Below are 57,671 nucleotides of genomic sequence, written 5' to 3'. Positions count from 1 at the left end.
GCAATTAACTTGTTCAGTGCACCTAAATCACAAGACTTCTTTGTTGAAGGTAACTTAGGTGAAGTGAATGACTACGGCCCACGTTTATTCTTAGGTTTAAGCTACAAACTGTAATAATAGTTAAACATTAAATCACATCAAAAAGGCGGTTTTACCGCCTTTTTTGATCCTCAAATTCTTCAATTTTATATTTTCGATAACATCAACAAACAGTACTTAAAAAAAACTCACTCCTAAATTACGCTACTTGACTAAAAACAATTAAATTGGTTAACCAATAATACTGTTTATTCAGCACGCCCAACATCATCGGTTTCTCCTGCCTAAATTATTTCATTTTTAAAACGATAACTATTCTAACCTTTGTTATTGACAGCCCTATTTCTAATAGAATTTAAAAACCATAAATAACATCAACTTAAAATGTAAGTTTTGCTTTTAACTTGAAATTTAGTTAGTTTTTTCTATTTTGGTAATAACATATTGCATAATATTTGATCTAAATTCATTACCAAAAGGTTGACCTTTGTAGGTGTGGGTGTAAATATAAAGTTAAGAATTTGTAATAGTTAAGGGCTTTTAATAAAAACAATAAAGTAGCTGGTTAAACATAGCATTTCACACACACAGGAAAAAAACTATGAGTCACAAGTTATCTAAAATTACACTGGCAGTTATATCGGCAACCGCACTTGGTATGTCTTTGTCTACACAGGCGCAAGAAGCTCCAAAAAAAGCTGCAGACGATCTTGAGGTTATCGAGGTTTCAGGTATTCGACAATCGCTTACAAATGCACTTGCACAAAAGCGTTCAGCAGATAGCCTTGTTGAAATTATCGAGGCTGTAGATATTGGTAAGCTACCAGATCAAAACCTCGCAGAAGTACTTGAAAACGTAACAGGGATTCAAATTACTCGTGAAGCAGGGGTAGGTACGGGTGTTCAAATTCGTGGTACCAATGCTAATCGTACAGAAGTGAACGGCGTATCAACAGTTGGCTCAGGGTCTGGACGAAGTGGCATTAGTTTTGAGGATGTATCAGCTGCAATCATCTCTGGTGTAGAAGTAATTAAGTCACCAGAAGCAAAAACAATCGAAGGCTCTGTGGGCGCAACAATAAACCTTAAAACAATTCGCCCGTTACAGTTAAATGAAACTCTAGGCTCAATTAGAGTCCAAGGTGAAGATAGTAGCTTATCAACAGATGGCGTGACTCCTAGGGTATCGGGTGCTTGGGGTGATAACTGGGAGCTTGATTCGGGCGGTAAGTTTGGTGTTGTATTTAGTGGTAGTTACAGTGAGCAAGACGTAACCGCATTTCGTCCTCGCGCAGATAGAGATAATTCGGTAGCCGCTGATAGTGGTGCTGCAAGTGCACAATCGTTTGATTTTCTACCAGTACAATTTTTAATTCAAGATTACGATAATTACGAATACGAGACAAAAAACTTCGCAGGTACATTTGAATATGCACCAAACGATAATATGAAATTCTTTTTTGATGCAGTTGTTAATGATCAAGAGCGCCGCCAAGAAAGCTCAAGAGTACAAGCATCTGGCCTAAGTGATCTTAGAAATGTATCAATACCGAGTGAATTTGAAACAGTTAATTTTGGTTCACTGGACGGACAAAACCTAGGCAGCATACAAGCGGCCGTAAGAGGCGTAATTCCGGTTGAAGACGGTGGTGGCGATCCTAACTTGCGTTTTTCTAGCGATACTAATTCACGCATCACAAAGAGCAAAATATTTAGAATAGGGGGCGAATGGCAAGGCGATAGATTATTTGCAAGTGTTGAAGCCTCAACCTCTCGTTCTGATTCAACTACACCAAGCTTTAATACAACGCTTAATTTTATAAATCCAAATGTTGCTACTAATTCGTCAAATGAAAACGGTACTCCTTTTGAGTATGATCTTACAGGTGATGCACTTACGTTTGGGATTGCAACGGGAGAGGCAAACGCGCCAACAATGGCTCAATTACTCGACCCTGCAAATGTTGTTCTACGTGACGTAAACCAAGGGCAAGATGAGTCAGAAAATACAGAAGATGCGTTTCGTACAGATTTTACATATTACTTAGATGATGTAATAACGTCAGTCGATTTTGGTTACCGCTACAGTAAAACGAGTAGTGTGTCGGATCAAGTTCGCTCTAACGTTGGTTTAAGAAATATGGCTGATAGCCCAACGGGTGATTTATTTGCACAATTATTAACAGCGGGCCCAGATAACTTTAACGATGGTGATGGGCGAGCACTCTATATTCGTGATTTCTTACTTATAAACCCAGAGCTTGCATCCTCTGATCCACAAGCCGTATTAGCAGCGCTTAACCAAGCGATTGAAGCTAATAATGCAATAACGGGTTCTGATCGTGGACCAATAAGTTCACCAACGTCTCAAGTAAATGCATTTTTTGATATTGAAGAAGAAACACATGCCTTATATGCACAAGCAAATTTTGAGTACGGCATGTTTCGCGGTAACTTTGGCCTACGTTATTTAGAGACTGAAGTTACATCGCTAGGTAACTCTGTTACTCAAGATGGAAGTGGCAACGAACTGGTTACTCAGCTAACGTCAAAAGGTGATTACGATTTCTTTTTACCTCGATTCAATTTAGCCGCGAATGTAAGTGAAGATGTGATTGTTCGTTTAGGTTGGTCAAAAGATATTAGACGCCCAGATTTTGATGACCTATCTACATCTGTTACGTTTGGCACAAGCCCTAATAGTGCCGTTTCAATTGGTAATTCAGGCTTAGCGCCAGAAGAAGTAACCTCTTTCGATATATCCACAGATTGGTATTTTGCACCCGCTGCTTTGTTAAGTGTGGGGTACTTTCATAAAACACGTAGCGATTTGCACGTTACACAGCAAGTTGACCCATTTGAAGACCCAAGCACAGGCTTTCGCGATACAAATGGTCCAGAGTGTGAAGGCGGCGGCATATTTAATCCAATTGCAGACATAAACGTGTTTGGCCCAGATGCTGGCGTAGGGTTATGTGTACCAACACAAACTACTATTAATGACTCTGGTGAAACAACACAGCAAGGTATTGAGCTTGCAGCTCAATACGACTTATCAAGTTTTGAAAAAGAGCTAGGTTGGGCATCAGGTTTTGGTGTGGTTGCTAACTATACCTATCAAGAATTTTCTGGTGGTGAATCATTTGACACTGCAACGAGTCGTGCAAATGCTGTTTTTGCATTAACAACCGGTAACCCGGATGCAGACATAAGTGCTAAGCAATCACTCATTGATCTGTCAGAAAACGCATATAACATCACATTCTACTATGAAAAATACGGTCTATCTGCTCGAGCGCGTTACACGTGGCGCGAAGGGTACCGTTCAACTGACTTTGGTAGCACCTCGAGCTTCCCATGGGGTTTCCCTGTTGTACAAGAAGACAGAGGGCAGCTTAATGCCAGCATAAGTTATGATGTGAACGATCAGCTAAATATCGGTATTGAAGCCGTTAACTTAACTGAATCAGAAGTTAGCCAGTCTTGTGTTAACGAAGGTGCTTTACTTTGTTTCCAAGGTATTACAGACCGCCGTATTACATTTGGCGCTAGCTATAGATTTTAAAAGTTATAGTTAAATCGAGTCTATAAGTGTGTGTATTTAAAGACGCTAAAAGCAAGCCATCTGGCTTGCTTTTTTTTACTTAAAATTAGTTAACATTTATAAAAATGATTTATTCCACTTTGTATTTTACTTCTCAATACTGTTACTGCGGCAATGTCTTGCGGCACTGCCACCAGTAATTATACCAACCTGCATAAATCTTTGATCAATTTAACGAATTAAATTGCACTATAACGTCGTTAAAAATTTTTTATTTAGAACAACTAGATACAAAAATTTTTGCCTAGTTCTAGCGTAATTTTCTTAACGTTAAATAGACCCCGTATATAAGCAGATTGGTATTATTATCGAGATAGTATTAAACCAATACCTTTATTTTTTAACCTTACCCTTAAGAACATAAATTTCACCATCGAAACTGCCTTGTATCGTCAGTCCTTGGCTTGCCAACTCTTGTAAATATTCGATATGGTCATCAGTGATATGCTGGCCCGGTACTAAAAGTGGGATACCTGGTGGATATGGAGTAACTAAACCTGCACAAATGCGGTTGTTGCTTTTACTGATAGGCACAGATTCGCGGTCGCCATAAAAAGCATCGCTTGGAATACACGCCAAGTCTATGGCAGGTAAATTTTCAGGTAAGCGGGCTCTGCGCGTCGATTTCGATAGTTTTACCTTACCGCTGTCTAGCTTTTTCAACGCATTGTACAAACGAATTATTTTTGAGCGAGTGCCGCCAAGCGTAAGTAAAACCAAAATGGTGCTGTGTGTGTATTTTTCTATCTCTAGCCCAATTTCATCCAGTAGATATTTATGAATATCTTTTAATGAGTAAGGTAGCTCACTAATATCAATAAGGATTTTTAATGGGTCGTGGCCCATATTATCACCACTAAAATGCGGGAATATTTCCATAAAGTCTTGCTTAGCTAGTACTTTAATTTGCTTAAGCGAGGCCATCTGTTGTTTAAACTCTTCAACATGATTTAGCAGCGCATTGAGCAGCTTATAGCCTTCCATCTCTAATTGCTTTTGGCACACGTCAAGCGATGCAATAAGCTGATATTTAGGCGATGTGCTGGCGTAGATACTATAAATCTCTCGAAAGAAATCGGCATCAAAATCGGGGTCGTTAATATGAATATAAGACGCTTGAGAAAACGCCGATACTACTTTATGCGCCGAATGCGTAATGTAGTCAGCCCCAGCATGTATTGCAGAATAATGACGAAAGCTAGGATGAAACAAAGAGTATGCAAACCAGGCTTCATCTATAAACACCTTAATACCATATTGATGAGCATAATCTACGACTTGTTTCAGGTCGCTAAGTAGGCCATCGTAAGTACACCCGGTAAGCACTAGTAATTTAGCATCAGTATTGTTTTCAATTGCTAATTTGATGTCGGCCAACGACGGTGGCGCGAAAATGCCATATTTTGGATTTAAGATACTCGCCAAATAAATGGGGTAACTAGCTGATTGCAAGATGCCATAGTGTACGGACTTATGGCAATTACGGTCGACAATTACTTTATCTCCCTTGCGCAGGAGTGTCTGCAAGATGATTTTATTTGAGGTAGATGAACCATTTGTAACAAAGTAGGTGTGTTTAACCTCAAACGTCGCCGCGGCTGATTCTTGAGCGCGACCAATGGTATTGGTGCTGTCTGACAATGAGCCTAACGAGTCTACCGAAACCGACAGGTCGCCAACAAATACATTGCGGCCATAAAACTGATAAAAATCTTTGATATAAGGTGAGTTTCTAAAGCTAGAACCCCCGCTATGGCCCGGTGTATGCCAAGAGTCGTTTGCTTCACCGACGTAACGGCGATACGCCGTCCAAAATGGCGTTTCCGAACGGTCGTCAAAATCGTTGATCATATAACCTAAAATAGCTTCTGGGTCAGAAATTACTTCATCTTTAAAAAAGAAGGATTCGATTTCTTCTGATTCGTTTACGATCTCCAGCCCTTTAGTGTCGTCGCCAATAACATAAACCGGCAGCTCAAGACGAATTGCCTTTAACTCTTCAATAAAGCGGCTATACATCCGCTCACCCACCTTGTTGTGCATATCCCAGCTTAGAACTACGGCTTGAATATCACCATCTTCCTCTACATGTTCCAACGCGCGTTTAAGCTCGAGGCATTCAATAATATCGATATGAATATCGTCTCGCTCAAAGTTAGGAATGGTCTTTGACAGATTCGTTGAAAGCCCTTGTAAAGTGGCTGGGTCTTGCTCAATTATCAAGATACGAAGTAGAGGTAGCATAGAGGGTTTCACAATAAAATTTTATAATGCTCACTAGCATAACCAAAGGAGTGAGACTTGTGAAATTAATACTTTGATAATATTCTAATAATTGTACAATTTCACTAACATGCCCTCACGTATAAAAATGTTTTATCTAGATGGATTGATAGGTGCGGTTTTATGTCGCACTTTTGGGGTTTTGGGGTTTGTGCTTTATTGCGCGAGGTAAACTCGCGACTACAGGGTTGGCGTTGTATTTGTAGGCGTGGCTTTCTACCGCGCTTTTTGGATTTTGGGGCTTGTGCTTTATTGCGCGAGGTAAACTCGCGACTACAGGGTTGGCGTTGTATTTGTAGGCGTGGCTTTCTACCGCGCTTTTGGGATTTTGGGCTTGTGCTTTATTGCGCGAGGTAAACTCGCGACTACAGGGTTGGCGTTGTATTTGTAGGCGCGGCTTTATGCCGCGCTTTTGTGGTTTATGCTTTATTGCGCGAGGTAAACTCGCATCTACAGGGGGGTATTATATTTGTAGGCGTGGCTTTCTGCCGCGCTTTTGGGATTTTGAGGCTTGTGCTTCATTGCGCGAGGTAAACTCGCGACTACTTACCGCGCTTTTGGGGCTATTCCGTTTTTTCTTTAAACTCACACAGGTCTTCAATAATACAGCTGCCACATTTAGGTTTACGTGCTACGCAGGTGTAACGTCCGTGAAGAATCAACCAGTGATGCACGTCTACTTTAAATTCTTTTGGTACAACCTTTTCAAGCTTTTGTTCTACAGCGACAACATCTTTACCCATAGCGAGCTTGGTACGATTAGAAACACGAAATATGTGTGTATCTACGGCTATTACAGGCCAGCCAAAGGCTGTATTGAGTACAACATTAGCTGTTTTACGGCCAACGCCTGGTAGGGCTTCTAATGCTTCACGATTTTCTGGCACGATGCTGTTATGCTCATCCACCAAAATTTGGCACATTTTGTACACGTTGGCAGCTTTAGAATTAAATAAGCCGATGGTTTTTATATAATCACGCAGTGTATCGTGACCTAAGTCTAAAATGGCTTGTGGCGTATTAGCAACAGGGAACAACTTTCGAGTGGCTTTATTAACGCCTACATCGGTTGCTTGCGCTGAGAGTGTTACTGCTACTAGTAACTCAAACGGGCTTGAATATTCAAGCTCAGTAACTGGGTGCGGATTATCGTCGCGCAGGCGCGACAGTATTTGGTGACGTTTTTCTTTATTCATGCAACTTAAAACGTATTAGTGCTAATTGTTGCTCTAATACGTTTTCCCCTTAAGTTAAGCTAGTAACACGTGCTCGAGGGCCTTTTTCAGCCTCTGGCGGTGCAACTTGTTTTGATTTTATTTGTGCGTCGATTACGTTTTTAGCGGCAATAAGTAGCCCAAGTCCTAAAAAGGCACCCGGTGGTAAAATTGCGAGTAAAAATTGGTTATCAAAGTTAAATACTTCTATGCGCAAGCTCTGTGCCCATGGGCCAAGTAATAAGTCGGCACCGTCAAACAGCGTACCTTGGCCGATTAGTTCGCGCATAGTACCTAATACTAACAGTACAGCCATAAAGCCTAAGCCCATCATTAAGCCGTCAAATGCTGATAAATGAACAGGGTTTTTAGAGGCGTATGCTTCAGCGCGGCCAATAATGGCGCAGTTAGTTACAATCAACGGAATAAAAATTCCTAATGATTGATATAAACCAAAGGTGTAAGCGTTCATAAGTAATTGAACTATTGTTACAAAGCCCGCGATGATCATTACAAATACAGGTATACGAATATCTTTTGGCACCCAGTTACGCACAATTGATACGGTAACATTGGAGCCTATTAGTACGAGTAAAGTTGCTAAGCCTAAACCTAAGGCATTTGTTACAGTTGAGGTAACGGCAAGCAGTGGACATAAACCTAAAAGCTGTACAAGGGCAGGGTTATTTACCCATACACCTTCTTTGTATAATGTTTTTAACTCACTCATTTAGCTACCTCCATACATTCGGCATTAGGTGCTGCAAAAATATCATCAAAATTAGTTTGTGCGAACAATACGGCATTTTTAACAGAGCCCACAACAGCACGTGGCGTTATGGTCGCGCCTGTAAATTGATCAAACTGGCCGCCATCTTTTTTTACAGCCCAGCGAGCGTCTTCTTCGCCTTCAACCGTTAAGCTTTTAAATGTTGTGATCCAAAGTGATTTTTTAACTTCTACTTTGTCGCCTAAACCAGGGGTTTCTTCGTGTTTAGTGGTACGAACGCCAGCAATAGTGCCATCGCTCAACACAGCTGTTAACAGGTTTATATCGCCACTGTAGCCGTTTGGCGTAACATGCCTAATAACAACAGCGACTGGTTTATTGTTTTTACGAGCACGGTAAATTACCTGGTTTGCGTGTGGGCCTAGCTTTTCGTCAGTAATAATTACGCAATCTTGCGATAATTGATTGTCGTACGATTTTGGGTCGAGCACTTCTTGTAGCTGCGCAGTAAGTTGCAGTTGTTCTTGCTCTGCAATTTTATCGGCAGTAAGCGCGTTGATAGAGGCAACTAAGCCCGTTGTTGCTAACGCAAACGCAGTTAAAATAGCACCATTTTTAGCCATTGACGAAATGATCATTTTACTGCTCCATGGCCATAAGTACGTGGCTGTGTGTAGTAGTCTATTAGCGGCACTGCAATATTAATCAATAATACGCTAAATGCGATGGCATCAGGAAAACCACCAAAGGTACGAATTAAATAAATTAGTAAGCCAATTAGCGCGCCATAAATTAAGCGCCCTTTGTTAGTTGTTGCTGCAGATACCGGATCGGTTGCTATAAAAAAGGCACCCATCATAGTGGCACCACTTAATAAGTGAAATAGGGTGCCCGGCTCTGTACCAGGTGATGCGATATAACCAATAGCACTACATACAGCTAAAGTTACGATAAAACTGACAGGGATATGCCAGTTAATTATTTTTGCTTTTAATAAGTATAAACCACCCACTAAAAAGCCTAAGTTAACCCACACCCAACCAAGGCCAGCCCATTCGTTAAATAATGGCTTTTGCATGCTTTCGGTAACGGTTAAACCGTGTGCTATGTCTGTTTTAACAGTATCCAGCGGTGTTGCCATTGTTAGGCCATCAACCCCTGCACGTACTTGATCTAGGCTAAACCCAGAGGCCGTAAAATCGGTGAATATTAGCCTTAGCTGATCAGCAAAGCCTATTGGCGTATTTATTAAATCGGTGACAGGCAACCATGCGGTCATTTGCACTGGGAACGAAACTAAAAGCAGTACATAAGCCGCCATTGCTGGATTGAATAAATTAAACCCAAGGCCGCCATAAAGCTGTTTAACTATAACAATAGAAAATAAACAGCCAATAACGATTATCCACCAAGGGGCAAGTGGAGGGATACTCAATGCCAATAACACGGCAGTAAGCCACGCACTGCCATCACTTAATGCAGGCCAAACAGGGCGCTTTCGTATTAGCATTATTGCAGCTTCAAATACGCTTACAGCAACAAGCGCTAGTACCAGTTGAATAAGCACACCTGTACCAAAAAAGAAAACTTGAGCAATTAGCCCAGGAATACACGCAGCAATAACGCTAAGCATTAATCGCGTTAACGATTTATGGCTGTGATTATGCGGCGAACTGGCCATGGTTAATTTCATGACTGATTATTTCCTTCTTTTTGTAACTTTTTAGCTTTTGCTCTCGCAATTGCAGCAGCCACGGCGGCTTTTTTCTTATCGTCGGCTGATTTAGATTTATCTGCGTTAATAAGAACTGATGAGTCATCGGTGTTACTTTCTGCACTCTTAGGTGCTGCGCTATCAACTTGTAGCTCTTGGGGCTGAGTTTGTTCGGTAACATCTAGTGCTTTAGCCGCTTTTTTAGCTTTAGCACGAGCTATGGCCGCAGCTACCGCTGCTTTTTTATCATCAACGGGTGCCGCGCTTTGTGGCTCTTCACTCACGGTTTGCTCAGCTTCTTCTAATGCTTTAGCTGCTTTTTTAGCTTTTGCACGAGCAATGGCCGCCGCTACGGCTGCTTTTTTGTCATCAACAGGGGCATCAGTTTGTGGCTCTTCACTTACTGTTTGTTCAGCGTTATCTAATGCTTGTGCTGCCTTTTTGGCTTTAGCACGAGCAATGGCCGCAGCTACGGCTGCTTTTTTGTCATCAACAGGTGCATCAGTTTGTGGCTCTTCACTTGCTGCTTGTTCAGCGTTATCTAATGCTTGTGCTGCTTTTTTAGCTTTAGCTCGAGCAATGGCTGCAGCGACTGCTGATTTTTTATCATCAACGGGCGCAGTATCGGCCGATTCATCTGTTTGAGATTTTTGCTCTTTATATTTACGCGCTTGTTCTTTACGTAGTGCGCGCTCTTTTGCTACTTCGCTGTTGTCAGGTTCTAATTCAGCAGATTGATCGCCTAGCTTTTTAGCTTTAGCGCGTGCAATAGCGGCTGCAACAGCTGATTTTTCATCGCCGTTATCTGATTTATTTTTAACGCGGGCTAGTGCCTCTGCTACTTTTTGCTTTTCGTCAGCAGATTTAGCGGCAGGTTTACGTTTATGGCGGTTTTGACGTTCTTCTTGCTCGCGATCTAAACGCTCTTTTCGTGCATCAAAACGCTCTTTTGCTCTGTCGGCTTTAATTTTGTCAGCTTGTTGTTCTTTAATTTCAACTTTGGCTATACGGTAGTACTGTACAAGAGGGATTTCGCTTGGGCACACATATGCACAAGCACCACACTCAATACAGTCAAATAAATTATGCTCTTGTAGTTTGTCGTACTCTTTTGATTTAGCAAACCACTGCAATTGCTGTGGTAATAAAGAAGCAGGGCAGGCATCGGCACAAGCGCTACAACGTATACAGGCTTTTTCAGGGCCGGGCTCCGCAAGCTCTTTATGATCAGGCGCTAAAATACAGTTAGTTGTTTTAACTATGCCAATACGCACTGTGGGTAGCGTAAAGCCCATCATTGGGCCGCCCATTACAACACTTTGCTGCGGTACAGGTGAGAAACCTTGGCAATCAAGTAAATGCTTTATTTCAGTGCCAAGTAGTGCCCATACATTCCCAGGCTTATGAATAGTGTTACCTGTTACCGTAACTATACGTTCAATGAGTGGTTTACCTTCATAAACGGCTTGTTGTACGGCAAACAAAGTCCCGGTGTTATGCACTAAAATACCAATATCGGCAGGAATACCAATGCTAGGAACTTCACGGTTAGTAAGTAATTTAATTAATTGCTTTTCACCGCCAGATGGATAAATAGTGGGCACCGTTTGAATAATAATTTTTGAGTTATGCTCAGCTGCTTGCTTCATTGCTGCAATAGCTTCTGGCTTATTATCTTCTATACCCACAATGCACAGCGTTGGATTTAAAAGTTGCTGCATTATTTCAATGCCTTGGATAACTTCTTTAGCGTGTTCGCGCATTAAAACGTCATCGGCAGTAATATAAGGTTCGCACTCAACAGCATTTACAATTAAAAATTCGATAGGTTGCTTGGTATCTGCTTTTACATAAGTAGGAAAACCAGCACCACCCATACCGCTAATACCGGCTTGGTGAATAATATTTATCAGCTCGTCATGACTAAGCTCAGCAGGATTTTTATTTTTATTTAGAGCTACCCATTCGTCTTTGCCGTCTGGTTCAATAATAACACTTAGTTCAGGTAGGGCCGATGGGTGTGCTGATGGCATAGGTGCAATATCAGTAACCACGCCAGAGCTTGGCGCATGCACAGGTACCGACCAGTTAGCAGCAGGCGCTGTAAGTGGTTGACCTTTTAAGACGTGTTGGCCTTTTTCTACAAGTAACTTACCGTTTGCACCTATGTGCTGCTTAAGCGGAACAATGAGTTTGTCGGGCAAAGGTAGGCGAGTGATACTCGCACTATTAGAGAGTGATTTTTGTTGTGGTGGGTGTATGCCGCCAGGAAATGCCCACACGGTGCCTTTTTTTATTTGTTCAAGTAACTTGTCCACTCAAACCTCTAATCTATTTGTGTAACAGGAATAGCATCTAGCTGCCATTTCCAGTTTTGTTTAGTTTCGGCTACAGGTAGCATATCAATGCAATCTACAGGGCAAGGCTCAACACATAAATCACAGCCAGTACATTCATCAATTAATACAGTGTGCATTTGACGAGTTGCGCCCAAAATAGCGTCAACCGGGCAGGCTTGAATACATTTGGTACAGCCAATACATTCATCTTCGCGAATATAAGCCACTGTTTTTATAGGTTCTGCTTGCTCGCCACCGGCAAGTGGTTTTTCATCAACACCCATTAAGCCGGCAAGCTTTTTCATGGTTGATTCGCCGCCCGGTGGGCATTTATTTATTTCATCGCCATTGGCTATGGCTTCGGCGTAAGGGCGACAACCCGGGTAGCCACATTGTCCGCATTGAGTTTGCGGCAAAATAGTATCAATTTGCTCAACAATAGGGTTACCTTCAACGCGAAAGCGAATTGCTGCAAACCCTAAAATAAGTCCAAAAATGAGTGCTAGCGAACCAATCGCTATCAAGGCATAAAACAAGGTCATATTAAAACTTCACTAATCCAGTAAAACCCATAAACGCCATCGACATTAAGCCTGCAGTGATCATTGCAATAGAGGCGCCTTTAAAAGGCGTAGGAACGTCAGCAGCGGCTAAACGCTCTCGTAGTGCTGCAAACAATACAAGCACTAAAGAAAAACCAACCGCAGCACCAAAACCATACACTGCAGATTGTAAAAACGAATGATCTTCTTTGATATTTAATAAAGCCACACCTAATACCGCACAGTTAGTGGTGATCAGCGGTAAAAATATGCCTAATAAACGATATAGAGTAGGGCTTGTTTTACGCACAACCATTTCGGTAAATTGCACTACAACGGCAATCACTAAAATAAAGCTCATGGTGCGTAAAAAGGCGATATCCAGAGGGATTAAAATATATTGATTAACTAAATAGCTAGTTACAGAGGCAAGAGTAAGCACAAACGTGGTTGCCAAAGACATACCAATCGCCGTATCAAGCTTACCTGATACGCCCATAAACGGACATAAGCCTAAAAATTGTACTAATACAAAGTTATTAACCAGAACGGTTCCAATCAATAACAAGACATATTCTGTCATGTGTGCCTCACGCTATAATAAACGTGGGTATTATCCTTTTTTCTTTATCGATTAACAACACATGAGAAGCAAATAAACGACTCAATCAGTAATGATATTAAAGTGACTTAAGATTTCAGGTGTAATTAGAATAGGATCGATATTATACGGCTTTAAAATATCTTTAAATTGATCGTGTTCTTGGTATAAATCTAATAGTGCTTTATTAAATAGGGCAATTTGTTCAGGAGATAATTGAATTTTATTAAAACCAATAAAATAGGGGGATTCGCTTTGTAAAAAGGCCAAATTAACATGATGTAAGTTAAATTGTTTTAGCCTAGCGCGTGCTTGTAAAGTATTGGCAAAGTATCCATCTATACGGTTGTTTTCTATCATTTTCACACCCGTACCATTGGCATCGGTGAGTAAAACAATATCAAATTCCCTCAATCCGTCTTTAATCATTTGTTGCTGTATTTTGATTAGTTGAAAAGATGCATTTGAAGGGCCAAAAACAGCAATTTGCATTTTTTGTAGATCATTGAGGCTTTTGATGGTTTTTTTTGCACCCTCAGGTTGAAAAAATCCATATTGCATTTTCATAAGCGGGATCGAAAAATAAAGCCATTCGTTGCGGTCAAGATTCCAGCCCATAGGAAAGTTTCCTTGAGCTTGCAGGTTTTTTAGCATGAGCTTAGAGCGACGATTTGGTACGCTGACAAACTCACATTTATAATTGAGGCGTTTACACGCTAAGGTAAGTATATCAACAAAGGGGCCAGCGGCATTATCGTGTTCATCAACAAATGAAAATGGAGGATAGTTGTGAGTGCTAAAAACTAATTCTTTTTGCGGGGCGTTTGCGTACAAACTCAAAGGCATAATAAAAAGTATAATAAAGGTAATTACTCTTTTCATGATGCCTCCAATAGACTATATGTCTTTAGGTTTTTCTATGTAATAACCTTGAACGCCATCTAAACACAACGTTTCTATAATGTGCTTTTCTTCTTGGCTCTCAACGCCCTCAGCAAATACACTAACACCAATGCGGTGAGCTAAATCGACCATTAAGCGCATAAAGTACTGATTGTTTTTATCGTCTTCGAGGCCGCGAGTATAACTTGCGTCCATTTTAATAAAGTCAGGTTTTAAATCGCGGAAAAACTTAAATGAAGTTAAGCCAACACCAAAACGTTCAACTGTAACGCGTGCGCCAACACGGTGAACCATGTCGATAAAGCGCTTACTAGCCTTGATGTTTTGCTGTAAACCAAACTCACTTACTTCAAATACTAGTTTAGATGCAATATGCGTATCTTTCAATAATCGGCGCTCTAGCCAAATTACAAACTGATCGTTGTGTGCACTAGAGGCTGTTACGTTTAAACCAAAAAACTTTTCAGATAAATTACGGCTTTTAACCTTTTCAAGAGAAGAGTCTATTATCAGGCGATCAATTTCTATTGCCATATCAAGCTTTTCGGCCATCGCTAAAAAAGAAGCGGTAGGCAGTACTTGATTGTCTTCTGTTTTAAATCGAACTTGTACTTCAGCGTAGGCTTTTATGCTTTTACCAAGCGGCATAATGTTTTGCATTACCAAATGCACGCGCTTAGATTCAATAACTTCTTTAATAACCTTACGCCAGTTTTGATTACCAAAACCCGCACTTACGTTATTAACTAAATCGGTTTCGCGTTGTACGTGCCATGCGTTTACTTGTTTTGATTGCGCCATACTCATCGCGTTATCAACAACAGAAAGCAATTCGCCTAACGGCTTACCTTTTTCGTAACCTACAATACCTGTATTTGCTACCGAGCTTAACTCTTGGTTTTGTTGGTACTGCGTGAAGCGCGATTGCAGGTTTTCACCAAAGCGCTCAGCTTCTTTTAAAGGAATGTGGGGTAGTACGACAGCAAAGTCAGAGCTGTTTAATCTAAATACTTGGCTGCCAGTGTAAGTGCCGCTTATGTGCTTAATAATATCGGCAACGCCTTTAACGTACTCATCACCTTTTTGATAACCACGGCTTTGGTTTATAGCTTGTAGTTCGCTACAACGAACCATAGCTAAAGAACCAAATGTACTTTGCTCAGTGTTTTCAATGTTTTTTTCGTAATACTCAACAAACATATTACGATTACCAAGCGAGGTAATTACATCTTTGTACGCTTCATGCTTAATAGTCATAGCAGCGCTTTGTATGTCTTCGTTTTTGTTTTTTAAGAAATGTGATAATCGATTAAAGCTAGGTACTAAATCTTTTCCCATTTTTTTCAATCGAGTGCCATCTAGTGCTGTTTCTAAATCATTATCAACTTGGTTTTGATTGATATAAATATCGATAATGTCAGCAACTGTTGTACTTATGTTTTTATTTAAATGGTAAAAAATAGATTTCATTAGAATTATTGGAATAATAACTAAAATGGCAGAAATCAAAATAACAATAAAAAGGGACGTTTGTAGCTGCGACGCTAAATGCTCAATGTTAAGTACAAATTCAACTTTTATATCTGAGGCGTCATTTACAGCAAATTGAGGGCGCACTGAGTTAAAGTTAGAGAGTACAAAATCAGCAAACATTGGTAATTGAGTAGGGGGGTTAATACTAAATATTTCAGCCCCTTGGTAATCTCTTAGAGTGAAGCTTGAAAACGTTTTACCATCTGCAATTGATTGTTTTAGATTTTTAGCAGAAATATCGTCTAAAGAAAGGTCATTAATATACTTAGTAACAGTAGTTTGCGCACTTTTTTGTGCATCACTTACCGCAGTATCAAAGCTTATAGATATGAAGTAGCTTCCTGCTGCAACACACAATAACCAAGAGATAATTTGTATAAAAATAAGTTTTTTAAATCCAGCCATGTTTTCAGTCTTTTAATAATTCAAAAGGGAAGGAATCAAGTCCTTGATTAATAAACTAAGTACAGCGCATCAAGGAATAAACTAATGCTTTAGTTATATAAGGAAGAGTAGTGGAATTAGCTTGAGATGTCTATGAAATTCTTAGAATTGGCTCCCCCTCCCCGACTCGAACGGGGGACCTGCGGATTAACAGTCCGTCGCTCTAACCAACTGAGCTAAGGGGGAACTAAAGTAGTGATATTATTATGATGATTTGGCTCCCCCTCCCCGACTCGAACGGGGGACCTGCGGATTAACAGTCCGTCGCTCTAACCAACTGAGCTAAGGGGGAACTAAAGTAGTGATATTATTATGATGATTTGGCTCCCCCTCCCCGACTCGAACGGGGGACCTGCGGATTAACAGTCCGTCGCTCTAACCAACTGAGCTAAGGGGGAACTACATCATAAACATAAACTTGGCTCCCCCTCCCCGACTCGAACGGGGGACCTGCGGATTAACAGTCCGTCGCTCTAACCAACTGAGCTAAGGGGGAACTAAAGTAGTGATATTATTATGATGATTTGGCTCCCCCTCCCCGACTCGAACGGGGGACCTGCGGATTAACAGTCCGTCGCTCTAACCAACTGAGCTAAGGGGGAACTACATCATAAACATAAACTTGGCTCCCCCTCCCCGACTCGAACGGGGGACCTGCGGATTAACAGTCCGTCGCTCTAACCAACTGAGCTAAGGGGGAATCGTTTATGGTTGAAAAACTTGGCTCCCCCTCCCCGACTCGAACGGGGGACCTGCGGATTAACAGTCCGTCGCTCTAACCAACTGAGCTAAGGGGGAAGCGTCTTGCCTTTCAACGGGGCGAAATATTAATGACCGCGCCGCAAAGTGTCAACATATAAAAGTCATAAATTGAAAAAAGAGGTTTATTCGTTGTTTTTGTGTTCGATCTGCGTGTTTTATAGCTCTATTAAAGTTACTTTTTTAAAAATTTAAGAATAACAATGTGACTTTTATTATTGCTGAGTCTTCAAATTGGTTAAATTAAACACGGTATTAAAGTGGCTTGTTATTAAAAAACAACTCAAAAACATAAAAACTCATTTTTTACTTAGCGATATTTTTCGTATTTAATTCGTTTTTTGTTTTAATTTTCTAAAAATATACCTATGAGTATATTCACAGAAATATTTTTTGATCTAAATTGTGATCTAATCACTATGTATAAAATGAGTATTTGTTTTATCCGTTCAAAAATAGAGCAATCAATAACTTAACTTTGTATTAAACGTTTTTTTAAACCTAACGTACAACTATGTTAAGAAGAAAAATTGGTGAGCTACAGTTTTTAGCGTGAGTTTATAAAAATGCCACAATTAACAAATGGTCAATTGGTTGGATATCACCGAAAATGGAGGCTCTCTCAAAGCCTTTATAAATGCGGGTTTGAATGAGTTATCCACGGTTTCTGTGGATAACTCTGTTTATGAAACTTTAAGAACATCATCGGCACCAATGGTTTAGGGTGCTACAACGATTTCAAGCTTTTAAATCATTATTTTTAATTTAATATAAAACAATGAGTTATGATTTGATGCTGAATGTATGCAACTCGATGAGGGAATTTTTTCGTAACGATAAACCAAGCAGTACCTTTGTGTAAAAAAGCATCATATATCACTGGGTGTTTGTAATAAAAGTTATAAAAATGTGTTTTAATTGGTTTTTGGTGTGTTTAGGCTCTATTTTAACAAAAAGAAGCAAAAACTAAGTTTTACTATTTTTTCGAATCTTTACTTCTTTAATTACTTCAATTGTAGTGATAAATCCGTGGCTTGAACTGCCTTGATGCTTTAAAATGATTCGTTCAGTAAAAGAGGCCTATTTATTTCATGCGCGCAATTTCAAAATCCCAGACTCGCCCAGATTTACTAAACGATCCCATCTTGCCCACATTAAAGACGATGACCATCCCGATGATATTCGGCATGATCACGCTAATGATGTTCAATATTGTCGATACATTCTTTATAAGTTTACTAGGCACTGAGCCGCTTGCAGCGGTGAGCTTTACATTTCCGGTTACCTTTACCGTTATTAGCTTAGCAATCGGGCTGGGGATCGGTACATCGGCGGTAATAGCAAAAGCGCTCGGTAGTGATAAAATAGATGAAGCGCGTTTTGACGCCAGTATTTCTTTAATGGTTGGTGTGGTTCTGGTTATTGTGTTGTCATCTGTTGGGTATTTACTGATTGACCCCATATTTACTTTGCTAGGAGCGGGCGCACAAGTATTGCCGTTAATACACGAATACATGAATATATGGTTTATTGGTAGTGTATTTTTAATAACCCCAATGATTGGTAACTCGGTACTGCGCGCCAGTGGCGATACAAAAACGCCGAGTTTAGTAATGGGTGGAGCTGGGCTTATAAATGCCGTACTCGACCCTATATTGATATTTGGTTTTGGGCCAGTACCAGCGTTAGGTATTCAAGGCGCGGCCATAGCAAGCGTTATTGCATGGTCGGTTGCTGTGGTTATTATTTTATATATATTAGCTGTTAAAAAGCGCTTGTTGAGCCTAAAAGCAGGCAAGCAAACAGTGACGGGCGCTATTCGTAAAATATTAAAAATTGGTTTGCCTGCTGCCGGCGCAAACATGCTTACACCCGTTGCAATGGCCGTAATGACCGCTATGGTTGCGCATCACGGGCCAGAGGCCGTAGCTGCATTTGGAGTGGGAAGTAGAATAGAATCTATTGCAAGTATATTAGTGCTTGCACTATCGATGACATTACCGCCATTTGTTAGCCAAAACTTTGGCGCTGGCAAATTATGCCGCGTTAAAGAAGCGTATACCGGCACACTAAAATTTGTAATGGTATGGCAATTTGCCATTTACGTATTACTCATTGCATTTTCAGGTGTTATAAGCCAATTATTTGGTAAAGAACAAGCTGTAATAGATGTAATTAAACTCTTTATTTATACCATCCCGCTAAGTTATGGCTTACAAGGGGTGATCATATTATCAAATTCATCGTTTAATGCTTTACACAAACCAATGTACGCATTGGTATTAAGTGTCATTCGGTTATTCATATTTTATGTACCATTTGCTTATGTAGGCAACGAAATAGCCGGATTATTAGGGCTATTTATTGGCGCTGCTTTAGGTAACTTATTTACAGCAATAGTGGCATACAAATGGTTTATGAAAAAACTAGAAGCGCTGAGCGGCGAATCGTTACAGGAGTGCAATAATTGAGCGACCATTTTCAGTTAAAATCACATTTTAAACCAGCAGGCGATCAGCCCACAGCGATTAAGCAGCTATGTGAAGGATTAGAAGCAGGCCTTGCACACCAAACTTTATTAGGTGCCACCGGTACAGGTAAAACCTTTACCATGGCTAATATTATTAACGATTTAAACCGTCCAACAATAATAATGGCGCACAATAAAACGCTTGCCGCGCAGCTATACGGGGAAATGAAAGAGTTTTTCCCTAAAAATGCGGTTGAGTATTTTGTATCGTATTACGATTACTACCAGCCAGAAGCCTATGTTGTATCTAGCGACACATTTATTGAAAAAGATGCCTCAATAAACGAGCATATAGAACAAATGCGTTTAAGTGCGACCAAAGCACTGCTTGAGCGTCGCGACACCATTATTGTGGCGTCGGTATCGGCTATTTATGGTTTGGGCGACCCTAAATCATACATGAAAATGATGCTACTTTTAAAAGTGGGCGAAAAAGTAGACCAACGCGACATGCTACGTCGCCTAGCTGAAATACAATACACCCGCAACGATATAGATTTTAGCCGTGGTACATATCGTGTACGTGGTGAAGTGGTTGATATATTTCCTGCAGAATCTAGCACCTTCGCAATTCGCGTAGAAATGTTTGATGACGAAATAGAGCGCTTGAGTATTTTTGACCCGCTTACTGGCGCCGTCGAAAAACATATAATACGCACCACTATCTACCCAAAAACACACTATGTTACCCCGCGTGAAAAAATACTCGGTGCTATCGATAAAATACAAGAAGAACTAAAAGATCGAAGAGCCCAGTTACTCAGTGCTAATAAATTAGTAGAAGAGCAACGCGTAACACAGCGTACGCAATACGATATAGAAATGATGCGAGAGCTAGGTTATTGCTCTGGTATAGAAAACTACAGCCGCTATTTATCGGGCCGTACGCCGGGCGATCCGCCACCCACATTGCTTGATTATCTCCCAGACGACGCATTGATGATTATTGATGAATCGCACGTAACCGTATCGCAAATTGGCGCAATGTATAAAGGCGACAGAAGCCGAAAAGAAAACCTAGTTGAGTATGGCTTCAGAATGCCCTCAGCAATGGACAACAGGCCGCTGCGCTTTGAAGAATTTGAAGCTATTTCACCACAAACAATTTATGTATCGGCAACGCCAGGCGACTTTGAGTTAGACCGTTGTGTGGGCGCAATCGCAGAGCAAGTAATTCGCCCAACTGGGCTGCTTGACCCACTTATTGAAGTGCGCCCGGTGGGCGATCAGGTTGATGACTTACTTTCAGAAATTTATAAAAGTGTAGAGAAGGGCGAACGCGTACTTGTAACCACTTTGACCAAACGTATGTCTGAGGATTTAACCGATTACTTAAGTGAGCACGACGTAAAAGTGCGTTACTTACATTCAGACATAGACACGGTTGAACGCGTTGAAATTATTCGTGATTTACGTGCAGGCGTGTTTGATGTGTTAGTGGGTATTAACTTACTTCGAGAAGGTCTGGATATGCCAGAGGTGGCGCTAGTAGCCATACTTGATGCCGATAAAGAAGGCTTTTTACGCTCAGCGCGTTCAATCATTCAAACCATTGGTCGTGCTGCACGTCACTTAGATGGCCGCGCTATTTTATACGGCGATAAAATTACAAAATCGATGGCTAAGGCCATGGACGAAACAGCGCGCAGACGCGAAATTCAGCATGCTTATAATATAGAACACGGTATTGAACCGCATTCACTAGCCAAAAAGATTCTTGATGCGATGGATGTAGGCGAAGAAGCCGGCCCTAAAGATAACCTTAGACTTGTTCGTAAAGACTCTAAAAAGGTACTTAGTGCGAAAGAAATTACAGTGCAAATTAAGCAGCTTGAAACCAAAATGCATGCATACGCAAGCGATCTGGAATTTGAAAAAGCGGGCTCTGTTCGCGATGAAATACATGAACTACAACAACAGTTGATTAATTAAAAATGACAGCAAACTTTACTCCTCTTATTACTGCGCTTGAAGATGCGCCAATTTTAAAAAATGAACTGTGCCGTGTTTTTCATGGCCGTGGCCATAGTGTTGAGGCGTTAAGTCATATTAATTTAGACTTTTATCCGCCAAGTTTGTTTTTGGTTTCGTACGACGAAATTGACGAACAAACACTAAGCGAGCTTACCGATGTTGTGTGGCAGTGGGCACAAAAAAACCAGCCAGAGCTTATTAGCTCACTTGTGTATCAGCAACGCGCTGGCGTGCAAAGCCAAAACACCGTGGTTTATGGGCAATTACCTAACCCGCATGTTGTAACCGAAAACGGCATTCGTTTTTTGGTTGATTTACAGAGCCGTCAAAATACCGGAATATTTCCCGATATGCGCAGCGGCCGTGAGTTTGTAATGGCTAATAGTAAGCATGGCAAAGTGCTTAATTTATTTTCGTACACGTGTGGGTTTTCGCTTGCAGCAATGCAAGGCGGAGCAGATCATGTAATGAATATGGATATGAGCAAAGGTGTACTTAAAGTCGGCAAGCAAAACCATCAATTAAATGGTTTTGAGCGTGGCGTAAGTTTTTTACCTCACGATATTTTAAAGTCGTTTGGAAAACTAAAAAAAGCAGCCCCGTTTGACTTAATAATAGTTGATCCGCCAAGCTTTCAAAAAGGCAGCTTTATATTAACTAAAGACTATCAAAAAGTGCTGCGCAGGTTGCCAGAGCTACTTTGTGATACCACACAATTGTTATTGTGCGCTAATAGCCCAGAGCTTAGCGAAGAGGCGTTTAAGGCGTTAATAAACGAGCACACCCAAGGCGCAATTGAATTTGTTGAGCGCCTAGCCCCTACCGAGCGTTTTATTGAAGTAGACAGCGACAGAAGCTTAAAAGCACTTATCTACAAAACGTCACAATCTGCTGATTAAATGAAGCTCAGCAAACGCCTAACTGCCATTGATACATTAATTTCGCAGCATCACGATATTATTTGGGATTGCTGCTGCGACCATGGTTATTTAGGCATGGCGCTATTAAAACGCGCAGCTGCAAACCAGGTTATTTTTGTAGATATAGTCGCCACTTTAATGAACGACCTAGAAACGCAATTATCATCTATTAATAAATTACAAAAAACCTGTAATAAAAATCCGCAGTGGCAGGTCTTATGTCAGGATGTAGGCAAAATTGAAATTGCTCAAAATAAAAGCCAAGTAGTTGTAATAGCAGGTGTTGGCGGTGAGCTGTTGTTAAGTTTAATACAACAAATTATTGCTAATAATGCAGTGGAGCATTTAAATAATGTTCGGTTTATTTTATGCCCAGTGCATCACACTTATAAGTTGCGAGTCGGTTTAAAGCAATTAGGTTTAGGGCTTGTAAGTGAGCAAATAGTTTACGACAACAAACGTTTTTATGAAGTGATTGAAGTGAGCTTTAGTAGCAATAATGAGATTAGTCACACCGGTAATAAAATGTGGGATTTTAGTAGTGCAGAGCACGCTATGTACCAGCGGCAACTCATAAATCATTATAATAAAATGCTCAATAAAGATAAGCCATACTATCAAAAAGTTATAACAGACTATCAAGAACTCACCGATAGTTAAAAAAGCCCGAAAGTAGGGCGTACATGTGATCTAATTACGACATTGACGACGTAATGTGTTCATAGTTTATATCGCACAACGCGAGTTTATTTGGTTTATTTATGTCAGATAACAAGAGTCACATTAATCATTTGCTTAGCAATGAGCAAAAATGGCAACACAGCTACGAGCAACCTATTTCTTATGCACCCCTTGTGCAATTGGCTAATAGTAGCTGGGTAGTGCCACAACATTTTTTACGTTACAAGCACACGCTTGAAAGCGTAAACGAAGTGCTTGAGAGTATAGAATTTTCGGCTCACTTTAGGGTGCTTGCTGCACAAAAAGGTGAAGAAATTTACCTGCAAGTAGCAGTGCTGAGCCCAGATAACTATCAAAAAAGTGCATCTGCAAATGAAGGCAAAGCCAAAAAGCTATTATTTGGCAGACGCTGGATAGTAGAGGAAAACTTACCTACTTCAGAACTTATTCAAACTGCATTTTTAGCGTTAAAAGTAGCGCGTGAACATGAAGTAAGAGAGCTTTTTCAGTTAATGCAAAGCGGCGCAACAAGTACGCCATTTAATAACCATCACGACTTACCGGTAATGGCGCAAAACCCTGAGCTTGTTAAAAGTGAAAGTGCTGAAAGCCGTGTTGATGAAGTGCTTAAACGTATTGTATTTGCAGGAAAAAGTATTGAGCTTAAGAGCCAGCAGCAAATAGCCGAGCAACATTTATATACTGTTGAGCTGTTGTGTGAAGATTGCCAACTTAGCGAGTTTAATAAAAAAACAATCGCGTTTTTAACAGCAGATCCATCCGCTAATAGCTTTTTACACGCCTTAATTACAGCATTAGTAGCCACAAGCAATGATTACGTAAACGAGCAATTTAAGTACAAAGGTTTTGCCCGCTTTAGTAAACACGTTGTGGTTGAGCAAATAGGTAACTTAAGTATCGCTATGCGCTCGCCAAGTACTGTAGGGCTTTGCTCTATGGGTAAGCAACATGCTAACCAGTTAAATTTTGAGATAGACAGCGGGCGAGCACCACAGGGCTGCGGGCAAGCTATTGGTGGGTTTTTAGCTGCTCATGGCATTGAGCAGCCAGAAAATGCACATTTATATCCAAATTACTTATAACAATTTAAAGCTTATTAATTTCATCTTTAACGTTAAAGCTTGAATCAGTAACAATAGCCTCAAGTGTTTGTACACGCTCTTTTAATGCAAGCACTTGTGCGTTTGTTTCAGCTAATTGTTTATGGGCATCGCTGTTGTTGTTTTGCATTTTATGCTTAAACTCAAGATGCTTTTTATACATATCGTAAACCACTCCTGAGCCAACCGAAATTAGCACAATAAGTACAATCATCGTAGTTCCAGACATAATCTCATTCCTTATCATTTTATTATTCGTTTATGGTTAAAGTATAACCTTTAAGCGCTTTTGATAAAGCTGACAATTGTAACTTAATTTGTATACTTTACTTAAGCTCAGGTTTGAGCGTGTTCATCATTTATACACTTCAGATATTGTTTAATGGCTAGGGCGTGTTAATCTTTGTGGATTGAAATTTGTTCAATCTAGGGGCGATTAAATCGCGGCGCGAGGTTTGTAACCTAGTGGGCTAAGTAAAAACCGAGCAACAAAGAGTTAATCGTCCCTAGAAAGAACCCAAAGGGCAGCGCATGTTTGGTCTTTATGCTGCGTTATCGCCTATTTATGGGGGATAGCCACACTACATAGGCTCTGCCTTGCCTAAAAACCAAACATACTGCTGCAAATTCAATCACCAAAGAACAACACGCCCTAATCTCCATATAATAAACATACTTTAGCCAATACAGTGAGTTGCCATGTTAAATAATAAAATACCTCCCGTTATTGTTGTGCTGTTTTTTGCAGGCATAATGGCGCTTATTGCGCATTACAGTGTTATTGATTTCACCGCATTTATTACCTACTTAGCAGCAAGTTTAGTCATTATAGGGTGTGTTTTTTGTATTGCAGGGGTGGTGAGTTTTAAAATAGCAAACACCACTGTAAACCCTAATAAACCTGAGCAAGCGACAAAACTTATTACTAGCGGTATTTATCGGATTTCGCGTAACCCAATGTACGTAGGTTTTGCATTTATTTTAGCAGGGTGGGGTATTTGGTTAAGTTCCTTGTGGGCACTTTTATGTATTATAGGGTTTATTGCGTATTTAACGTTTTTTCAAATAATACCCGAGGAGCGTGCGCTCACTAAATTATTTGGCGAAGAGTTTACCGCCTATAAAGCGCGCGTAAAACGCTGGTTGTAATCTCTACGTTAAAATTAAACAAAAAAAGGCTATCGATGATAGCCTTTTTTATTTACAGCAATTGTATTACTAATTAATTGGTGCTTATTCGTATTCTAACGGGTCTGTAATGTTATTTAGTGCAAATGCTTCAAGGCGTTCTTGGCACGCGCCACATTTACCACAGGCCTTTTCACGGCCGTTATAACAAGTCCATGTTTGGCTGTAATCTAATCCCATTTCAATACCGTCGGTTAAAATACCAATTTTAGTATTGTTTAAGTATGGGCTAAAAATTTCTACAGCGTCGTAGTTAGCAATACGACACACATCATCCATTTTTTGCACAAATTCAGGACGGCAGTCAGGGTAAATAGCATGATCCCCAGAGTGAGCGCCGTAATAAACTTGGCCAGCTTTAAGAGATACCGCGTAACCAACAGCAAGCGAGAGCAAAATCATATTACGATTAGGTACAATCGTACTTTTCATGCTTTCTTCTTCGTAATGGCCTTCAGGCACATCAATGTCATCAGTAAGTGATGAGCCACCAATAAGTTGGTTAATCGCCGAAATATCAACAATTTTGTGTGGAACGTTTAATTTTTCACACACACTTGCCGCCACTTTAAGCTCTTTTACATGACGCTGACCATAGTCAAATGATAGGGCATATACATCATGGCCTTGTTGCAGGGCTTTATTTAATACGGTAAATGAGTCCATACCGCCGGAATAAATAACAACTACTTTTTGCGTCATATCTGTTTTGCTCTTAGTTTTAATAGAGGTTTATATCAGGGCGCGATATACTACACGCCCGCAGCTTAAATAACAATTTTTGCACAGCGCTTTTTGGTTTTTTAATAGTAGCAATTTGGCTGCTAGGTAGTAAGTGAGATCTCTTTTGTACAAAATTAATGAAGTGTTTGAAACCATTCAAGGTGAAGCTAGCTTTACTGGCACACCCTCAATATTTTTACGCCTGCAAGGCTGCCCAGTAGGCTGCTCTTGGTGCGACACCAAGCAAACGTGGGATGTTGATAATGTATATAAAGTATCACTGGACGAAACCGTAGAAAAAAAAGCCGACTCAGATCATTGGGCTAACGCCAGTGCAGAGCAAATTTTAGCGTTGTTTCAATCACGAGGTTATACCGCAAAACACGTAGTTATTACTGGCGGCGAGCCATGTATGTTCGACTTAAATCCAGTATGTAATTTATTGCACGAGCACGGCTTTAGTACACAAATAGAAACCAGCGGCACGTTTGAAATACTCGCCCCAGAGCAAACATGGGTAACGGTATCGCCTAAAATAAACATGCGCGGCGGTTATGAAGTACTTACCAGCGCAATGAAGCGTGCCAACGAAATTAAACACCCCGTTGCTATGCAAAAGCACGTAGAAGAGCTAGAAGCGTTATTTGCTAAAACAGGCGTTAATCCAAAGCTTGTTTACTTACAGCCAATTAGCCAAAAAGTATCAGCAACCAAATTAGCAATCGACACCTGCATTGCCAAAAACTGGCGCCTATCAATACAAGTACATAAGTATTTAGGAATTAGTTAAAGAGCAGCTTAAAGTTATAGTACGTAGGTTGGGTAGAGCGTAGCGAAACCCAACAAATCTTCAATTTCACACCGTTTTACAACAACGCTCTATGATATTTAAATACGTAGGTCGGATAAGCGAAGCGCCATCCGACAACCCTGTACTTTATAGCCTGAACTTTATAACCTAAGATTACATCTACCCTAAAGCTCATATCTTCTTCGTTAATTGTGCTAATTAGTTTACTATGCGCGACTTAAAAATATTCTACTACTTACCACTAGGCTTATATGTCCGCAAATGCACTCTACACCGACCTTTCTGATTACTACGACTTAATGTGCGCAGATATTAATTATCAAGCCCAAAGCAATTCTATTCACAGGCTGCACCAAATTTTTGGTAATGGCGCAAATACCCATCTCGATTTAGCATGTGGCACCGGCCCGCATGTACGCCACTTTATTGATTACGGCTATAAAAGTAGTGGGCTTGATTTAAACCAGCCAATGCTAGATAAAGCAAAAGTTCGTTGTCCAGAAGCGCAATTTTCGTTGCAAAACATGAGTGAGTTTAAAGTAACCGAGCAATTGGATTTAATTACCTGCTTTTTGTATTCAATCCACTACTGCGACGGCATTAATAAGCTAAAAGAATGCCTTGCCAGCGTACACAGTGCGTTAAACGTAGGTGGAATATTTTGCTTTAACACGGTTGATAAAAACAAAATCGACAGCGATTCATTTGTAGAGCACACAGCAACAAGCGAAAATAGCGTATTCACATTTCGCTCTGGTTGGCATTACAGTGGCAGCGGCAGTAAACAGTTATTAAAACTCAGCATCGAAAAAACCACCGCAGACAAAACACTTGTATGGCACGACGAGCACCCAATGGTTGCTTTTAGTTATACCGAGCTTAAAGAAGCCTTAAAACCGTACTTTGAAATCCACATATTTGAACATGACTACGACAAAATAACCCCATGGGCAGAGCGTTCAGGCAACGCCATTTTTGTCTGCGTAAAAATTTAAGATAAACTCGTAGGTTGGGTAGAGCGCAGCGAAACCCAACGAGCTCCAACGAACCTCCAATACCCACACCCAATAACCCCGCATTATATATTTGAAAACGTAGGTCGGATAAGCGAAGCGACATCAGACACAGTAACTTATTTGAGTTTCGGCGAATATAAACAGCTAATTAATTATGATGTATGAAGTCAAGATTTGACCCCTTTGGTTTTTTGGTTTCATAACGGTACTTTGTATTATAAAATAGTTAAAAATAGTAATAGAAGGCCTAAATGATCATGATGTGTGAAGTCAGAATTTGACCTTCTTGGTTCAGCGTTAAGTTAAATTTCCTAGGTTGAGTTGAGTGCAACGAAACTCAATACAACGATAAAAGCTTTATTAACACGTCTTCGGAACTTAGAGTTCCAACCGCGTGCGAATAGAAAGCTGAAATCAATTAATCATGCTTATGTAGTCAAGGTTTTATCTCTTTTTTAGGAGGCCTAGTAAGTCGCTCTATTCGAATCTACTGCTTGAATATAAAGGACAAGTTAAATTATGGACAAAGAAAAATTAAAACCAAGACACAAGCAATTCTTTAAGGTTGACGAAACAGTTGGTTTGCATGAAAATTTCTCATTTCGCCTTGCTATTTTTTTACCTGTAGTGATAGCAGCCTTAATAATCTCGGTATTTTCATTTCAGTTGTGGCTTAAGGGGGAATTTAGATTTGTATTTTCTCAGCCTGAAGTATCAGCTTTCATAAAATATTTTACTTTCCCAATTTCATTACTTTCACTTAGCATAGTTTTTGGAGTTATGGTTGCGAGATTTCATTCTTCTAAGCAAAAGTCCGTGAGTAATGAGATTACGTTAAAAAATAACGCTGTTAATTATTTCTATAAAACACATGAAGAGTTTGAAAAATATTGCACCAAGCTAGTGAATTCGAATGAAAACCATTTTAAAAATATCAGATCGGATACTTGTTACGCGAGCCTATTTAGTTCAAGTATGCCTGAAGCACCATCTATGATTGCTAGTGAGAGCTTCTTTAGAGCTATCGAAAGTTTCTATAGTGTTTATGCTGATAACTTTATCAATTACTTGGATAGCAGTGAATATTATTTGGCAAAATCAAGAAGTACCAGAAAGATGGGTCCAAAGCACGACTTTAGTAAAGGGTTAGAAAGTAAGTTAAACAGACTAGGGGTAAGGTTTAGCTTTATTGGCTCCGTAGCTGAACTAACCAATGTAGAAGAAGATCTTTCAAATTTTTACTGTTCTATATTCGAGCTTTTCAACTTTCCGGGTTTAGATAATCGCCTTTATGCAAATGAAAGACTTAATAACATCCATCGTAAGTGGACAACATTTATAAAGAATCACCCTAAGTACATTGGGATTAAGAGCTTAGCCCCCCAAGACTGATATAATATTTCCAATATTGAATAAATTCGTTCAGTTTACAACTGAGCGGGTTTTTTATGTCTGTATTTTGAAAGGAAGCCCACCATGATATTATTTATCCTTCAGTTAATTAAGGGAATAGTATGAAAAAACCAGATTTTATAACAGTTATAGCCATTGTCTTATGCGTTAGTGCTGGGGCAATTATAGGGCAAAGCTTTTCTTTTGAAGTGAAACTAAGTGACCTAATAGCTCTTACCGCTACACTGATTACTTTCACTTTTGCTTATTTTGGCTTCAAGTCCAACAACGCTCAGTATATAAACTCAATTACGCCTATAGTCACTAAGTTTGAATTGGGGCATAACAATAATTATACATATACTATTTTCGTTAATAATCATGGTACGGGTCCAGCACTCAACGTCGATCTAAATGTTTTAGTTGATGGTGAAAAATATACACTAGCTGATTTTTTGAATTTATTGGTCAATCGATTTGGTGACATGGAAAATAGGTATAGTCATCCTGCAGTGTTAGCGGCTAGCAGAGAGTATGAGGTCTTAAGCCTTAAAGCAAAAGATAACTTACAGTACGATAAAATACACAACATACTAAAAAAATCAGAGCTAACAGTACAATTTGATTCGATTCAGCAACGAGAGTTTAAAGAAATGTTTTTACTAGGCTTTGAATAGTAATATTCCTATTTTAAAACCCGATTCTTGCGGGGTTGTCCCCTTTAGAACAATTAATTAAACGTTCGATCATGCTTTTACTTAACCAAAATACTTAATAACTAGCATAAAAAAAGCGTTGCCCTTGAGCAACGCTTTTCTGTATTTGTCTAATAGCTGGTAGCTAACTTACTTAGCCGCTAGCTTATTCTGCCACAAACTTATTCTGCAGCTAAATAATCTAACACTACTTGATGGTGATCTTTGGTTTTAAACTTATCAAATAGGTGTTTTATTTTACCGTCTTGGCCTACTAAAAACGTCAAGCGGTGAATACCATCGTACTCTTTACCCATAAACTTTTTGTAGCCCCATACACCGAATGCTTCAGCAATGGCGTGGTCTTCGTCGGCTAATAGGTCAAAGTTAAGCTCTTTTTTAGTTTCAAAGTTTTTAAGGCGCTTAATTGGATCTGGGCTAATACCTACAACGCGGGTGTTAAATTTAGCAAGCTGTGCTTGCTCATCGCGTAGGTTTTCGGCTTGTACAGTACAGCCCGGCGTTGACGCTTTAGGGTAAAAGTACACAAGCACTTGTTGTTCTTTTAACAGCTCGCTTAATGTTACTGTTTCGTCGTTTTGGTTTTGTAGGCTAAAAGCGGGTGCAGTATCCCCAGCTTGTAATGGACTAATTGTGTTCATGTTTAGCATCCTTAACGAATTCGTTTAAAAATATAATCTACGTTTAGTGTGTGAGAAAGGCTCTCAAAACTAATTTTAAATTGATCTATATCTACATCAACAGGTATGTTGAATTCAAGTTCACAACGCATTTTAATGTTGTCTTCTTGAGAATAAGTGTCTGACTTAAGTGAGCAAATACTAATATTATTGTCGGCAAAAAAGCGCGTTACTTTGCTCAATGTGCCAGGGGTGTCTATGCCTGTGTATTCTAGTGTGTAACCTGCACAAAACTCGCTAGGAGTATGACTCGCTGTGCGCTTCATCATGGTTAGCAGGCCAAGTTCCATGGCTTTAGTTGGTAGTACGTGCTCTATGCGGCTTATTGCCGACATGTCGCCGCTTAGTAGCATTATGAAGGTAAATTCGCAGCCTAAAATAGCAATACGGCTGTCAATAATGTTGCAGTGACAATCGCTAACCAGTTGGGTTAGTTCACTTACAATACCGGGTCTGTCTTCGCCAATCGCTGTTAAAACAATTTGATGATTTGAAAATGCAGTCATGAGTTCAAATACCTTGTTACTTGGATTATATCAACCGAGTTGGCAACACCAAAAATACACACGAGAAGTTGCACGGCGGCGAAGTTTAACACAAAAAGGGCTCTAAACTACAGCACACGCTAATTAAGCGCTTTTAAAGTGCGGTGTTTCTTGTTTTTACTGGCACGGGAAAGTACCATAGCTAAAATTTGCTTATTTGCGCTTAGTTTTATTGCTAAGTTGAAGTGCTGAACTTTATTGCATTTAGGCAGCCAAATAATAAATGTAAAGTTAATATTGATTTTACACTGAACCAAATCGGCATTACCCACTCATATATTTGTTAAAACAATTAAAGGGTATGCTAAGGAGAAATATCTGTGCAGTATTGGATCCCAAAAGCACTTGCAGTAAGTGTATTGGTAAGTTTATCAGGGTGTAGTGTATTTATTAATAAGGCACATGACGAACGTAACTATCGTACGCATGAGCCTGTAAAAGCACCAACGTCGTTATCTCAACCAGCTCAAGACCCAGTTTATAAAATGGATGTAGGTCAATACGACAACAATCCTGAAGCTACAAATTACCGCCCACCGGCACAAGTATTAACAATTGCTAAAGGCAGTTGGGTAGAAGAGACAGATAAACAAGCGCGTATTTATTTTGATAAAAACGATGGCATTGCTGATTTAGATGAATTTCTTTGGGACACGATTCAATCAGTCCTCGCTGATAACAATGCAGCAACCACTAAAGAAGACAAGCTACTAGGTACTATTGAAACTGATTGGTACTCAATCATTAAAACCGAAGAAGGTTTTTGGTGGTGGGGCGATGAAGTTAACGATGACTTAGAAAAATTTAGATTCACTATTGAAGAAAAGTCACATCAGCGTACTGCGTCTTTACGTGTAGAGCTGATAGATTTTAAAGGCGACCATACGCTAACTGATTTGTTAAAGCAGCAGTTAGAAGTACGTGCGCTTAACCAAGTAGTGAGCGAGTTTGATTACCGTTACCGTCAACTTGAAGTTGATATGCGTAAACGCCAAGGTATTATTTCTCTTGAAATGGGCTTTGATAACAAAGGTAATGCAGCACTTGTAACTGAGCAATCTTACGAAGCTGTGTTTGACCGTTTCTCTGGGTTTTTAGAGCGCTTGTCGTTCACTATTGTTGAAATTAACCCAGATACGGGCTTAATTACTGCTGATTACACTAAACCAGAAACAAGTGTTTGGGATTCAATTTGGGGTGATGACGTAGCTCAACTACCTATTGATGAAGGCCAATACCAAATTTTAGTAAGTAAAACTAAAGAAGGCGGTACTAGCTTAACGTGGATGGATGATAAAGGCGAAACGCTTGAGCCAGGTACTATGAATGGTTTACAACAAGCATTAGAAGCAGCACTCATTCAGCGCGGCATTAAAATTTAAATAATAATAAGTTTTACCACAAAAAGAGCGATATGCTCTTTTTGTGGTTTTTATAGGTTAATAAATATGTCTCAGCTACCTCATCGCTCACACTACACGTGGCGCACTTGGTTTACTTTTTTGGTTCCTTCGTTAATTGGTGTGTTTTTATTTATGACACCCATTAGTACCTCGCAAGGGATGACCATTCCTATTGCCGTTATGGCAAAAGCGGTTCAAGCAATGATGCTTGGCTCTGCTCAAGCAATTATTACTCTCATTATTTGTATTACAGGGGTTATTTCTGTAATTACTAAAGTGTTTAAACCCGCCGCTATATGTAACTCACCTTTGTTAAAGCATTTATTTGATGTGAGCTGGACGTGGCTGGTGGTGCGCTTATTTGGTATGGCGTTTGGTTTAATGACGTACTTAAGTCTAGGCAGCGAGATGATTACCTCGGCCAATACTGGCGCGCTGGTATTAAATGATTTACTGCCAGTGTTGTTTTCGGTATTTATTTTAGCGGGCTTATTACTGCCGCTACTAATTAACTTTGGTCTACTAGAGCTTGCTGGTACGTTAATGACTAAAGTAATGCGCCCTGTATTTGGTGTACCGGGTAGAAGTGCGGTTGACTGTACTGCATCGTGGTTAGGTGATGGTAGTGTGGGTATTTTGATGACTGCAAGGCAGTACGATCAAAAGCACTATACACAACGCGAAGCGGCTATTATTGGTACTACGTTTTCAGCGGTTTCAATTACGTTTAGTTTAGTGGTGCTTGGGCAAGTTAAACTTGAATACCTATTTGCACCGTTTTACGCAACGGTATGTTTAGCCGGTATTGTTGCCGCTATTATTGTGCCGCGATTACCGCCACTGCGCTTTAAAAAAGACTTATTGATTGATGGTACTGAGCCAGATAGAGACGCTGAAACAATTCCGGGTCATAAAACCTTATTTGGTCACTCGTTAGATGTTGCATTAGCTAAAGCAGATAACTCAACGGGTGTTAAAGGTACTATAAAAGAGGGCTTACATAACGCGCTTGATATGGTGTTTGGTGTATTGCCTGTGGTTATGGCGGTAGGTACATTTGCACTGATCATTGCTGAGCATACGCCTATATTTCAGTATTTAGGTATGCCGTTTGTGCCATTTTTAGAGTTATTACAAGTACCCGAAGCGGCAGCAGCGTCGCAAACTATTATGGTTGGTTTTGCTGATATGTTTATTCCGTCAATATTAGCAGCAGGTACAATTGAAAGTGATGTAACGCGCTTTATTATTGCCGCAATGAGTGTAACTCAGCTTATTTATATGTCTGAGGTGGGCGCACTTTTACTTGGCAGTAAAATACCGGTAAATATTTTAGAGTTGTTTATTATATTTATTTTGCGAACGCTAATTACTTTACCTGTTATTGCGCTAATGGCGCATTGGTTAGTAGGCTAAATTAACGAAAATATAATTAAGCGAATTGGTATTATTAAAAAAGCCCTGATTAATCAGGGCTTTTTTGTGTCTGTTGTATTTTTAATATTGGCGTTGGGCTTTTTAAACTCCGTTTTTGCAGAGAGTCTAATCAGCGCAATATTACCAATAACAATAGCAAAAACAACGGCGACAATAATTACAATATGCCAAGTTTGCATCGCAGTATCACTTAATATTTAGTACGTTTAAGTGTGACCGTTTTACGCTATAACAGCAATTAAATTACTCAAAACACAATCAATAATTTTAAACGCAATCAATAACTTTAAACACAATCAATAACCTTAAAAACGTCTAGCTACCGAAAGCGTTAAAAAGTTAAGCCCTGGGTTTGGCTCTTTAAAGCCTGCGTTTGAATAGTGAATAACTCTAAGGGCAACGTTAGTATGACCAAAGTCGGCAACAAGGCCTATGCGGTCTTCAAACTGGTAGTGAGTACTTATGTTTTTACCGGCAAACTGCGTTTCATCAATCAGTGATACACCAATCCCTGCTTCTACATAAAATGGGGTGTTGTTAAAACTAAAGGCAGGAAATTGCAGCACAGGTGACATAGCAAGTACTAGGTTTGATTGTGTTTCATCGCCGTGGCGGTATTCCCACATATTTACGCTGGTTTCAAAGTAAAAGCGTGCATCACCAATTATATTTTGCATGCTAGGTGCATGATACTGATACGCAAGCTTAACGCCGTTTACGTTACCTTCGCCTTTGAGAAAATCAACGGCATAACCGTGGTTCGATTGAGCAAAAGCAAGTTTGCCAAAAAGTGAAGCTACTAATATAAATGAGATAATAAGTGTTTTAAGTGACGTTTTCATAGGTGCCAAATGTTTGTCTGATTCAAGTGATAACTAAATGATAAGGGCGACCTATTAACAATTACAATGAGGACAAAATGCCGGTTGTATATGAGCTGTTAACGGAGGTTTCTAACTGCTTGAATTTATTTTAGTTATTTTATTGGTGCGATTTGGGCATTAATAAGTTGCTTATTTGTGCCTTTTTTATTGCGTATAGTTCGCGTAAATTACAGCCATCTTAATCACACAGACATATACAATTATGAAACTCTTTAAACTATTCGTTTTAGCCACTGCTTTTTTTAGTAGTTCGTTATTTGCACAAACTCAGCAATCGCCAGATCAGTTACTTGAATCAGTAGCCGATAAGCTATTTGCAGACATTGGCCAAGTAAATTCAAAAGGCACAGCAAGCAAAGAAGCGATGGCTGCCATTGTTGAAAAACGTTTAATGCCACATATTGATGTTAAGTTTGTGTCGTTTAAATTATTAGGTAAACACATTAAAGGCATTGAGCGCGAACAGGCAGTTCAATTTATTGATGCAGTAGAGCATTACTTAACAGGCACATACGCCGCTGCACTAATGAAGTACACAGGTCAAAAAGTAGTATTTGAGCGTAATAACGCAAAAAGTGACTCTGAGTACGCAACAGTTAATACACAAATTATTGAGCCAAATGCGCCTACAATCGACTTAAGTTTTAAGCTTCGTTTAGGTAAAAATGATGAGTGGAAAGTATACGATATTGTTGCCGAAGGTATTTCACTATTAAGTGCTAAGCAAAAAGAGATTATTCAACGTATTTCTGAAGTGGGTTTAGATCAAGTTATTAGCGAGTTAAAAAGTAAATAGACTATTTGTCTGGCTCTGATTAAGCCCAACTCCAACCTCAAAAACGGCCAATTACTTATGTACTTGGCCGTTTTTATATTTGTAAGTAAAGGATTGTTGTTATTGCGTAATTTTGCGCTAGCAGCAAAACAAAGGTGTGCTAGAATATCGACACTTTGATTAAGCGTGGTGTCAGCTAAAAACTGATATAACTTACCACCCCCAAGCCACACTGGAGTTGTGTTGTTTTAATGGAAAATGTACTGATTTGGCCAAAGGAATACCCATTACTTATTAAAGGACTGGTAGAACAAAACGGTGCCTTTATTTTAGATGCTTTGGAAGCTTGGCCTGCTTGTCGTTCTACAAATGAAGACGATGGTGTATGCACCACCGTGTTACCGCCTATTTATTATTTGGCATGGCTAACCCCGCTAGAACCATTTGAAGAATGTTACTTTCAACATATCTCTGAATATGACGAAGACGCACAAGCGTATATTAGTGCGGTTAAAAGCCATTACTACGATAATGAATACACCCCTGAAAGCTTAGTGCTTATGCTATGCCAGCGCCTTGAAAAATACGCAAGTGTGGCTGCACAAAATACCATAGATACGCCACTGTCTTTAGTCGATTTGTTTTTTAGTAAACGCTATTTCACGTTAATTGAGCATGCGCTAAATAATAAAAGTAAACTTTCGGCAAAAGATACATTAGCCCTTTGGAAAGAAGTTGATTTTAGAGAGCGCTTAAGTGCGTTTATTCCAGAGTCTATTGCTGATTTAGATACTCTTTCTGAACTTGCCAGCGAAAAAGTAGCAGCGGGTAAAGACTATTTTACGTTGCTTACACAGGTTTCTCCTGATGTTGACTCTGTTGTACTGCTAGAAAAAGCATTATTAACGCACCTGCGTAAAAAAACAGCCAAGCAAACAATGGCAATGCGTTTTATTGAGCAAGGCGCTACAGGTGTTCTTGCTGATGAAAACAATAAAACAGCTTTTATGTGGGCCGCCGAAAAAGGCTTTGTAAATGTGGTTGAAACGCTACTTGCAAAGCAAGACAAAAAAGCGGTTGATAATTTAGGTAACACAGCACTTCATTACGCTGTATTTGCTAAAAATGAATCGTTAATGGTGCTGCTTATTAAAGCGGGCTATAACTTTAGAGCGCGCAATAAAGAAGGTTTAAGTTGTTACCGTTTGGCGGTTAGTATTAAAGCTAATAACTTGGTTAAATGTTTAGAGCGTGACTTTGGTATTAAAGAGCTTTCGCCGGAAGGGCAGTTTGATCGCATTAAAAAAGTACATGTGCTGCACGCTATTGTCACTATATTGCTGCCTTTGCAGTTGTTCTTCTTTTTTGATGAAACACTCTCTATTAAAAGTGAGCTGACGCTGAGTTTAACTATGGCGGCAGTGATTTGTTTTTTCTTTGCGACCACTTTAAAACGCTGTGCGTTATATCCACATATTAAACACCCTTGGGGTTTATTTGTGCTTAGAGGCTTTTCGTTTATTAGCTTAATTGCTCAAATAGGGTTGGCGAGTATTGTGGTGCTAGCTGCCTTAAGTGATTTAGTTTAGTCACTTTTAAACAGCTAATAAAAAACGCGCTTAAAGCAATTTAAGCGCGTTTTTTGTATTTATAACCGTTTATGGTTAAGCCTTATTTACCGTGCTCATTTGCTGCTTTTTCTTCAGCTAGTTCTTCTTTAAGCTTACGGATTTTTAAACCTTGTTCTTGTCCGCGGTGTCTTGCGTAGTAAGTGCAGCCAATAAACATTGAAGAGGCAAACACAAGCTCTAGCAATACCCAAATTAATTCATCAGGAGCGGCCCACAGCATGGTAAGCCCGTGAATAAAATACAGCATTACAACAAAGTTAGCCCACGCATAAGTGTATGTATTGTCTTTAATTATGCCTCTTAACGGCAGTAGTAACGGAATAATAGGCAAAAATAAAGACACTAAACTCGCATTACCATTTAGAGGTGGCACAAAATACATCCACAGTGGAATAAGAACAAGTAAACCTACATAGCCAAATAGTGCGGCACGCTGAAACTTTACTGTAATCGGCTTTTTAGCTGGGTTGTCAGCTGTATTCATTTAAGTTTTCTCGCAATGTGAGTAAGGCGTTTACCAACGCTTTGGCATATTTTAATTTCGTCTTTGCTTAGCTGTGCACTATTAGCGCTGCCAGCAACGTGTGTTGCACCGTATGGTGTTCCACCTGTTTGTGTTGCAAGTAGTTCGGGTACATCGTACGGCACGCCCAGTAGCATCATACCGTGGTGTAATAGTGGCAGAGATAAGTTAAGTAAGGTTGCTTCATTACCACCATGCATACTGCTTGATGACGAAAACACACACGCTGGCTTATCTATTAGCTGACCTTTTAACCATAAGTCGCTGGTGGTTTCCCAAAAGCTTTTAGCTTGAGAGGCCATCATGCCAAATCGGGTTGGTGTACCAAATGCTAAACCATCGCAATTTATTAAATCATCTTTGGTGATCACAATGTCGTGCGCATTTTTAGCCACAAAGGTGCGAAGCAGTGCTGTAGCACCTTGTTGCTCTATCGACTCTGCTATTTCGTGAGCCATTGCTTCAACTGAGCCATGGCTTGAGTGATAAAGCACCACTATGGTTGCACTCATTATAAAACGCTTAGTACGTTTTCTGGTGGACGACCAATCGCTGCTTTATTGTTATTAACTACAATAGGGCGTTCAATTAGTTTTGGATTTTGTACCATGGCATCTATTAATGCTGATTCACTGCTTTCATCTTTTAAATTAAGCGCTTTGTAGTCATCTTCTTTTGTGCGCATTAATTCACGTACGGATGAAAAACCAAGTTGGATTACAAGCGTTGAAATTTGCTCGTGTGTAAGAGGCGTTTTTAAATACTCTACAACACTTGGCTCTATTGCTTTACTTTGCAGTAGCGCTAGCGTTTCGCGTGATTTAGAACAACGAGGGTTGTGGTAAATAGTAACAGACATAAAATGATTCCAAAGTGTGAATTGCGTCTATTTTAGGGTAAGCGCTTGCAGACTTAAAGTCTTGCAAGCTCTTTTTGTAAAAGTCGATACTGGGTAAGTAGTGCTTTTAAACGTTGTTGCTTTACAAGTTGAGTAGGCTCTACAAAGTTTAGTGCTTTTTGTACTTCGTCTGCGGCTTTTAAATAAGCGCCATATTGTGCTAATACATCGGCGTTAGCTTCGTGATAAGAGGCTAATTTATCTTGTTTTTTATACGCGTCTGCAAGGAGTTGCTTGCCTAAGTTATGATCTGGCTTTTCGAGTAAAAAACTCTTTAAAATATTTTCAGCAAGCTCATATTGCTCAGCTTCAAGTGCTGAGTTGGCATAGTTAAGTGTAATTACCTGATTATTAGGGCGATACTGATTTAAATCCGCTAAAAACTTAACGGCTTCATCTGCCTTTTTTTGTGCAATAAGTAAATCGGTATGGGTATCTATATAAAATAAGTTTTTAGGATCGTTTTTTAAAAGCTCGTCTAATATTGGCGCTGCTTCATCAAGCTTTTTTTGATCAAGCAAGCTTATGGCTAAGCCATACTTTAATGCAGTGTTGTTGTAGGTATTTTCGCGCAGTAGCTTTCTAAATAGATCTTCTGCGTTTTCTGGTTTGTTGTCATAGCGGGCAAGCACTCGACTTTTTGCTAAATTAAACTCAAGGCTCGCATTCATAAGGCGCACAGGGAATTGCTCTGCACGCAAACGTACATCTGATACACGACTCTCTGGTAATGGGTGAGTTAGCAAAAATGCAGGTGGTTTGTATTTATAGCGAATTTGCGCTGCAAGTTTAGTTAAAAACTCACTCGATGCACGGGGATCAAATCCTGCATTATTAAGTGTTTGCATGCCTATGCGGTCAGCTTCTTGCTCAGCTGAGCGGCTATGCGTTAACTGACTAAAAGCTGATTGTGTTTGGCTGGCAGATATAATGGCAATACCCGCGTCGGGTGCAACAACGGTTGCTAATATACCTGCAATCATGCCGGCAATGGTCAGCGCGCTGTTATCTTGTTGTTGCTGTATTCTACGTGCTAAGTGGCGCTGTGTTACGTGAGCAATTTCGTGACCAAGTACCGAAGCAAACTGGCTCTCGTTATCGGCTTGAGCTATTAACCCGGTGTGTACACCTACATGCCCGCCATAAAATGCAAACGCATTTATTTCTGAGTTATTTATCCAAAAAAACGAAAACGGAAAACGTACATCGTTAGCATTAGCAACAAGTTTACGGCCAATAGTCGTGAGGTATTCATCTAGCACAGGGTCGTTTATAACTGGCGATGAACCTCGTATTTGCATCATCATTACTTCGCCAATAGCTTGTTCTTTTTCAAGTGGCAGTGCTTGTAATGCAGATGTTCCTAAATCAGGAAGTGTAAAGTTGGTTTGCGCTTTTAAAGGTTCGCTTACTAATAAGCTAAACGTAAGCGCGGCACTGCATAAAGTGATAAATGCTGATTTTAGCTGCATTTTATTCCTTGTTAATTTGTTCGCCAATTGCAATTTTGGCTATGTCTATTTCGTCACTGCTTGCACGGCTGTCTTTTTCGCACAATTGGTATAGTTCTTTTATTGTGACTCCATCAAGCTTTACAACGTTCAATTCTCGCTGCAAAAAAGTAATAATTTTATGTACTACTTTATGTGCATGTAAAATAATGGCTTTATCTGCTTTGTCGCCCCGTTCAAAATAAAAGCCAATAAACTTATGTAACTGACTTATTCTGATCAGGTTTTTCATTGAATGTGGATCCCACACTCTAAACTCCATAAAGCGATTATTTTTTATGTATTGGTCAACAATAACATCTTTAGCATAAGGCTGTGCCCATAGCTCAAAGCCTCTGTCGGTAAAAACTTGGTGCAGCGCAATACGTGGCTTATGTTTAGTGTGTATTACACCAAGGCTGTCTTCATGGCCTTCTAATAAATCTAAGTTCCAATTGCGTTTATCTATAAGTTGTTTAACTGCATTATCGAATCCATGATCTAAAATCCCTTCAGATTCGCTTATTGATGAGGCAACAAGGTGATAAAAAGGAGGTAGTTCGCCCCAATTAATTTGCTTTTTAAACCAATTAATCTCTTTGAGTGTTGGATTACTTGGTAGTTGCGCTTTATTATGCGTGCCAGGCATTAACTTATCCTTACTGCTAGTTATGTTATAAGGATAAACTATTGCAGGTATTGTTTTAACAAAAAGTTACAACGGTTTGGGCATATAAGTATATTGACCGTAAATATGCGACTTATTATTCATTTACTATACGGATAAAGTAGTTATGGTAGAGCGCGATTTAAAAGAGTTTAAATGCCCTCAGCAATTTGTGCAGTTTAAACTTGCGCTACGAAGTGCGCAATCTTCAAAACAACGTATCACTTTTAGTCTTAATAAAGGTGAAAGTGCGAACGATATTGAACGTTTTTTGCAAAAAAATGCTTATAGTTACAATTTTGATAAACAACGTGGGTTGTTATTAGTGGAGCCATTACATGTTTGAATACGTAAAAACATGGTACGAAAGGAAGTTCTCGGATCCTCATTCGTCTACCTTATTATTTTTATTATTGGCCTCAGTGGCCTTACTTTACTTTTTTGGCTCGTTAATTGTTCCTGTGCTTGTTGCACTGGTTATCGCTTATTTACTTGATTGGCCGGTTGTTCATTTAGAGCGCGTTGGCTTAAAACGTTTTACTGCAACGATTATTGTAATGTTGATATTTATTAGCATTATGCTCACCCTTATTTTGGTTATTGGCCCAGTGCTTTGGAAGCAAACCAGTAACTTAGTGCAAGAAACCCCGCATATGTTAGAACAAGGGAAGTCTTATTTAATGGCTTTACCTGAACAATATCCAAGTTTAATTAACATAGATCAAGTACAAGCTATTGTTGCAACGGTAGAAGCTAAAATCATTGAGTTTGGTCAAACTGTATTGTCGTTTTCACTTACGTCATTAAAAGATGTTGTTGCATGGCTTATATATTTAGTACTTGTGCCGTTACTGGTGTTTTTTATGCTTAAAGATAAGCTGGAGCTAACGGGGAGTATTGCTAAACTGATCCCGCAGCAACGACGCTTAATTTTGCAAGTGTGGCACGAAATGAATCAACAAATTATGAATTACATTCGCGGTAAAGTGTTTGAAATTTTAATTGTTGGTGGTGTGTCTTTTATTGCATTTACTGTTTTAGATTTACGCTACGCCGCATTACTTGGTGTGCTTGTTGGCTTGTCGGTATTAATTCCATTTATTGGCGCGGCACTCGTCACTATTCCGGTAGCGGCAGTTGCGCTGTTTCAGTTTGGATTAGAAACACAGTTTTGGACCATTTTAATTATTTACGGAATTATTCAGGCGCTTGATGGCAACGTGCTTGTGCCACTATTATTTTCTGAGGCGGTTGATTTAAATCCGGTATTTATAATTGTCGCGGTATTATTTTTTGGTGGCTTGTGGGGATTTTGGGGCGTATTTTTTGCTATCCCGTTGGCTTCATTAGTAAAAGCGCTAATAACAGCTTGGTCGTCAACGCATGAAGAGATAAGTAAAGAGGTCAGTGAATAATTAAGTAAACAGACTTTTAGTCTAAAAAAGAATAGTAAACGCACCTCTAGTGCTAATTGATTATTACTCATTACCTGTAAATTTATGTACTATTGGTAATAAGATATATTTTTTAGTAATAAGGTGCGTTTTTTAATGTCTGAGTTTTTATTGCACGATGAGCCAGTAAAACAAGTTTACCTTGATGCAAACGCAACGACCCCGGTGTTGCCTTGTATTGCTGATGTTGTTTCTCATACCATGCAAATATGTTTTGGTAATCCTTCAAGCCCGCACATCACAGGTATTCAAGCCAAGCATTTATTAGAACAAACACGTCAAAAAGCACACACAGTTATTGGCGCAAATAATGGTGATATTTTATTTACCTCTGGCGCAACAGAAGGTATTCAAACTGCGGTGGTTTCTACGTTAATTGATGCTAAAAAACACCCGATTAAAAACCCCGTATTGTTATATGGTGCTACTGAGCATAAAGCGGTACCAAATACACTTAAGCACTGGAATAGCGTACTTGACGTTAATGCTGAGGTGCTTGCTATTCCGGTTGATAGTAACGGTATTTTAGATTTAGATTTTATAGCTAAACATATCGATAACGCTTTGATGATTTGCACCATGGCCGTTAATAACGAAACCGGTGTATATCAAGATTTACCCGCTATTGAGCAGGTAATTCGTAGCCGTAATAAAAATGTATCGTGGATGGTGGATTGCGTACAGGCGCTGGGTAAACAAGCGCTCGCGCTGAGTGATACAACAATAGACTACGCACCTTTTTCGGGGCATAAGCTTTATGCACCTAAAGGTATTGGTTTTTTATATATTCGTAGTGGCAGTGCGTACACACCTTTTATAGCGGGTGGGGGTCAAGAAAGTGGAATGCGCTCAGGCACCGAAAATCTACCCGGTATTGCAGGGTTAAATAAGCTATTTAGTATGTTGCTTGATAAATCAGACGATACATTTAAACCAATTAGCGTACTTAATTCTTATCGAAGCCAGTTACAAAGCGCGATAAAAGACACCTTTGGCGATATTACATTCAATCATGATTTTGCTTATAGCGTGCCTACCACACTTAACTTTGCTGTTAACGATTTAACGAGCAAAGAAGTGATTGATTTATTTGACGCTGCGGGCATTCGCGTAAGTGGAGGCTCGGCTTGTAGTACAGGCGCATCAACAAGTTTTGTTTTAGATGCAATGGGTGCAAGTAAGTGGCAAAGCGAAAACGCGATTAGGCTATCGTTTGGACCTGCTGCAACACAACACGATATTGATGATGCTTGTGTGCGTATTCGCGCTCTTAAAGCAATACTCCAGGCAAACTGTTTAATCGTATCTGACAGCACCACACCACAACAAGAAGTATGCGCACTGGGCCTTACTCAGTTTAGGCACCAAGGAGCATGTAGTTGGCTTTATGTAAGCGATGATAAGCACGCTGTAATAATTGACCCTATTATTGAGCTTATTCCGCGCTTTGAAAAAATAGCTAATACACAAAACTTAACTATATCGGCGGTGCTTAATACTCATCTGCATCAAGAGCGAGAGTCAGCGACTAATTTACTAACCAGCGTTCTTGACTCAAGAGTTATAAAAGGTGAGGTTGATTCGCTAGGTTGGCCGCTAAATACAGCAAGTATTAACTTGGCAAACGACGTACTTGAAAAAGTAGTTACACCTGGGCACAGCAAAGACAGTGTAAGTTATTTATTAAAAAACAGTAATGGCGAAACGCGTTACTGTTTTTGTGGTGATTTAATACTGCCTGCAGGGCTTGGCAATACATCGCTTATAGGTGGGGATGCAAAAGCAATGGCACGCTCTATTTTAGCAATGAGCGAGCAACTTAATAGCACCAGCATTATTTGCTCAGGGCACGACTACCAACAATGTTTTGCCATGAACTGGGCTGTACAGCAAAACCAAACGCCATTACTTGATGCGTTAGTGAGCGGCAGCATTTCAGTTGATGAATTTGCAATACAAAAACAGCAGTACGACGCTTCAAAACAAGTAGATAACACGCAATTGTGTGGTTATGTAAATGCGTTACCTGAGGTTGATACACAGCAATTAAATTTTGATGACGCTAAAGTAATGTTAAACACCAGCGATACATATTTAATAGATACTCGGGAGCCGTATGAGCATGGAGCAAATAATGTTGCTCAGTTATTTAATACGCTAGATGAAAAAACATTAAATATACCACTTAGCAGAATGGCAAATGCGGTATTTGAAGGGCAATTAAACAAAAATAACAAGTACATTTTATTATGCCGTAGTGGTAACCGCTCAAAAATTGCTGCAACTAATTTAATGCAACTAGGATACAAAACGGTTTATAACCTAAGTGGCGGGTTAGCGCTTAGTAATTAAACAAAGATTGTAATTTATACAAAATCGGCTTTAGGGCCGATTTTTTTGTTTTTAAGGTTTATTTGCTCGCAAGGTAAACAAGCCCTAGGGCCTGTTGACCTTTCAGGATTAAAATTTGTTCAATCTAGGGGCTATTTAATCGCGGCGTGAGGTTTGTAACCTAGTGGGCTAAGTAAAAACCGAGTAACAAAGAGTAAATTGCCCCTAGGCAGAACCCTTCGGGCAGCGCATGTTTGGCATTTATTCCACGTTATCGCCTATTTATGGGGAATAACCACACTACATAGGCTCTGCCTTGCCTAAATGCCAAACACACTGCTGCAAATTTAACTTCGAAAGATAAACAGGCCCTAATAATTAGTGAATAACTATAAAAAGTAATTATTGTGCTGATAAAAATTCATTAATATTTCATTTTGATTGATTAAGCTATCCCGTTGCCTTTAAAATTGCGGGTAAATTAATTTATAAAATTTTTATGATACCGGTGTCAAAAGCTAAAAATTGCGTTATCATCGGCATCTAAAATTATAAAAACAGCACTTTTTTTGCATTTTTAGTTATACTATCGGCGCTTTATTTTAGTGTAAATAAGCAGTGTTAAGAGTTTTGCTTTTATAAAAAACATTTTTAAATCAATTGATTGAAAAAAATAGAGGATATTTCCATGTCTAACCGAACGCAACTAGCAAGTTGGCAAGCACTAGAACAAAGTGCAGCTAAGATGAAACAAACACATCTGAAAACGTTATTTGCACAAGATGACACGCGCTTTTCTCAGTTTTCGACTCAAGTTCCTGGCGTATTATTCGACTATTCTAAGCAACTTATTGATAACGATGTTTTTGCTAACTTAATGTCGCTTGCTAAAGAATGCGATATTGCATCGTGGCGCGATAAAATGTTTAGCGGTGAAAAAATAAATATCACCGAGGATCGCTCAGTACTACATACGGCACTTCGTAATCGTGCTCACACTCCATTAATCGTTGATGGCGAAAACGTGACACAAGCCGTAGACAACGAATTAGCTAAAATTAAAGTGTTTGTAGAAAAAGTCCGTAGCGGTAAATGGTTAGGCTATACCGGTAAAGCGGTAAAAGATGTTGTAAGTATTGGTGTAGGTGGTTCTAACCTTGGCCCACAAATGGCAACCGAGGCATTAAAAGCACTTGCTGATGATACGTTAAATGTTCATTACGTATCTAATGCTGACGGTGTACAAATTTCGTCTATATTAAAAGCCATTGACCCTGAAACAACATTATTTGTTATTTCGTCAAAAACATTTACTACGTCAGAAACTATGACAAACGCTAAAACAGCGGTTGACTGGTTTTTACAAACAACAAAAGATGAAAGTACAATTGCAAAACACTTTGTTGCAGTAAGTACAAATTTAGAAAAAACGGCAGCCTTTGGTATCAGCGACGAAAACGTATTCACTATGTGGGATTGGGTTGGCGGTCGCTTTTCACTTTGGAGTGCGATAGGCTTACCAATTGCTTTATATTTAGGCTACGACGCCTTTGAAGCAATTTTAGAAGGCGCGTTTGAAATAGACGAGCACTTTAAATCTGCGCCGTTTGAGCAAAATATACCATTAATTATGGCATTGCTTAGTGTATGGAATACGAGCTTTTTAGGCTACACAGCGCAAGCTATATTACCGTACGACCAAGCACTGCATATGTTGCCTGCGTATTTACAGCAAGGCGAAATGGAAAGTAACGGTAAACACGTTAACTTTGCAGGCGAAACGGTACCTTATACTACAGTTCCAATTATTTGGGGCATGACGGGTATTAATGGTCAACACGCGTTTTATCAGTGTTTACACCAAGGTAATGTAATTGTACCTGCAGATTTTATTGCATCAGTTAAACCACAAGTGAATGTTGATAAGCATCACGATATTTTATTATCAAACTTCTTTGCACAAACAGAAGCAATGATGAGTGGTATGGATGCAGAGCAGGTTACCGCTGATTTAACCGCTAAGGGTAAATCGCAAGCAGAGATTGATGAGTTATTAAATCATAAAATTCATCAAGGCAATCGTCCTACAACGTCTATGCTATTAGATACAGTAGATGCTAAAACAGTGGGCCGTTTAATTGCACTGTATGAGCATAAGATATTTTGCCAAGGCATTATTTTAGAAATATGTTCGTTTGACCAATGGGGTGTAGAACTGGGTAAAGGTTTAGCATCTAAAATTGAGAGTGAACTTACTGATGAAAGCGTTAAACACGCTCATGATAGTTCTACAAACGGCTTAATGGCGTACTACAAACAAAACCGTACGCAGTAAAAAATTCGCTTACGCAAGTAAGTAAACCGAGTACCTTTGAACGGGTAGCGCTGGAGTGCTTAGGGTCTGTATTTTTGTGAGAGGAGATACAGGGCCCCTAAGGCTCATTTAATAAGCGCAATGATAAAAATAATAATAAATCATCGATACAGAACAATTCAGCAGGCTTTTATTTAAATACAGCTATAAAAGCCATCTAATCTAGCAATAAATAGGCATACCCGCACATTTATAAAATGTACTGGGTATCACAACGTAGAGAGTAACTATGCTTAATCCTTTTGATATTATAATTTTTGGGGGCGGTGGTGATCTTGCGTTACGCAAATTGCTACCTGCAATGTACAGAGCATATCAAGAAGGTAACTTACCTGAAGGCTCACGTATCCTACCAACAGTACGCGAAGAATCGAAACGTGCTGAATACATAGAAACAGCGCATAAAGCATTACAAGAATTTTTAAGCAAAGGTGAGTTTAACGCTAAAGATTGGAAAGCATTTTCTACTTTTTTAGTGCCAGTGGTAAGTAATGTTACAGAAGCAGACGACAACTGGGATGTGCTAAAAGGCATTTTAGATGAGCACGAAAGCACTAAGTCTCGCGTGTTTTACTTATCGCTTCCGCCTGCTGTTTACGGCACATGTTGTGAAATATTATCGACTAAAGGTTTAATTACACCTACATCACGCGTTGTTGTTGAAAAGCCAATTGGTTATTGCGGTGATTCTGCTGAAGCAATTAATGGAAAAATTGCAGAATTTTTTAATGAAGAGCAAATTTTCCGTATTGACCATTACTTAGGTAAAGAAACAGTACAAAACTTAATGGCGCTACGTTTTTCAAACTCATTGTTTGAAAATATGTGGGATGCTAAATCTATTGATAACATCCAAATTAGCTTATCAGAAACTGTTGGTCTTGAAAGCCGTGCTGGTTTTTACGATAAAGCCGGTGCACTTCGTGACATGGTTCAAAACCATTTATTACAACTACTTTGTTTAGTTGCAATGGAGTCGCCTAATAAGCTTAACGCTAACAGTATTCGTAACGAAAAACTAAAAGTATTAGAAGCACTTCGCCCACTAGTAGGTGGTGATGTTGATGAAAATATTGTTCGTGGTCAATACGTACCAGGTGACTTAAACGGTAAAATTGTACCGGGTTACTTAGAAGAGCTAAATGAAGGTTCTAGTAAAACAGAAACGTTTGTAGCTATTCGCGCGCATATTGATAACTGGCGCTGGGCGGGTGTTCCATTTTACCTTCGTACGGGTAAACGTATGGCTAAGCGCTGTGCAGAAATTGTGGTTGAATACAAAAAAGTATCTCACAATATCTACGAAGATAACGTGGGTAATATCGAGCCAAATCGTCTTGTTATTCGTTTGCAACCAGAGGAAACAATTCAACTAACGCTTATGTCTAAGCGTCTTGATAACCTTCAAATGCAACTTGAACCAGTAACAATGAATATTGAGCTTTCACAAGCTTACAGCAATGGTTTTCACTCAGATGCGTACAAGCGTTTAATGCTTGATGCCGCTGCAAATAACCCATCATTATTTATTCACCGTGATGAAGTTCGTCAAGCGTGGAAATGGATTGATCCAATCATTGACCGTTGGCAAGACAAAGGCAAGCCTGCGCTTTACCGTGCTGGTAGCTGGGGTCCTGAGGATGCTGATGAACTATTGGCAGAAAAAAGCCACGTGTGGTTTAACACAGGCGATAAGGTATAAGCATGGCAACACTAGTTGAAAAATTTTTTGACGATAAAGACGCGTTAACAGCTGAGCTTTCTGCAACGCTTGAGCAATCACTACGTGATGGTATTAAAAACGATGGCCGTGCTGTATTAATGGTGTCGGGTGGCTCGTCTCCTGCGCCAGCTTATAAGCATTTATCAACGCTTGATTTAGATTGGCAACATGTTGATGTTGCTATGGTTGATGAACGCTGGGTAGACCCAAGCCATGAAAAAAGTAACGAAGCATTTATTAAAAGCACGTTATTACAAAATTTTGGCAGTGCTGCAAACTTTATAACCATGAAAAACGATGCTCCAACCGCGCAGCAAGGCAGTGAAGTGTGTGAAGCCGCTTACAGTGCTTTAAAAGCGCCATACGATGTAACTATTCTAGGCATGGGCCCAGATGGTCATACAGCGTCGTTATTCCCAAATGCAGAAGGTTTAGAGCACGGTTTAACAACTGAGCAAACAGTATGTGCAATTAATGCGATACAAAGTGATGTGACGGGTAGTATTACTGAGCGCATGACACTTACGTTAAATGCCATTGCGCAGTCTAAAGTGGTTAAGCTTTTAATTAGCGGTGAAGAAAAACTCGCTGTTTATAAGCAAGCAAAAGCGGGCGGCGATGTTAATGACATGCCACTTCGCGCTGTGCTTAATCACCCAAGTATAAATATTGAAGTATATTGGGCGCCTTAATTTAGATGCTAATTTAACTTTTAAGGGCCGCTTATATAAGCGGCCTTTTTTATTTGCTCAAATTTAAGCCTAAACACTGCAAAAAAACAGTCCTGAACTGTTAACCAATGTTAATGAATAACTTTGGTTTGTATTAAAATCAACCATGAAGTGTGTTGTTTTTGAACAAAATTTATGAGTTTGAGCTGTATGTTTTTTAGCAACGTTCAGATTTAGTTAAATTTTATTTTTTCATGGTCGTTGTCATAAAAGTTTCCCTTCCTTTTTTAGCTCAAAAGCATTAGCCTAAAGGTATTAACAATGAAACATATAAATTAAAATAAACGGAGCAGTAACATGGCGGAGCAACAAGTACAGCCTTTACACAACGAAAAACATGCCAACACTAAAATTCAAAACGGCATCAATGTAGAATTCATGAAAACTCAACATTTAGTGCCAGTAGTTGCACATGAGTTTGCACGCGTAGCAAACGAGTTTCCAATGTCATTCGTTAAAAACAACGAAAGCGGCACTTTTCAAGCTGTTGCTATGTTTGGCTTAGAGCCAGGCGAAAACCTTTTTGTAGAAGATGGTAAATGGACTGCAGCATTTGCACCTATGGCATCTACTCGTTACCCACTGGGCTTAGTTAAACACCCAGATCAAGATCAATACGGTATCGTAATTGACGAAGCAAGTGCGCTTGTTGGTGAAGACGAAGGTAATGCATTATTTGAAAACGGCGAAGAAACAGATTACCTAAAACGTCGTAAAGAAGCGCTTGTATCTTTCATTGAGTTTTCTCAAGTAACTGAAGCGTTCACTAAATTCCTTGCTGATAAAGAGCTACTAATTGCGCAAACGCTTACAGTAGACATTAAAGGCGAGAAAAAAGACATCAACGGTATTTACCTTATCGATGAGAAAAAGCTAAACGAGTTAAGCGATGCTGATTTCTTAGAGCTTCGTAAACGTGGTTACTTAGCACCAATTTATTCTTTCTTAACGTCTACTCATCAAGTAGCACGTTTAGCGCGTTTAAAAGCTAAACAAGCTTAATTATACCAATTGCATTAAATTAGTGATCTATTATAGCGATAAGAAAATGGCTCAATAACAAGGCTAAAATTATGATACATAGTTGTTCTATATAAATAATTTTCAACGTAGTTAGTGAGCTATTTAATACGCTAGAATGACCATGTTTTTAATAAAATTGGTATTACAAACACGTAAAATTTTAAAAAGCGCCTTAAGGCGCTTTTTTTATGCCATTAAACTCACTTTAGTTGAAATTAAGCCCGCAACCATTCACATTAGTTTATAACTTTCCCATAAAAGAACTCATTATGAAAACACCCTTATTAGCAATTTTTGCGAGCAGCCTTTTTGCTTTAAGTAATAGCGTATTCGCTGCAGAGACTCCTTTTGCCATTGCGATTCATGGTGGGGCAGGGACAATAGAAAAAGCACGATTTACACCCGCTCAAGAAAAGCAGTACCGCGCTAAATTAACAGAGGCCGTAGAGACAGGTTATAAAGTATTGCACCAAGGCGGTGAAAGTTTAGATGCGGTAACTGCGGCAATTACAGTATTAGAGCAATCGCCTTATTTTAATGCAGGGCGTGGAGCGGTATACACTTACGATGGCGGGCATGAGCTTGATGCATCCATAATGGATGGTCGAAACCGTGAAGCAGGTGCCGTTGCGGGTGTAAAGCATATTGAGAGCCCGATTAAATTAGCGCGTTTGGTCATGAACAACTCTGTACACGTAATGCTTAGTGGGCAAGGCGCTGAGGAGTTTGCTAAAGAGCAAGGTGTTGAACTTGTCGAAAATAACTTATTTGATACCGAGCCTCGTTACAAAGCGCTTTTAAAAGCAAAACAAAAATTAGATAAAGCCAAAGCAACCAGTAAAGAGTACCAAGCCGCGCACAAAGCATTGCCTAACTCTTACAAAATGGGCACGGTTGGCGCAGTGGCGCTTGATAAAAACGGTAATTTAGCGGCAGGTACATCCACAGGTGGTATGACGGCAAAACGTTATGGCCGTGTAGGTGACGCGCCGGTAATTGGTGCTGGGACATTTGCTGAAAACGAATCGTGCGCAGTATCGGCAACAGGGCACGGTGAATATTTTATTCGCTATAACGTAGCGAGCGATATATGTGCGCGTGTTAAGTATCAAGGTAAAACCATAGCTGAAGCTGGAGATGAAGTTATAAACGGTGTGCTTAAGCCAATTGGTGGCACTGGTGGCGTTATTATTATTGATACTAAGGGGAATATTAGCTTGCCGTTTAATACCTCTGGCATGTATCGGGCAAGTAAATCGAATACGCAAGCGACCTACGTGGGCATTTTTAACGACGAATAAGCCAAAGTAATTTAATTAACCTCAACTCTGGTTAAGAGATTTACTAACATATTGAACCACAATGATATTTTAATTCATTTATTGCTAGCCAGTTATTTTCAGTGCAGTTAGCGCTGAAAATAACTGCTTGAGATAGATTTATTATTCGCAGTTTAGGTGAATCGCAGCGTTTATATAACAAACAACCCCGTGTTATGCATTTTGTAGGATTAACCCCGGCCGTTTAATTTGATACAATTATGGCTCTTTAACTAATTTTATAAGGTATGCGGGTGGTAAACCTAGGTCAGTTGTTTGGCGAGCTAAAAACGTGCTTGAAAAAAGATCAATTCATTTTCAAAAAACGCTTACATGGCGTAAAAAAAATAACAGATGAAAACAAGCATGCCAACGCGCTTGAAAAAATAGCGGCTGATATAACCCGTAGCCAAGAATTACGTGATAAACGCTTAGCGGGCCTTCCTAAAGTGACTTACCCTGAGCAATTGCCAGTAAGTCAAAAAAAGGAAACAATTAAAGACGCCATTGCAAATAACCAAGTGGTTATTATTGCAGGTGAGACGGGCTCAGGTAAAACAACTCAAATACCTAAAATGTGTTTAGAGCTTGGCCGTGGTGTTGATGGCTTAATAGGCCATACTCAACCACGCCGATTAGCAGCGCGAACGGTGGCTAACCGTATTGCTGAAGAAATGAAGTGCGAACTTGGTCAGCAAGTCGGTTTTAAAATTCGTTTTAGCGATCAGGTTTCTAATAATACGTACGTTAAACTCATGACTGACGGTATTTTACTGGCAGAAATTCAGCAAGATCGATTTTTAAACCAATACGACACCATAATTATAGATGAAGCGCACGAGCGTAGTTTAAACATCGACTTTATTTTGGGTTACTTAAAAAACCTACTTCCAAAACGTCCCGATTTAAAAATAATAATTACGTCTGCAACCATCGATCCTGAGCGCTTTTCAAAGCATTTTGATGATGCGCCCATTATAGAAGTATCGGGTCGTACTTTCCCTGTTGATGTGCGTTACAACCCAACGGCCGATATTAATAAAGAAGATATGGAAGCCGAGGGCGATCAGCTACAAGGTATTTTTGATGCTGTTGACGAACTGTGCGCGGAAGGTCCTGGTGACATACTGATATTTTTAAACGGTGAGCGTGAAATACGCGATACCGCTGATGCACTTAGCAAGCGTAATTTAAAACACACAGATGTATTGCCACTTTACTCGCGCTTATCTAACGCAGAGCAAAACCGTATATTTGCGCCACATTCTCGTCGTCATATTATTTTATCGACCAACGTAGCCGAAACGTCACTAACTGTGCCGGGTATTCGTTATGTCATAGACCCAGGTACTGCGCGTATAAGCCGCTACAGTTATCGTACAAAAGTTCAGCGCCTGCCAATAGAACCTATATCGCAAGCAAGTGCTAATCAGCGTATGGGTCGTTGTGGACGTGTTGAAGCGGGTATTTGTATTCGCTTGTACTCTGAGGATGATTTTTTATCGCGCCCAGAGTTTACCGACCCTGAAATACTGCGTACTAATCTTGCCTCAGTTATTTTGCAAATGTTGGCACTCGGGCTTGGTGATATGGCGCAATTTCCGTTTGTGCAAGCGCCAGATAGTCGTAATATAAGTGATGGTTTATCGTTATTAGAAGAACTACAAGCAGTAAAACCAGACAAACGTGATAGTAAAACGAGTTTAACCGCTTCAGGTAGAGAACTCAGCCGATTACCGGTAGACCCTCGTTTAGCTAAAATGGTGCTCACAGCTCACAAACTTGGCGCATTGCGTGAAGTGATTGTTATTGTGGCGGCGTTGTCGATTCAAGATCCACGCGAGCGCCCGCAAGAAAAACGTGCTGCAGCCAATGAAAAACACGGTCGCTTTGACGACCCAGATTCAGACTTTATCGCTTTTTTGAACTTATGGAATTACTTAGAAGAGCAGCAAAGCGAGCTGACTAACGGCCAGTTTAGAAAGCTGTGTCAAAAAGATTTCCTAGCCTATATGCGCCTGCGTGAGTGGCAAGATATTGTTTATCAAATAAGTACTGTGTGTAACGAAATGGGCATGAAAGCAACCAGCCAAGCGGCTGATGGCGAACTTGTTCATAAAGCGTTATTAAGCGGAATGCTGAGCCATATTGGCTTTAAAGATGAGAAGCAAATATACAAAGGTGCACGTAATAGTCAGTTTCATATTTTTCCGGGTTCAGGTTTATTTAAAAAGAGCCCTAAATGGATCATGTCAGCGGAGCTGGTAGAAACCAGTAAATTATATGCCCGCACAAATGCAAAAATAGACATTAACTGGGTAGAACCATTAGCGCAGCATTTAGTAAAACGTAGCTATACAGAGCCACACTGGGAGAAAAAACCAGGTGCGGTAATCGCGTTTGAGCAGCAAACTTTGTACGGCTTACTTGTCGTAAATAAACGCCGCTGTGTTTATAGCAACATAGACCCTAAAGTGAGCCGAGAGCTTTTTGTGCGCACTGCATTAGTTGAGCAAGAGCTGGGCTTAAACGAGGGCTTTTTAGCATTTAACAGTGAGCTTATTGAAGATATTCAAGTTCTGGAAAATAAGTCGCGTCGTCGTGATATTTTAGTTGATGAGCAAACGTTATTTGAGTTTTACGATAAAAAAATACCCAAAGAAATTAATAACCGCGCTGCATTTTTAAAATGGTATAAAACACAAAAACAACAAAATAAGCATTACCTACACATGACTCGTGAAGAGCTAATGCAGCATGGTGCAAGTAATATCACTGAGTTTGACTACCCTGACACATGGCAGCAAGACAATATTATACTGCCGCTTGCTTATCATTTTGACCCAGGCCAAGCAGTTGATGGCGTTGCGGTACAAATACCGGTAGCACTTTTAAATCAAGTACAAGAGAGTGGTTTTGACTGGCATATACCTGCATTTAGACATGAGCTAATAAGTGGGCTTATAAAGTCATTACCTAAATCGCTTCGCCGTAATTTTGTGCCAGCACCAAATTACGCAGATGCAGTACTTGCAGCTATTGAGCCAATGCAAGGTAGCTTAATTGATGCTTTAGCTATGCGCTTATTAAGAATGACAGGTGTGAGAGTTGATGCAGAAGCGTGGGATTTAACCGCGCTTGCACCGCATTTACGATTGCAGTTTGAAGTACGTGATGAACACGATAAGTTACTTGCTCGTGGACTTGATTTAGCCAAACTTAAAGCAGAGCTGCAAGGTGAAGTAACCGAAACACTGTCTAAAGTAGCCGATAAAGGCATTGAAAAATCAGACCTAACACAATGGGACTTTGGTGAGCTGCCAGCGTCATATGTTAAAAAACAAGGTCAATACGAAATAAAAGCATACCCTGCGCTGGTGGATAAAAAATCAGCCGCTGCAGTGGAGCTTTTTGATAGTGAAGCAAAAGCGCAGCAAGCGCATCAACAAGGTTTGCGCCGTTTAGTATTGTTAAATGTGCCGTCGCCAATTAAGTACTTACAACAAAACTTACCGAATAAGGCAAAGCTGGGTTTGTACTTTAACCCATTTGGTAAAATAGCTGATTTAATTGATGACTGTATCGCCGCAGGTGTTGATAGCTTATTAGTGAAACACGGCGATATACGCGATGAAAAAGTATTTGAAACAGTAAAAGAGCAAATACGAGGTGAGCTCGGTGATGCCGTTGTATCGATTGCAACGCAAGTTGAGCAAGTATTAAGTATTGCGCACGCACTGCATAAAAAAATGAAAGGGCGCGTTGATTTAACCATGATAACTGCGCATGGCGATATAAAATCACAGCTTGAGTCACTTATATTTAAAGGTTTTGTGAGCGCGCATGGCGCAGATAAAATAACGGATTTAATTCGTTATTTAAAAGCGATTCAAAAACGTTTAGAGAAGCTGCCTGTGGATCCAAATCGTGATAGGTTATGCGTACTAGAGTTGGATAAAGTTGCTCAAGAGTACAAAAAAGTAGTTAATAAAACGCCTAAAGGCTTGCCTATTCCACAAGAAGTAACCGCTATTTTTTGGATGCAACAAGAGCTTAGAGTGTCGTTATTTGCTCAAACGCTTGGAACTCCTTACCCAATTTCGGCTAAGCGAGTACTTAATGCGATAAAAGAGATAGAATAAAACTTGCATTTTCTATTAAGCTTAGTACCTTAATAGGAGGATTTATTTTTGTTTTGAAAAGGAAGTGACATAGTTATGTCCTCATCGATTGAACATAAAACAAAGCGACTTTTAGTGGTAGACGACGAGTATTTTAATTTTGAAATGCTCAAAGCAGCACTCGCGTCGAAATTTGATGTTAGTTATGCAGATTCAGGGCAAAGCTGTCTTGCATCGGCAATTGCGAGTCCGCCAGATATAATTTTGCTTGATGTTTGTATGCCTGGTCTTGATGGTTATGATACATGCCGAATGCTAAAACACACACCTGAAACAAAAAATATTCCTGTTGTTATGGTATCGGGCCTAGAGTCTCCATCTGAAAAACAAGCAGGGTTTGACGCTGGTTGTAACGCATATGTTGTAAAGCCATTTTCAGTGGGTGCTTTGTTGGAAGAAATTAACACGGTTTTTTAGAGGTAACGTATGTTTACTGATGATAAGCGAAATTTTAGACGCATGCAGATCAATACACCTGCAAATTTAACAACGATAGAACCAATAGCGGGTTTAAGTTTTGCCGCAGAGTGCGTGGATTTAAGCGCAACAGGTTTATCAATTCATTTAGATGAATTACTTGAACCTAATACATTACTGACGGTGAACATTGATTCGACTCACCCAAGTATTGCGCCTTTAAATGCAACAGCAAAAGTAATACGTGCCAGCAAAGAAGATGATGGCACGGTAACAGCAGGTCTTGAAATCATTCAGTTTAACTAACTTGAATCCAGTTAAACTCAATAGTAGATATTAAAAAACCTTACAGATTAAGCCTTTTAAGTAAAAGCCTTCAGGGTAGCTGCCAGCAATTGGGTGATCAGCTGCCTGGTTTAATCGCTCCATTATAAGTAGGTCTTTACCTGCATCAAGTGCTGCATCGGCTACTACTTTTTGAAATAAGTTTTGTTCCATTAAACCAGAGCATGAGAACGTTAGTAATGTTCCACCTGGTTTTAGTATTTGCATGGCAATCATATTGATATCTTTATAACCACGACACGCACCGGTTAGCTGCGCTTTATTATCAGCAAACTTTGGTGGGTCCATTACGATGGTATCAAACTGTCTACCTTCGTCGCGGTATTGGCGTAGTAACTTAAATACGTCCTGCTTAACAAAACTTACTTTATTTAAATCTAAGTTATTATGTTCAACATTACGTTTTGCTGTATCTAAAGCGGGTTGAGATACATCTACGTTAGTTACATGCTCACATCCACCACGCAGGGCGTACAACGAAAATGTACCTGTATAACTAAAACAGTTAAGTACCGTTTTACCCTTTGAAAAACGCTCAAGTGCGGCGCGGCTATCGCGTTGGTCTAAATAAAAGCCCGTTTTATGTCCATCAATTATATCGACTTCAATTTTAAAACCGTTTTCCTCAATAAGTACCGGCTGTGTTGGTTCATTACCCCAAAGAGCGCCTTTTATTGGCTCTAAGCCTTCTTTAGTGCGTACTTCTACGTCTGAGCGCTCGTATATGCTAGAACCTGGGAAAATAGACATCAACGCGCCAACAATCTCGCCTTTATGACGCTCGGCACCCGCACTTAGTAACTGACACACTAATACATTATCAAACTTATCGATTGTAACGCCTGGTAAGTAATCAGACTCCGCAGCACATAATCGAAACCCTGTTAATCCGCCTTCTTCTATTACTTGGCTACGTGCTTCTAATGAGCGACGTAAACGGCGTTCAAAAAAGTTTTGATCGATTACTTCTTTTTCGTCAAAGCTCCAAACACGTGCGCGAATTTGTGAGTGAGGGCTGTAAGCAGCAGTTGCTAAAAACTTACCTTCGCTATCGTGAATCGTT

At 39.7% G+C, this 57,671-nt stretch carries 49 protein-coding genes and 7 tRNA genes (2 of these 56 running past the window's edge); 27 read left to right on the top strand and 29 right to left on the bottom strand.

Annotated elements, in window-relative coordinates:
* Both GQR38_RS08090 and GQR38_RS08085 read left to right on the top strand, forming a co-directional pair.
* Nucleotides 1-114, top strand: the 3' end of a protein-coding gene (locus tag GQR38_RS08090; protein ID WP_165721422.1) for a TonB-dependent receptor. Its footprint begins 2,919 nt before the window's first position; 114 of the gene's 3,033 nt are visible here — the last part of the coding sequence; its start codon lies off the left edge, out of view; it ends in the stop codon at nucleotides 112-114.
* Nucleotides 115-640: 526 nt separating this feature from the next.
* Nucleotides 641-3,604: a TonB-dependent receptor gene (locus GQR38_RS08085; RefSeq protein ID WP_024591526.1), complete on the top strand. Its 2,964-nt coding sequence runs from the start codon at nucleotides 641-643 to the stop codon at nucleotides 3,602-3,604.
* 372 nt (nucleotides 3,605-3,976) lie between these two features.
* Here the strand turns inward: GQR38_RS08085 and GQR38_RS08080 are convergent, their stop codons facing one another.
* The 17 genes from GQR38_RS08080 to GQR38_RS08000 form a co-directional block, all read right to left on the bottom strand.
* Entirely contained in the window at nucleotides 3,977-5,887 is a 1,911-nt protein-coding gene (locus GQR38_RS08080) for an aminotransferase class V-fold PLP-dependent enzyme (RefSeq protein ID WP_165721423.1), read from the bottom strand.
* Between the two features lie 602 nt (nucleotides 5,888-6,489).
* Nucleotides 6,490-7,122 (bottom strand): endonuclease III, encoded by a 633-nt coding sequence (gene nth, locus GQR38_RS08075; protein WP_165721424.1) that lies wholly within the window; start codon nucleotides 7,120-7,122, stop codon nucleotides 6,490-6,492.
* A 49-nt stretch (nucleotides 7,123-7,171) separates the two neighbouring features.
* Nucleotides 7,172-7,870, bottom strand: coding sequence for an electron transport complex subunit E (locus GQR38_RS08070; RefSeq protein ID WP_002962263.1), 699 nt, complete (start codon nucleotides 7,868-7,870; stop codon nucleotides 7,172-7,174).
* A complete protein-coding gene (rsxG, locus tag GQR38_RS08065) occupies nucleotides 7,867-8,508 on the bottom strand; it encodes an electron transport complex subunit RsxG (RefSeq protein WP_002962266.1) in 642 nt (213 codons plus the stop codon). Before rsxG ends, GQR38_RS08070 begins: the two co-directional genes overlap by 4 nt.
* Nucleotides 8,505-9,563 (bottom strand): electron transport complex subunit RsxD, encoded by a 1,059-nt coding sequence (gene rsxD / locus GQR38_RS08060; protein ID WP_024607244.1) that lies wholly within the window; start codon nucleotides 9,561-9,563, stop codon nucleotides 8,505-8,507. The genes rsxG and rsxD overlap by 4 nt, the downstream gene beginning before the upstream one ends.
* A complete protein-coding gene (rsxC, locus tag GQR38_RS08055; protein WP_165721425.1) occupies nucleotides 9,560-11,902 on the bottom strand; it encodes an electron transport complex subunit RsxC in 2,343 nt (780 codons plus the stop codon). Before rsxC ends, rsxD begins: the two co-directional genes overlap by 4 nt.
* 8 nt (nucleotides 11,903-11,910) lie before the next feature.
* Nucleotides 11,911-12,465, bottom strand: a complete 555-nt coding sequence (gene rsxB / locus GQR38_RS08050) for an electron transport complex subunit RsxB (RefSeq protein WP_007585357.1) — start codon at nucleotides 12,463-12,465, stop codon at nucleotides 11,911-11,913.
* A gap of 1 nt (nucleotide 12,466) precedes the next feature.
* Nucleotides 12,467-13,048: an electron transport complex subunit RsxA gene (gene rsxA / locus GQR38_RS08045; protein ID WP_008172491.1), complete on the bottom strand. Its 582-nt coding sequence runs from the start codon at nucleotides 13,046-13,048 to the stop codon at nucleotides 12,467-12,469.
* Nucleotides 13,049-13,129: 81 nt separating this feature from the next.
* On the bottom strand, nucleotides 13,130-13,948 hold the full coding sequence (locus GQR38_RS08040) for a transporter substrate-binding domain-containing protein (RefSeq protein WP_165721426.1): 819 nt from the start codon (nucleotides 13,946-13,948) through the stop codon (nucleotides 13,130-13,132).
* 15 nt (nucleotides 13,949-13,963) lie between these two features.
* Entirely contained in the window at nucleotides 13,964-15,907 is a 1,944-nt protein-coding gene (locus GQR38_RS08035) for a GGDEF domain-containing protein (RefSeq protein ID WP_165721427.1), read from the bottom strand.
* 148 nt (nucleotides 15,908-16,055) lie between these two features.
* Nucleotides 16,056-16,132 (bottom strand) — tRNA-Asn (locus GQR38_RS08030).
* A 29-nt stretch (nucleotides 16,133-16,161) separates the two neighbouring features.
* Nucleotides 16,162-16,238 (bottom strand) — tRNA-Asn (locus tag GQR38_RS08025).
* Nucleotides 16,239-16,267: 29 nt separating this feature from the next.
* A tRNA-Asn gene (locus GQR38_RS08020) sits at nucleotides 16,268-16,344 on the bottom strand.
* Between the two features lie 21 nt (nucleotides 16,345-16,365).
* Nucleotides 16,366-16,442 (bottom strand) — tRNA-Asn (locus tag GQR38_RS08015).
* A gap of 29 nt (nucleotides 16,443-16,471) precedes the next feature.
* Nucleotides 16,472-16,548 (bottom strand) — tRNA-Asn (locus tag GQR38_RS08010).
* A gap of 21 nt (nucleotides 16,549-16,569) precedes the next feature.
* A tRNA-Asn gene (locus tag GQR38_RS08005) sits at nucleotides 16,570-16,646 on the bottom strand.
* A 21-nt stretch (nucleotides 16,647-16,667) separates the two neighbouring features.
* Nucleotides 16,668-16,744: transfer RNA gene (locus GQR38_RS08000), tRNA-Asn, on the bottom strand.
* Nucleotides 16,745-17,796: 1,052 nt separating this feature from the next.
* On the opposite strand from GQR38_RS08000, the gene GQR38_RS07995 reads away from it, so the two are divergent.
* The 5 genes from GQR38_RS07995 (at nucleotide 17,797) to GQR38_RS07975 (ending at nucleotide 23,913) form a co-directional block, all read left to right on the top strand.
* The gene (locus GQR38_RS07995) at nucleotides 17,797-19,176 is read left to right on the top strand and encodes an MATE family efflux transporter (RefSeq protein WP_165721428.1); all 1,380 of its coding nucleotides are present in this window, start codon (nucleotides 17,797-17,799) and stop codon (nucleotides 19,174-19,176) included.
* Nucleotides 19,173-21,167, top strand: a complete 1,995-nt coding sequence (gene uvrB, locus GQR38_RS07990; protein ID WP_007583893.1) for an excinuclease ABC subunit UvrB — start codon at nucleotides 19,173-19,175, stop codon at nucleotides 21,165-21,167. The genes GQR38_RS07995 and uvrB overlap by 4 nt, the downstream gene beginning before the upstream one ends.
* A gap of 2 nt (nucleotides 21,168-21,169) precedes the next feature.
* Complete coding sequence (locus tag GQR38_RS07985) at nucleotides 21,170-22,108, top strand: class I SAM-dependent methyltransferase (RefSeq protein ID WP_024592356.1); 939 nt, start codon at nucleotides 21,170-21,172, stop codon at nucleotides 22,106-22,108.
* A complete protein-coding gene (locus GQR38_RS07980; protein ID WP_165721429.1) occupies nucleotides 22,109-22,789 on the top strand; it encodes a tRNA (adenine(22)-N(1))-methyltransferase TrmK in 681 nt (226 codons plus the stop codon).
* Between the two features lie 101 nt (nucleotides 22,790-22,890).
* Nucleotides 22,891-23,913 (top strand): hypothetical protein, encoded by a 1,023-nt coding sequence (locus tag GQR38_RS07975; RefSeq protein ID WP_101217392.1) that lies wholly within the window; start codon nucleotides 22,891-22,893, stop codon nucleotides 23,911-23,913.
* Nucleotides 23,914-23,917: 4 nt separating this feature from the next.
* Here the strand turns inward: GQR38_RS07975 and GQR38_RS07970 are convergent, their stop codons facing one another.
* On the bottom strand, nucleotides 23,918-24,160 hold the full coding sequence (locus tag GQR38_RS07970) for a hypothetical protein (protein ID WP_010553668.1): 243 nt from the start codon (nucleotides 24,158-24,160) through the stop codon (nucleotides 23,918-23,920).
* A gap of 470 nt (nucleotides 24,161-24,630) precedes the next feature.
* On the opposite strand from GQR38_RS07970, the gene GQR38_RS07965 reads away from it, so the two are divergent.
* The gene (locus tag GQR38_RS07965) at nucleotides 24,631-25,080 is read left to right on the top strand and encodes an isoprenylcysteine carboxylmethyltransferase family protein (protein WP_024592359.1); all 450 of its coding nucleotides are present in this window, start codon (nucleotides 24,631-24,633) and stop codon (nucleotides 25,078-25,080) included.
* Nucleotides 25,081-25,164: 84 nt separating this feature from the next.
* Here GQR38_RS07965 and queC read toward each other — a convergent pair whose 3' ends face one another.
* Nucleotides 25,165-25,821, bottom strand: a complete 657-nt coding sequence (gene queC, locus GQR38_RS07960; RefSeq protein ID WP_007583902.1) for a 7-cyano-7-deazaguanine synthase QueC — start codon at nucleotides 25,819-25,821, stop codon at nucleotides 25,165-25,167.
* Nucleotides 25,822-25,966: 145 nt separating this feature from the next.
* On the opposite strand from queC, the gene queE reads away from it, so the two are divergent.
* The 4 genes from queE (at nucleotide 25,967) to GQR38_RS07940 (ending at nucleotide 29,738) form a co-directional block, all read left to right on the top strand.
* Nucleotides 25,967-26,632 (top strand): 7-carboxy-7-deazaguanine synthase QueE, encoded by a 666-nt coding sequence (gene queE / locus GQR38_RS07955; protein ID WP_101217394.1) that lies wholly within the window; start codon nucleotides 25,967-25,969, stop codon nucleotides 26,630-26,632.
* Nucleotides 26,633-26,904: 272 nt separating this feature from the next.
* A complete protein-coding gene (locus GQR38_RS07950) occupies nucleotides 26,905-27,648 on the top strand; it encodes a class I SAM-dependent methyltransferase (RefSeq protein WP_165721430.1) in 744 nt (247 codons plus the stop codon).
* Between the two features lie 540 nt (nucleotides 27,649-28,188).
* Nucleotides 28,189-29,061 carry a hypothetical protein gene (locus GQR38_RS07945; protein WP_165721431.1) on the top strand — a complete coding sequence of 291 codons (873 nt, stop codon included), beginning with the start codon at nucleotides 28,189-28,191 and terminating at the stop codon, nucleotides 29,059-29,061.
* Between the two features lie 122 nt (nucleotides 29,062-29,183).
* Nucleotides 29,184-29,738: a hypothetical protein gene (locus GQR38_RS07940; protein ID WP_165721432.1), complete on the top strand. Its 555-nt coding sequence runs from the start codon at nucleotides 29,184-29,186 to the stop codon at nucleotides 29,736-29,738.
* 200 nt (nucleotides 29,739-29,938) lie between these two features.
* On the opposite strand, the gene bcp is transcribed toward GQR38_RS07940, so the two are convergent.
* Together bcp and GQR38_RS07930 are read right to left on the bottom strand one after the other, a co-directional pair.
* Nucleotides 29,939-30,418, bottom strand: coding sequence for a thioredoxin-dependent thiol peroxidase (bcp, locus tag GQR38_RS07935; protein ID WP_002963124.1), 480 nt, complete (start codon nucleotides 30,416-30,418; stop codon nucleotides 29,939-29,941).
* Between the two features lie 11 nt (nucleotides 30,419-30,429).
* Nucleotides 30,430-30,963, bottom strand: coding sequence for an ACT domain-containing protein (locus tag GQR38_RS07930; RefSeq protein WP_007583906.1), 534 nt, complete (start codon nucleotides 30,961-30,963; stop codon nucleotides 30,430-30,432).
* A gap of 359 nt (nucleotides 30,964-31,322) precedes the next feature.
* On the opposite strand from GQR38_RS07930, the gene bamC reads away from it, so the two are divergent.
* Nucleotides 31,323-32,384 carry an outer membrane protein assembly factor BamC gene (gene bamC / locus GQR38_RS07925; RefSeq protein WP_007583910.1) on the top strand — a complete coding sequence of 354 codons (1,062 nt, stop codon included), beginning with the start codon at nucleotides 31,323-31,325 and terminating at the stop codon, nucleotides 32,382-32,384.
* Between the two features lie 66 nt (nucleotides 32,385-32,450).
* On the top strand, nucleotides 32,451-33,821 hold the full coding sequence (locus tag GQR38_RS07920; RefSeq protein ID WP_007583911.1) for a YjiH family protein: 1,371 nt from the start codon (nucleotides 32,451-32,453) through the stop codon (nucleotides 33,819-33,821).
* Between the two features lie 53 nt (nucleotides 33,822-33,874).
* Here GQR38_RS07920 and GQR38_RS07915 read toward each other — a convergent pair whose 3' ends face one another.
* Both GQR38_RS07915 and GQR38_RS07910 read right to left on the bottom strand, forming a co-directional pair.
* Nucleotides 33,875-34,021, bottom strand: coding sequence for a DUF2897 family protein (locus GQR38_RS07915; protein WP_007583912.1), 147 nt, complete (start codon nucleotides 34,019-34,021; stop codon nucleotides 33,875-33,877).
* Nucleotides 34,022-34,147: 126 nt separating this feature from the next.
* Nucleotides 34,148-34,684, bottom strand: coding sequence for an acyloxyacyl hydrolase (locus GQR38_RS07910; RefSeq protein WP_165721433.1), 537 nt, complete (start codon nucleotides 34,682-34,684; stop codon nucleotides 34,148-34,150).
* Nucleotides 34,685-34,928: 244 nt separating this feature from the next.
* Between GQR38_RS07910 and GQR38_RS07905 the strand changes: the two genes are divergently transcribed.
* Nucleotides 34,929-35,522 carry an ABC transporter substrate-binding protein gene (locus GQR38_RS07905; RefSeq protein ID WP_165721434.1) on the top strand — a complete coding sequence of 198 codons (594 nt, stop codon included), beginning with the start codon at nucleotides 34,929-34,931 and terminating at the stop codon, nucleotides 35,520-35,522.
* A gap of 230 nt (nucleotides 35,523-35,752) precedes the next feature.
* Nucleotides 35,753-37,090 (top strand): ankyrin repeat domain-containing protein, encoded by a 1,338-nt coding sequence (locus tag GQR38_RS07900; RefSeq protein WP_010555074.1) that lies wholly within the window; start codon nucleotides 35,753-35,755, stop codon nucleotides 37,088-37,090.
* An 82-nt stretch (nucleotides 37,091-37,172) separates the two neighbouring features.
* Here GQR38_RS07900 and GQR38_RS07895 read toward each other — a convergent pair whose 3' ends face one another.
* From GQR38_RS07895 to GQR38_RS07875, 5 genes are read right to left on the bottom strand one after another with little or no spacing between them, the layout of a single operon-like run.
* Nucleotides 37,173-37,616, bottom strand: a complete 444-nt coding sequence (locus tag GQR38_RS07895) for a DUF2069 domain-containing protein (protein WP_007581036.1) — start codon at nucleotides 37,614-37,616, stop codon at nucleotides 37,173-37,175.
* A complete protein-coding gene (gene wrbA, locus GQR38_RS07890; RefSeq protein WP_007581039.1) occupies nucleotides 37,613-38,167 on the bottom strand; it encodes an NAD(P)H:quinone oxidoreductase in 555 nt (184 codons plus the stop codon). Before wrbA ends, GQR38_RS07895 begins: the two co-directional genes overlap by 4 nt.
* Nucleotides 38,167-38,514 (bottom strand): arsenate reductase (glutaredoxin), encoded by a 348-nt coding sequence (arsC, locus tag GQR38_RS07885; protein ID WP_007581040.1) that lies wholly within the window; start codon nucleotides 38,512-38,514, stop codon nucleotides 38,167-38,169. Before arsC ends, wrbA begins: the two co-directional genes overlap by 1 nt.
* 53 nt (nucleotides 38,515-38,567) lie before the next feature.
* A complete protein-coding gene (locus GQR38_RS07880) occupies nucleotides 38,568-40,025 on the bottom strand; it encodes a M48 family metalloprotease (RefSeq protein ID WP_007581042.1) in 1,458 nt (485 codons plus the stop codon).
* A gap of 1 nt (nucleotide 40,026) precedes the next feature.
* Nucleotides 40,027-40,692 carry a hypothetical protein gene (locus GQR38_RS07875; RefSeq protein WP_007581045.1) on the bottom strand — a complete coding sequence of 222 codons (666 nt, stop codon included), beginning with the start codon at nucleotides 40,690-40,692 and terminating at the stop codon, nucleotides 40,027-40,029.
* A 145-nt stretch (nucleotides 40,693-40,837) separates the two neighbouring features.
* Between GQR38_RS07875 and GQR38_RS07870 the strand changes: the two genes are divergently transcribed.
* The 11 genes from GQR38_RS07870 to GQR38_RS07820 all read left to right on the top strand — a co-directional run bounded on the left by GQR38_RS07870 (nucleotide 40,838) and on the right by GQR38_RS07820 (nucleotide 56,569).
* Nucleotides 40,838-41,056, top strand: coding sequence for a sulfurtransferase TusA family protein (locus GQR38_RS07870; protein ID WP_002961455.1), 219 nt, complete (start codon nucleotides 40,838-40,840; stop codon nucleotides 41,054-41,056).
* Complete coding sequence (locus GQR38_RS07865) at nucleotides 41,049-42,125, top strand: AI-2E family transporter (RefSeq protein WP_007581049.1); 1,077 nt, start codon at nucleotides 41,049-41,051, stop codon at nucleotides 42,123-42,125. The genes GQR38_RS07870 and GQR38_RS07865 overlap by 8 nt, the downstream gene beginning before the upstream one ends.
* Nucleotides 42,126-42,260: 135 nt before the next feature.
* Nucleotides 42,261-44,516, top strand: coding sequence for an aminotransferase class V-fold PLP-dependent enzyme (locus GQR38_RS07860; RefSeq protein WP_165721435.1), 2,256 nt, complete (start codon nucleotides 42,261-42,263; stop codon nucleotides 44,514-44,516).
* 667 nt (nucleotides 44,517-45,183) lie between these two features.
* Nucleotides 45,184-46,830 carry a glucose-6-phosphate isomerase gene (pgi, locus tag GQR38_RS07855; protein WP_165721436.1) on the top strand — a complete coding sequence of 549 codons (1,647 nt, stop codon included), beginning with the start codon at nucleotides 45,184-45,186 and terminating at the stop codon, nucleotides 46,828-46,830.
* A 268-nt stretch (nucleotides 46,831-47,098) separates the two neighbouring features.
* Nucleotides 47,099-48,571: a glucose-6-phosphate dehydrogenase gene (gene zwf / locus GQR38_RS07850; protein WP_101163306.1), complete on the top strand. Its 1,473-nt coding sequence runs from the start codon at nucleotides 47,099-47,101 to the stop codon at nucleotides 48,569-48,571.
* A gap of 2 nt (nucleotides 48,572-48,573) precedes the next feature.
* Nucleotides 48,574-49,284, top strand: a complete 711-nt coding sequence (pgl, locus tag GQR38_RS07845; protein ID WP_024592369.1) for a 6-phosphogluconolactonase — start codon at nucleotides 48,574-48,576, stop codon at nucleotides 49,282-49,284.
* Nucleotides 49,285-49,620: 336 nt separating this feature from the next.
* Entirely contained in the window at nucleotides 49,621-50,325 is a 705-nt protein-coding gene (locus GQR38_RS07840; RefSeq protein WP_002961447.1) for a SapC family protein, read from the top strand.
* A 290-nt stretch (nucleotides 50,326-50,615) separates the two neighbouring features.
* The gene (locus GQR38_RS07835) at nucleotides 50,616-51,647 is read left to right on the top strand and encodes an isoaspartyl peptidase/L-asparaginase (protein WP_121954328.1); all 1,032 of its coding nucleotides are present in this window, start codon (nucleotides 50,616-50,618) and stop codon (nucleotides 51,645-51,647) included.
* Nucleotides 51,648-51,919: 272 nt separating this feature from the next.
* A complete protein-coding gene (gene hrpA / locus GQR38_RS07830; RefSeq protein WP_346774066.1) occupies nucleotides 51,920-55,807 on the top strand; it encodes an ATP-dependent RNA helicase HrpA in 3,888 nt (1,295 codons plus the stop codon).
* Between the two features lie 75 nt (nucleotides 55,808-55,882).
* Nucleotides 55,883-56,263, top strand: coding sequence for a response regulator (locus tag GQR38_RS07825; RefSeq protein WP_007581064.1), 381 nt, complete (start codon nucleotides 55,883-55,885; stop codon nucleotides 56,261-56,263).
* A 9-nt stretch (nucleotides 56,264-56,272) separates the two neighbouring features.
* Entirely contained in the window at nucleotides 56,273-56,569 is a 297-nt protein-coding gene (locus GQR38_RS07820) for a PilZ domain-containing protein (protein WP_007581065.1), read from the top strand.
* Nucleotides 56,570-56,599: 30 nt separating this feature from the next.
* Here the strand turns inward: GQR38_RS07820 and GQR38_RS07815 are convergent, their stop codons facing one another.
* On the bottom strand, nucleotides 56,600-57,671 hold the 3' portion of the coding sequence (locus GQR38_RS07815) for a class I SAM-dependent methyltransferase (RefSeq protein WP_007581068.1). Its footprint extends 119 nt past the window's final position; the window shows 1,072 of its 1,191 coding nt (coding positions 120-1,191); its start codon lies off the right edge, out of view; it ends in the stop codon at nucleotides 56,600-56,602.

The organism is Pseudoalteromonas sp. c7(2019), assembly GCF_011378625.1.
Classification (GTDB): domain Bacteria; phylum Pseudomonadota; class Gammaproteobacteria; order Enterobacterales; family Alteromonadaceae; genus Pseudoalteromonas; species Pseudoalteromonas arctica.
This window is presented reverse-complemented; position numbering and strand designations above follow the sequence as displayed.

What these genes read in the sequence shown, in the direction of transcription:
- GQR38_RS08085 (WP_024591526.1), top strand. Translation starts at nt 641, where the DNA reads ATGAGTCACAAGTTATCTAAAATTACACTGGCAGTTATATCGGCAACC.
- GQR38_RS08080 (WP_165721423.1), bottom strand. Translation starts at nt 5,887, where the DNA reads ATGCTACCTCTACTTCGTATCTTGATAATTGAGCAAGACCCAGCCACT.
- nth (WP_165721424.1), bottom strand. Translation starts at nt 7,122, where the DNA reads ATGAATAAAGAAAAACGTCACCAAATACTGTCGCGCCTGCGCGACGAT.
- GQR38_RS08070 (WP_002962263.1), bottom strand. Translation starts at nt 7,870, where the DNA reads ATGAGTGAGTTAAAAACATTATACAAAGAAGGTGTATGGGTAAATAAC.
- rsxG (WP_002962266.1), bottom strand. Translation starts at nt 8,508, where the DNA reads ATGATCATTTCGTCAATGGCTAAAAATGGTGCTATTTTAACTGCGTTT.
- rsxD (WP_024607244.1), bottom strand. Translation starts at nt 9,563, where the DNA reads ATGAAATTAACCATGGCCAGTTCGCCGCATAATCACAGCCATAAATCG.
- rsxB (WP_007585357.1), bottom strand. Translation starts at nt 12,465, where the DNA reads ATGACCTTGTTTTATGCCTTGATAGCGATTGGTTCGCTAGCACTCATT.
- rsxA (WP_008172491.1), bottom strand. Translation starts at nt 13,048, where the DNA reads ATGACAGAATATGTCTTGTTATTGATTGGAACCGTTCTGGTTAATAAC.
- GQR38_RS08040 (WP_165721426.1), bottom strand. Translation starts at nt 13,948, where the DNA reads ATGAAAAGAGTAATTACCTTTATTATACTTTTTATTATGCCTTTGAGT.
- GQR38_RS08035 (WP_165721427.1), bottom strand. Translation starts at nt 15,907, where the DNA reads ATGGCTGGATTTAAAAAACTTATTTTTATACAAATTATCTCTTGGTTA.
- GQR38_RS07995 (WP_165721428.1), top strand. Translation starts at nt 17,797, where the DNA reads ATGCGCGCAATTTCAAAATCCCAGACTCGCCCAGATTTACTAAACGAT.
- GQR38_RS07985 (WP_024592356.1), top strand. Translation starts at nt 21,170, where the DNA reads ATGACAGCAAACTTTACTCCTCTTATTACTGCGCTTGAAGATGCGCCA.
- GQR38_RS07980 (WP_165721429.1), top strand. Translation starts at nt 22,109, where the DNA reads ATGAAGCTCAGCAAACGCCTAACTGCCATTGATACATTAATTTCGCAG.
- GQR38_RS07975 (WP_101217392.1), top strand. Translation starts at nt 22,891, where the DNA reads ATGTCAGATAACAAGAGTCACATTAATCATTTGCTTAGCAATGAGCAA.
- GQR38_RS07970 (WP_010553668.1), bottom strand. Translation starts at nt 24,160, where the DNA reads ATGTCTGGAACTACGATGATTGTACTTATTGTGCTAATTTCGGTTGGC.
- GQR38_RS07965 (WP_024592359.1), top strand. Translation starts at nt 24,631, where the DNA reads ATGTTAAATAATAAAATACCTCCCGTTATTGTTGTGCTGTTTTTTGCA.
- queC (WP_007583902.1), bottom strand. Translation starts at nt 25,821, where the DNA reads ATGACGCAAAAAGTAGTTGTTATTTATTCCGGCGGTATGGACTCATTT.
- GQR38_RS07950 (WP_165721430.1), top strand. Translation starts at nt 26,905, where the DNA reads ATGTCCGCAAATGCACTCTACACCGACCTTTCTGATTACTACGACTTA.
- GQR38_RS07945 (WP_165721431.1), top strand. Translation starts at nt 28,189, where the DNA reads ATGGACAAAGAAAAATTAAAACCAAGACACAAGCAATTCTTTAAGGTT.
- GQR38_RS07940 (WP_165721432.1), top strand. Translation starts at nt 29,184, where the DNA reads ATGAAAAAACCAGATTTTATAACAGTTATAGCCATTGTCTTATGCGTT.
- bcp (WP_002963124.1), bottom strand. Translation starts at nt 30,418, where the DNA reads ATGAACACAATTAGTCCATTACAAGCTGGGGATACTGCACCCGCTTTT.
- GQR38_RS07930 (WP_007583906.1), bottom strand. Translation starts at nt 30,963, where the DNA reads ATGACTGCATTTTCAAATCATCAAATTGTTTTAACAGCGATTGGCGAA.
- GQR38_RS07920 (WP_007583911.1), top strand. Translation starts at nt 32,451, where the DNA reads ATGTCTCAGCTACCTCATCGCTCACACTACACGTGGCGCACTTGGTTT.
- GQR38_RS07915 (WP_007583912.1), bottom strand. Translation starts at nt 34,021, where the DNA reads ATGCAAACTTGGCATATTGTAATTATTGTCGCCGTTGTTTTTGCTATT.
- GQR38_RS07910 (WP_165721433.1), bottom strand. Translation starts at nt 34,684, where the DNA reads ATGAAAACGTCACTTAAAACACTTATTATCTCATTTATATTAGTAGCT.
- GQR38_RS07905 (WP_165721434.1), top strand. Translation starts at nt 34,929, where the DNA reads ATGAAACTCTTTAAACTATTCGTTTTAGCCACTGCTTTTTTTAGTAGT.
- GQR38_RS07900 (WP_010555074.1), top strand. Translation starts at nt 35,753, where the DNA reads ATGGAAAATGTACTGATTTGGCCAAAGGAATACCCATTACTTATTAAA.
- GQR38_RS07895 (WP_007581036.1), bottom strand. Translation starts at nt 37,616, where the DNA reads ATGAATACAGCTGACAACCCAGCTAAAAAGCCGATTACAGTAAAGTTT.
- wrbA (WP_007581039.1), bottom strand. Translation starts at nt 38,167, where the DNA reads ATGAGTGCAACCATAGTGGTGCTTTATCACTCAAGCCATGGCTCAGTT.
- arsC (WP_007581040.1), bottom strand. Translation starts at nt 38,514, where the DNA reads ATGTCTGTTACTATTTACCACAACCCTCGTTGTTCTAAATCACGCGAA.
- GQR38_RS07880 (WP_007581042.1), bottom strand. Translation starts at nt 40,025, where the DNA reads ATGCAGCTAAAATCAGCATTTATCACTTTATGCAGTGCCGCGCTTACG.
- GQR38_RS07875 (WP_007581045.1), bottom strand. Translation starts at nt 40,692, where the DNA reads ATGCCTGGCACGCATAATAAAGCGCAACTACCAAGTAATCCAACACTC.
- GQR38_RS07870 (WP_002961455.1), top strand. Translation starts at nt 40,838, where the DNA reads ATGGTAGAGCGCGATTTAAAAGAGTTTAAATGCCCTCAGCAATTTGTG.
- GQR38_RS07865 (WP_007581049.1), top strand. Translation starts at nt 41,049, where the DNA reads ATGTTTGAATACGTAAAAACATGGTACGAAAGGAAGTTCTCGGATCCT.
- GQR38_RS07860 (WP_165721435.1), top strand. Translation starts at nt 42,261, where the DNA reads ATGTCTGAGTTTTTATTGCACGATGAGCCAGTAAAACAAGTTTACCTT.
- pgi (WP_165721436.1), top strand. Translation starts at nt 45,184, where the DNA reads ATGTCTAACCGAACGCAACTAGCAAGTTGGCAAGCACTAGAACAAAGT.
- zwf (WP_101163306.1), top strand. Translation starts at nt 47,099, where the DNA reads ATGCTTAATCCTTTTGATATTATAATTTTTGGGGGCGGTGGTGATCTT.
- pgl (WP_024592369.1), top strand. Translation starts at nt 48,574, where the DNA reads ATGGCAACACTAGTTGAAAAATTTTTTGACGATAAAGACGCGTTAACA.
- GQR38_RS07840 (WP_002961447.1), top strand. Translation starts at nt 49,621, where the DNA reads ATGGCGGAGCAACAAGTACAGCCTTTACACAACGAAAAACATGCCAAC.
- GQR38_RS07835 (WP_121954328.1), top strand. Translation starts at nt 50,616, where the DNA reads ATGAAAACACCCTTATTAGCAATTTTTGCGAGCAGCCTTTTTGCTTTA.
- GQR38_RS07825 (WP_007581064.1), top strand. Translation starts at nt 55,883, where the DNA reads ATGTCCTCATCGATTGAACATAAAACAAAGCGACTTTTAGTGGTAGAC.
- GQR38_RS07820 (WP_007581065.1), top strand. Translation starts at nt 56,273, where the DNA reads ATGTTTACTGATGATAAGCGAAATTTTAGACGCATGCAGATCAATACA.